The organism is Enterococcus pernyi (assembly GCF_045371165.1).
GTDB lineage: Bacteria > Bacillota > Bacilli > Lactobacillales > Enterococcaceae > Enterococcus_B > Enterococcus_B pernyi.
The window spans coordinates 1-57,671 of the sequence record NZ_JBIQDM010000012.1; the positions used below are offsets into that span (position 1 = coordinate 1).

General features: G+C 38.7%; 57 protein-coding genes (1 of these 57 running past the window's edge). 14 read left to right on the forward strand and 43 right to left on the reverse strand.

Features of this window, described 5'->3' with window-relative positions; translation table 11 throughout:
• On the forward strand, positions 1–180 hold a 180-nt coding region (locus tag ACH0AK_RS12370; RefSeq protein ID WP_499796942.1), incomplete at its 5' end, for an aggregation-promoting factor C-terminal-like domain-containing protein.
• Positions 181–265: 85 nt separating this feature from the next.
• Here ACH0AK_RS12370 and ACH0AK_RS12375 read toward each other — a convergent pair.
• Together ACH0AK_RS12375 and arsC are read right to left on the reverse strand one after the other, a co-directional pair.
• Entirely contained in the window at positions 266–796 is a 531-nt protein-coding gene (locus tag ACH0AK_RS12375; protein WP_023519553.1) for a ClbS/DfsB family four-helix bundle protein, read from the reverse strand.
• A 344-nt stretch (positions 797–1,140) separates the two neighbouring features.
• Positions 1,141–1,569 carry an arsenate reductase (thioredoxin) gene (arsC, locus tag ACH0AK_RS12380; RefSeq protein WP_499796943.1) on the reverse strand — a complete coding sequence of 143 codons (429 nt, stop codon included), beginning with the start codon at positions 1,567–1,569 and terminating at the stop codon, positions 1,141–1,143.
• Between the two features lie 266 nt (positions 1,570–1,835).
• On the opposite strand from arsC, the gene ACH0AK_RS12385 reads away from it, so the two are divergent.
• On the forward strand, positions 1,836–2,018 hold the full coding sequence (locus tag ACH0AK_RS12385) for a helix-turn-helix transcriptional regulator (RefSeq protein WP_010735618.1): 183 nt from the start codon (positions 1,836–1,838) through the stop codon (positions 2,016–2,018).
• Positions 2,019–2,039: 21 nt separating this feature from the next.
• Entirely contained in the window at positions 2,040–2,294 is a 255-nt protein-coding gene (locus ACH0AK_RS12390; protein ID WP_023519551.1) for a hypothetical protein, read from the forward strand.
• Positions 2,295–2,505: 211 nt separating this feature from the next.
• Here the strand turns inward: ACH0AK_RS12390 and ACH0AK_RS12395 are convergent, their stop codons facing one another.
• From ACH0AK_RS12395 to ACH0AK_RS12410, 4 genes are all read right to left on the reverse strand, one after another.
• Positions 2,506–2,952 (reverse strand): GNAT family N-acetyltransferase, encoded by a 447-nt coding sequence (locus tag ACH0AK_RS12395; protein ID WP_023519550.1) that lies wholly within the window; start codon positions 2,950–2,952, stop codon positions 2,506–2,508.
• 24 nt (positions 2,953–2,976) lie between these two features.
• Positions 2,977–3,168: a VOC family protein gene (locus tag ACH0AK_RS12400; RefSeq protein ID WP_023519549.1), complete on the reverse strand. Its 192-nt coding sequence runs from the start codon at positions 3,166–3,168 to the stop codon at positions 2,977–2,979.
• Between the two features lie 175 nt (positions 3,169–3,343).
• The gene (locus ACH0AK_RS12405) at positions 3,344–3,718 is read right to left on the reverse strand and encodes a GNAT family N-acetyltransferase (RefSeq protein WP_226076392.1); all 375 of its coding nucleotides are present in this window, start codon (positions 3,716–3,718) and stop codon (positions 3,344–3,346) included.
• A gap of 73 nt (positions 3,719–3,791) precedes the next feature.
• The gene (locus ACH0AK_RS12410) at positions 3,792–4,280 is read right to left on the reverse strand and encodes an ASCH domain-containing protein (RefSeq protein ID WP_010735623.1); all 489 of its coding nucleotides are present in this window, start codon (positions 4,278–4,280) and stop codon (positions 3,792–3,794) included.
• A 250-nt stretch (positions 4,281–4,530) separates the two neighbouring features.
• Here ACH0AK_RS12410 and ACH0AK_RS12415 point away from each other — a divergent pair, with 250 nt between their 5' ends.
• A complete protein-coding gene (locus ACH0AK_RS12415; RefSeq protein WP_023519548.1) occupies positions 4,531–5,034 on the forward strand; it encodes a hypothetical protein in 504 nt (167 codons plus the stop codon).
• 290 nt (positions 5,035–5,324) lie between these two features.
• Here ACH0AK_RS12415 and ACH0AK_RS12420 read toward each other — a convergent pair whose 3' ends face one another.
• Together ACH0AK_RS12420 and ACH0AK_RS12425 are read right to left on the reverse strand one after the other, a co-directional pair.
• Positions 5,325–5,663, reverse strand: a complete 339-nt coding sequence (locus tag ACH0AK_RS12420) for a metal-sulfur cluster assembly factor (protein ID WP_019723739.1) — start codon at positions 5,661–5,663, stop codon at positions 5,325–5,327.
• 248 nt (positions 5,664–5,911) lie between these two features.
• Positions 5,912–6,841, reverse strand: coding sequence for a YitT family protein (locus tag ACH0AK_RS12425; protein WP_034691361.1), 930 nt, complete (start codon positions 6,839–6,841; stop codon positions 5,912–5,914).
• A 174-nt stretch (positions 6,842–7,015) separates the two neighbouring features.
• On the opposite strand from ACH0AK_RS12425, the gene ACH0AK_RS12430 reads away from it, so the two are divergent.
• Positions 7,016–7,510, forward strand: coding sequence for a YajQ family cyclic di-GMP-binding protein (locus ACH0AK_RS12430; RefSeq protein WP_019723741.1), 495 nt, complete (start codon positions 7,016–7,018; stop codon positions 7,508–7,510).
• Positions 7,511–7,568: 58 nt separating this feature from the next.
• Here ACH0AK_RS12430 and ACH0AK_RS12435 read toward each other — a convergent pair whose 3' ends face one another.
• Positions 7,569–9,917, reverse strand: a complete 2,349-nt coding sequence (locus tag ACH0AK_RS12435; protein ID WP_010735632.1) for an ATP-dependent DNA helicase — start codon at positions 9,915–9,917, stop codon at positions 7,569–7,571.
• A 315-nt stretch (positions 9,918–10,232) separates the two neighbouring features.
• Here ACH0AK_RS12435 and ACH0AK_RS12440 point away from each other — a divergent pair, with 315 nt between their 5' ends.
• The 3 genes from ACH0AK_RS12440 to ACH0AK_RS12450 all read left to right on the forward strand — a co-directional run bounded on the left by ACH0AK_RS12440 (position 10,233) and on the right by ACH0AK_RS12450 (position 12,574).
• Positions 10,233–10,859 carry an MBL fold metallo-hydrolase gene (locus ACH0AK_RS12440; protein WP_010735633.1) on the forward strand — a complete coding sequence of 209 codons (627 nt, stop codon included), beginning with the start codon at positions 10,233–10,235 and terminating at the stop codon, positions 10,857–10,859.
• A gap of 23 nt (positions 10,860–10,882) precedes the next feature.
• A complete protein-coding gene (locus tag ACH0AK_RS12445) occupies positions 10,883–11,587 on the forward strand; it encodes a histidine phosphatase family protein (protein WP_010735634.1) in 705 nt (234 codons plus the stop codon).
• A 153-nt stretch (positions 11,588–11,740) separates the two neighbouring features.
• Entirely contained in the window at positions 11,741–12,574 is an 834-nt protein-coding gene (locus ACH0AK_RS12450; protein WP_010735635.1) for an undecaprenyl-diphosphate phosphatase, read from the forward strand.
• Positions 12,575–12,689: 115 nt separating this feature from the next.
• Here ACH0AK_RS12450 and abc-f read toward each other — a convergent pair whose 3' ends face one another.
• Positions 12,690–14,273, reverse strand: a complete 1,584-nt coding sequence (abc-f, locus tag ACH0AK_RS12455; RefSeq protein WP_023519546.1) for a ribosomal protection-like ABC-F family protein — start codon at positions 14,271–14,273, stop codon at positions 12,690–12,692.
• A gap of 507 nt (positions 14,274–14,780) precedes the next feature.
• Between abc-f and ACH0AK_RS12460 the strand changes: the two genes are divergently transcribed.
• Together ACH0AK_RS12460 and ACH0AK_RS12465 are read left to right on the forward strand one after the other, a co-directional pair.
• Positions 14,781–15,113, forward strand: coding sequence for a PadR family transcriptional regulator (locus ACH0AK_RS12460; protein ID WP_019723123.1), 333 nt, complete (start codon positions 14,781–14,783; stop codon positions 15,111–15,113).
• Positions 15,110–16,066 (forward strand): permease prefix domain 1-containing protein, encoded by a 957-nt coding sequence (locus tag ACH0AK_RS12465; RefSeq protein ID WP_137072341.1) that lies wholly within the window; start codon positions 15,110–15,112, stop codon positions 16,064–16,066. Before ACH0AK_RS12460 ends, ACH0AK_RS12465 begins: the two co-directional genes overlap by 4 nt.
• 181 nt (positions 16,067–16,247) lie before the next feature.
• Here ACH0AK_RS12465 and ACH0AK_RS12470 read toward each other — a convergent pair whose 3' ends face one another.
• The 6 genes from ACH0AK_RS12470 to ACH0AK_RS12495 are packed head-to-tail and all read right to left on the reverse strand — an operon-like array spanning position 16,248 to position 18,491.
• A complete protein-coding gene (locus tag ACH0AK_RS12470) occupies positions 16,248–16,487 on the reverse strand; it encodes a hypothetical protein (RefSeq protein WP_010735640.1) in 240 nt (79 codons plus the stop codon).
• Positions 16,488–16,509: 22 nt separating this feature from the next.
• Positions 16,510–16,836, reverse strand: a complete 327-nt coding sequence (locus tag ACH0AK_RS12475; protein ID WP_010735641.1) for a hypothetical protein — start codon at positions 16,834–16,836, stop codon at positions 16,510–16,512.
• Between the two features lie 2 nt (positions 16,837–16,838).
• Positions 16,839–17,048, reverse strand: coding sequence for a hypothetical protein (locus ACH0AK_RS12480; RefSeq protein ID WP_137072339.1), 210 nt, complete (start codon positions 17,046–17,048; stop codon positions 16,839–16,841).
• A complete protein-coding gene (locus tag ACH0AK_RS12485) occupies positions 17,049–17,177 on the reverse strand; it encodes a hypothetical protein (RefSeq protein ID WP_438846484.1) in 129 nt (42 codons plus the stop codon). It lies immediately after the preceding gene.
• Positions 17,174–18,076, reverse strand: a complete 903-nt coding sequence (locus ACH0AK_RS12490; RefSeq protein ID WP_499796944.1) for an alpha/beta hydrolase family protein — start codon at positions 18,074–18,076, stop codon at positions 17,174–17,176. Before ACH0AK_RS12490 ends, ACH0AK_RS12485 begins: the two co-directional genes overlap by 4 nt.
• On the reverse strand, positions 18,063–18,491 hold the full coding sequence (locus ACH0AK_RS12495) for a DUF1310 family protein (RefSeq protein WP_062805341.1): 429 nt from the start codon (positions 18,489–18,491) through the stop codon (positions 18,063–18,065). Before ACH0AK_RS12495 ends, ACH0AK_RS12490 begins: the two co-directional genes overlap by 14 nt.
• 434 nt (positions 18,492–18,925) lie before the next feature.
• On the opposite strand from ACH0AK_RS12495, the gene ACH0AK_RS12500 reads away from it, so the two are divergent.
• The 4 genes from ACH0AK_RS12500 to rpsT all read left to right on the forward strand — a co-directional run bounded on the left by ACH0AK_RS12500 (position 18,926) and on the right by rpsT (position 20,698).
• Entirely contained in the window at positions 18,926–19,381 is a 456-nt protein-coding gene (locus ACH0AK_RS12500) for a DUF441 domain-containing protein (protein ID WP_010735644.1), read from the forward strand.
• 70 nt (positions 19,382–19,451) lie between these two features.
• The gene (locus ACH0AK_RS12505) at positions 19,452–19,577 is read left to right on the forward strand and encodes a hypothetical protein (protein ID WP_010735645.1); all 126 of its coding nucleotides are present in this window, start codon (positions 19,452–19,454) and stop codon (positions 19,575–19,577) included.
• Positions 19,578–19,772: 195 nt separating this feature from the next.
• Positions 19,773–20,042, forward strand: a complete 270-nt coding sequence (locus ACH0AK_RS12510) for a hypothetical protein (protein WP_010735646.1) — start codon at positions 19,773–19,775, stop codon at positions 20,040–20,042.
• Positions 20,043–20,443: 401 nt separating this feature from the next.
• The gene (gene rpsT, locus ACH0AK_RS12515) at positions 20,444–20,698 is read left to right on the forward strand and encodes a 30S ribosomal protein S20 (protein ID WP_010735647.1); all 255 of its coding nucleotides are present in this window, start codon (positions 20,444–20,446) and stop codon (positions 20,696–20,698) included.
• Between the two features lie 114 nt (positions 20,699–20,812).
• Here rpsT and holA read toward each other — a convergent pair whose 3' ends face one another.
• From holA to ACH0AK_RS12650, 27 genes are all read right to left on the reverse strand, one after another.
• Positions 20,813–21,859, reverse strand: coding sequence for a DNA polymerase III subunit delta (gene holA, locus ACH0AK_RS12520; RefSeq protein ID WP_041684194.1), 1,047 nt, complete (start codon positions 21,857–21,859; stop codon positions 20,813–20,815).
• A gap of 36 nt (positions 21,860–21,895) precedes the next feature.
• The gene (locus tag ACH0AK_RS12525; protein ID WP_137072337.1) at positions 21,896–24,172 is read right to left on the reverse strand and encodes a DNA internalization-related competence protein ComEC/Rec2; all 2,277 of its coding nucleotides are present in this window, start codon (positions 24,170–24,172) and stop codon (positions 21,896–21,898) included.
• Complete coding sequence (locus ACH0AK_RS12530; protein WP_010735650.1) at positions 24,165–24,647, reverse strand: ComE operon protein 2; 483 nt, start codon at positions 24,645–24,647, stop codon at positions 24,165–24,167. Before ACH0AK_RS12530 ends, ACH0AK_RS12525 begins: the two co-directional genes overlap by 8 nt.
• Before the next feature lie 19 nt (positions 24,648–24,666).
• Positions 24,667–25,317, reverse strand: a complete 651-nt coding sequence (locus tag ACH0AK_RS12535) for a helix-hairpin-helix domain-containing protein (RefSeq protein ID WP_041684192.1) — start codon at positions 25,315–25,317, stop codon at positions 24,667–24,669.
• A gap of 122 nt (positions 25,318–25,439) precedes the next feature.
• Positions 25,440–26,582 (reverse strand): hypothetical protein, encoded by a 1,143-nt coding sequence (locus ACH0AK_RS12540; protein ID WP_499796945.1) that lies wholly within the window; start codon positions 26,580–26,582, stop codon positions 25,440–25,442.
• A 302-nt stretch (positions 26,583–26,884) separates the two neighbouring features.
• On the reverse strand, positions 26,885–27,928 hold the full coding sequence (locus tag ACH0AK_RS12545) for a SepM family pheromone-processing serine protease (RefSeq protein WP_137072335.1): 1,044 nt from the start codon (positions 27,926–27,928) through the stop codon (positions 26,885–26,887).
• On the reverse strand, positions 27,918–28,409 hold the full coding sequence (gene coaD, locus ACH0AK_RS12550) for a pantetheine-phosphate adenylyltransferase (protein ID WP_010735654.1): 492 nt from the start codon (positions 28,407–28,409) through the stop codon (positions 27,918–27,920). Before coaD ends, ACH0AK_RS12545 begins: the two co-directional genes overlap by 11 nt.
• Entirely contained in the window at positions 28,410–28,967 is a 558-nt protein-coding gene (rsmD, locus tag ACH0AK_RS12555; RefSeq protein WP_499796946.1) for a 16S rRNA (guanine(966)-N(2))-methyltransferase RsmD, read from the reverse strand.
• Between the two features lie 183 nt (positions 28,968–29,150).
• Positions 29,151–29,492, reverse strand: coding sequence for a YlbG family protein (locus ACH0AK_RS12560; protein ID WP_010735656.1), 342 nt, complete (start codon positions 29,490–29,492; stop codon positions 29,151–29,153).
• On the reverse strand, positions 29,476–29,907 hold the full coding sequence (locus ACH0AK_RS12565; protein ID WP_041684405.1) for a YlbF/YmcA family competence regulator: 432 nt from the start codon (positions 29,905–29,907) through the stop codon (positions 29,476–29,478). The genes ACH0AK_RS12560 and ACH0AK_RS12565 overlap by 17 nt, the downstream gene beginning before the upstream one ends.
• Complete coding sequence (locus ACH0AK_RS12570) at positions 29,894–31,024, reverse strand: CAP-associated domain-containing protein (RefSeq protein WP_178946761.1); 1,131 nt, start codon at positions 31,022–31,024, stop codon at positions 29,894–29,896. Before ACH0AK_RS12570 ends, ACH0AK_RS12565 begins: the two co-directional genes overlap by 14 nt.
• Before the next feature lie 17 nt (positions 31,025–31,041).
• Positions 31,042–34,470: a pyruvate carboxylase gene (locus tag ACH0AK_RS12575; RefSeq protein WP_023519529.1), complete on the reverse strand. Its 3,429-nt coding sequence runs from the start codon at positions 34,468–34,470 to the stop codon at positions 31,042–31,044.
• Positions 34,471–34,491: 21 nt separating this feature from the next.
• Positions 34,492–35,658, reverse strand: coding sequence for an FtsW/RodA/SpoVE family cell cycle protein (locus tag ACH0AK_RS12580; protein WP_010735660.1), 1,167 nt, complete (start codon positions 35,656–35,658; stop codon positions 34,492–34,494).
• 2 nt (positions 35,659–35,660) lie between these two features.
• Positions 35,661–35,963 (reverse strand): Fpa/YlaN family protein, encoded by a 303-nt coding sequence (locus tag ACH0AK_RS12585; RefSeq protein ID WP_010735661.1) that lies wholly within the window; start codon positions 35,961–35,963, stop codon positions 35,661–35,663.
• A gap of 97 nt (positions 35,964–36,060) precedes the next feature.
• Complete coding sequence (gene recQ / locus ACH0AK_RS12590; RefSeq protein ID WP_023519528.1) at positions 36,061–37,839, reverse strand: DNA helicase RecQ; 1,779 nt, start codon at positions 37,837–37,839, stop codon at positions 36,061–36,063.
• 434 nt (positions 37,840–38,273) lie between these two features.
• Positions 38,274–43,400 carry an LPXTG cell wall anchor domain-containing protein gene (locus ACH0AK_RS12595; protein ID WP_499796947.1) on the reverse strand — a complete coding sequence of 1,709 codons (5,127 nt, stop codon included), beginning with the start codon at positions 43,398–43,400 and terminating at the stop codon, positions 38,274–38,276.
• 504 nt (positions 43,401–43,904) lie between these two features.
• On the reverse strand, positions 43,905–45,734 hold the full coding sequence (gene typA, locus ACH0AK_RS12600; protein WP_010735665.1) for a translational GTPase TypA: 1,830 nt from the start codon (positions 45,732–45,734) through the stop codon (positions 43,905–43,907).
• 347 nt (positions 45,735–46,081) lie between these two features.
• Positions 46,082–46,849, reverse strand: coding sequence for an inositol monophosphatase family protein (locus ACH0AK_RS12605; protein WP_062806242.1), 768 nt, complete (start codon positions 46,847–46,849; stop codon positions 46,082–46,084).
• A gap of 4 nt (positions 46,850–46,853) precedes the next feature.
• Complete coding sequence (locus ACH0AK_RS12610) at positions 46,854–47,129, reverse strand: UPF0223 family protein (RefSeq protein WP_010735667.1); 276 nt, start codon at positions 47,127–47,129, stop codon at positions 46,854–46,856.
• 168 nt (positions 47,130–47,297) lie between these two features.
• Entirely contained in the window at positions 47,298–48,704 is a 1,407-nt protein-coding gene (gene lpdA / locus ACH0AK_RS12615; RefSeq protein WP_010735668.1) for a dihydrolipoyl dehydrogenase, read from the reverse strand.
• A gap of 7 nt (positions 48,705–48,711) precedes the next feature.
• On the reverse strand, positions 48,712–50,364 hold the full coding sequence (locus tag ACH0AK_RS12620) for a dihydrolipoyllysine-residue acetyltransferase (protein ID WP_023519524.1): 1,653 nt from the start codon (positions 50,362–50,364) through the stop codon (positions 48,712–48,714).
• 24 nt (positions 50,365–50,388) lie between these two features.
• On the reverse strand, positions 50,389–51,366 hold the full coding sequence (locus ACH0AK_RS12625; RefSeq protein WP_010735670.1) for an alpha-ketoacid dehydrogenase subunit beta: 978 nt from the start codon (positions 51,364–51,366) through the stop codon (positions 50,389–50,391).
• A 2-nt stretch (positions 51,367–51,368) separates the two neighbouring features.
• Entirely contained in the window at positions 51,369–52,478 is a 1,110-nt protein-coding gene (gene pdhA, locus ACH0AK_RS12630; protein WP_010735671.1) for a pyruvate dehydrogenase (acetyl-transferring) E1 component subunit alpha, read from the reverse strand.
• Between the two features lie 518 nt (positions 52,479–52,996).
• Positions 52,997–54,433, reverse strand: a complete 1,437-nt coding sequence (locus tag ACH0AK_RS12635) for an aminotransferase-like domain-containing protein (RefSeq protein ID WP_438846476.1) — start codon at positions 54,431–54,433, stop codon at positions 52,997–52,999.
• A gap of 242 nt (positions 54,434–54,675) precedes the next feature.
• A complete protein-coding gene (guaC, locus tag ACH0AK_RS12640) occupies positions 54,676–55,653 on the reverse strand; it encodes a GMP reductase (protein ID WP_137072322.1) in 978 nt (325 codons plus the stop codon).
• A 238-nt stretch (positions 55,654–55,891) separates the two neighbouring features.
• Positions 55,892–57,013: a hypothetical protein gene (locus tag ACH0AK_RS12645; protein WP_438846475.1), complete on the reverse strand. Its 1,122-nt coding sequence runs from the start codon at positions 57,011–57,013 to the stop codon at positions 55,892–55,894.
• 105 nt (positions 57,014–57,118) lie between these two features.
• Positions 57,119–57,671, reverse strand: partial view of an aldo/keto reductase gene (locus tag ACH0AK_RS12650; protein ID WP_023519521.1) — the 3' portion only. 362 nt of this gene lie beyond the right edge of the window; 553 of the gene's 915 nt are visible here — the last part of the coding sequence; its start codon lies beyond the right edge, outside the window; its stop codon occupies positions 57,119–57,121.

Consider the following 57,671-nt stretch of genomic DNA (forward strand, 5'->3'; position numbering starts at 1 on the left):
AGCGGTTCTTATACAGCAACAAACGGACGTTATATCGGCCGTTACCAATTAGACTCTTCTTACTTGAACGGTGACTACTCTGCTGCCAATCAAGAAAGAGTGGCAGAACAATATGTTGCTTCTCGTTATGGTTCTTGGGATGCAGCCAAAGCTTTCTGGTTAGCTAACGGTTGGTACTAAAAAGAACGATTTTGAAAAAATGGGAATCCTATTGATTCCTATTTTTTTGTTCTTGTTTCACTTAATTTCCCTTTTGTTTTTGCTTCTACTTTTGACTTTGTTTGATTTTTTTGATTGCCCAATCATAATGACTCGAAGTAGCAGAAACGAAATAGCTGCCAAGCGTTGTATTCCCCACCCAAGAATACTGGTTTTTTTGGAACAGTTGATCGTCATCGAAGGTTTTCGCCAGTAACATCACTTCTGCATGGCTTTCCTTCAACCAGTCAGACGCTTGACGTAACGTAGTAGACTGATGTTTTTTTGTAAAGCCACGATTCATCTCGGCTGTCGTTCGCCAATTATAGGGTTCCGGCAAAAAAGATACGCCTTCTCCCAATTGATTACTTTTTACCCATGTTAATAATAAAGAATGCCACTCGTACAAATGGATCAACACGTCTTTGATCGTTTGATCTCTTCGCCAATGTGCTTCTTTTCTTTTTTCAAGAAATACTTCCTCAAAATCAAATGTTGCTTCCCTTTGTTCCACAGGTATTGAATCGATCAACTGTTGCAATTTTTCGAAATTTTTAGTTGCAAGTATCAATAACTCCTCTTTTGACTTTGGTCTCATCTTCTTCTCCTTATTAAAAATACATTCGTTTTAAAACGTTTCCAATCCAACTATAATTCTAGTATGCCTGATTTTCAAAAAAAAGACGAGTAATATCCTAGAATGAATATACATTCTAGATCATTACTCGTCTTTATCCACTTGATTCAACGATTTTCATTCCATGTCTTGACTGAAAACCACATATCACTATACACTTTTTTGAGCAAGTCATTCATTTAGCGGTACTCACTTTGGTACGCTTACAATTGCAAAGGCATCTTTTTCTTCCATTCAATCATCCATTGAATTCTCGTTGCCAAAAAAATACTGCATATTCTTAATTATCGACAGGCGTTTTTTCCTTAGTTAGCCATATCCTTTATTTTTTTCTTGATGATTTCGCGGGTCTTTCTAAATTCAGCAAAAATCTCTTCTTCTGTACCAGTAGCTTTTGCCGGATCTTCTAGATCCCAATATTCATGACGGATATGAGCAGGAATCACTGGGCATTTATCTAACGCATCTCCGCAAAGCGTAATGATCAAGTCCGCATGGCTAAAATAATCTGGATCAATCAAGTCTGAAGTTTGACTCGTAATGTCGATGCCATCTTCTTCCATCACTTTTACTGTACGTGGATTTAATCCATGTGTCTCTACTCCCGCGCTACGAACTTCAAATTGATCTTCCAGATATTCGTGGCCATACCCTTCAGCGATCTGACTTCTGCAAGAATTTCCTGTACATAAAAAATAAACTTTCTTTTTTTCTACACTTGTTGACTTCTCCAAAACCATTCCTCCAATCCATTAATCCTTTGAGGATTAAGTGTATGATATCATAAATTCAAGGGATCGTTAGTTTATTCAAAAAAAACGTATGGTTTTTAATAAAGCAATGATCCGCCAGTTACATAACAAAAAACTAAGAATACAGACAAAACAGCATTTTAAAGCATGTCAAAGACTTTTTACATGCTAAATCTGGCAATGACAAAAACCTTTGATCGTCGATTTTGACCTCTTCGATCACACTGAGATAAGAAGGAGCGGATACTATGGACTTAAGTCATCAAATAAAAAAATATCGCAAACAACTAGCTTTCTCCCAAGAAGAATTAGCCGAAAAATTATATGTTTCAAGACAAACGATTTCAAACTGGGAGAATGAACGTAGCTATCCTGATATTCATAATTTATTATTGCTGAGTGTCCTATTTGACGTTTCTTTGGATGAATGAATCAAAGGAGATATAGAAAAGATGAAAGAAAATGTTACCCTTACTGAACTGAACAAATATACTAAGATCATGCTAGTTTTCATGCTTCTCACCTTGATTTCAGTAGGCCCATCCTTATTTTTACCCGGTAATTGGCGATTAGCCCTTCCCTTGATCTTTTGGATCGCCAGCATGTACGGCTCAATAAAAGTTGAGGGACTCAAAACAAGAGAATATCAAAACCTACAAAGAAATTGTCGCATTCATGGAAAACAAAGAAGTAGCACCTCTACGTAAACAAAGAAACAAGGTCAGAAATCGGATCGAAAAAAGTAGGCATCGTCATTTTGTTTGGACTCATTTGTGGAGTGATCGCTTTCCTCGCAAGTCTGCCGTTTATACTTCTTGATCGCTAGTAATCCCATAGAAAAAAACAAGATCCACCTTCAAAGATTGATCTTGTTTTTTTACACCTAGGCGTTAGTAGACTGCCCATGGTTTGTAGTCATTAAATCTGTCTATTTCTTTCCCACACCATGAGGTATTCTTTCTCACCCGTCGATTCATCCATTTGTTCATCCACTTTTCTAAAGTCATTTTTATAGTAGAAACGGATCGCTCGTTTATTCTTATGATAAACATGCAAGCTTATTCGTTCTTTTTCTTTTTTAGCAGCTTCAATCAATTTTTGTCCGATTTTTCTATTTTGATATGTTGACTCTACAATAATTCCAGCTAAATAAGATTCATCTACGATGCCCATAAAGCCAACAATCTGACTATTCATTTCACAATAATAAATTTCTGCTTTTGGCAATTCTTTTTTCAACAACGCTTTTTTCTCATACCAATATTTCTCATCAATAAAATCATGTGTACTGATATTGGTCGTTAACCAAATAGCTAGTAGTCGGTCCATTATCTCTTGGTCTAGTTTCTTCACTTTTTTAATCATCCCATTACTCCTGAAAGCTTATAGTTATTCTTCATACCTCTTCAAACGATCATTTAGATTGCCCGCATGGATGTTTACTGATACCCGCGAACGTCCTTCTTCAATTTTGAGGTCTAGAAGACGAAGTTGTTCTGTATAACAAAGAAGTTGTTCCGGAGTGATTTGAAAATCAATATGATTGTAGGTTTTGAGAAGCTTTGTCTGCTTATCTTCCATCAATGCCACCCACAGATCACCGATCAATAAGAATGTTTCTGGAATTAATGAGTATTGTTTTCCTTACTCGAATACACTTCTTTTGCATCAAAGATCTCCGTAAAGACTTCTGTCGAACATTTACGACCACGAACGACAACTGTCATGTGCGAGAGTTCCAACTTCGCTTTCTTTTTTAGTTAAGAATTTTTAGCATTACCAAACATGGATTCCATTCATCCCATAAGGTTGGGAACACTTCTAGCTCAACAAAACCCATCCTTCGATAGAATCCAATCGTCTGATCATAGATAGCGTAATGCCCTTCGGCGACCGTTTTCACTTGTAAAAATAGGTAATGTTCTCTTGCATAGGATTCTAGTTCATCTAGTAATCGCTTACCTAATCCTCGATGATGATAGGCTTTTTTTATCCCCATACAATAGATCTCACCGGTGGCTTTACTTGTTTCTTTTAAACTGATAAACCCTGTTGATTCATTTGTTTCTTGCAAGACCCACAACGGATATTTTTGGCAGTTCTCGATGTATTCTTGTGTCGAATCTGGCAAGCCAAATCATTCTGGCAAATCATTCAAGACTTCTTGGACGATTTTTTTCTTTTCTATTGCTTCTTCTACTAAATTAATACGCATTGGTTTCCTCTTTTTTCGGCAAATATCGATCAACAAGTTGGAATCGTTCAAAGACGATTTTTGTTTCTTCATTGAGCAATAGTCCATGTTCTTTATAGTAAGGTTTGAAATAATTGTAATGCCCCTTTTGCCAATACATAAGAGATAAGTCGCCTTCACCTTCTGTAGCTGCCAGTTCTTCGGTGATTTCTTTCCAAGGTAGGATCAACACTTCGACAATCTGGATAATGCCTATCGGTACTTTAGAGCTATTCACAACGACGGAGTAGTCACCAACTTTAGGTAATGGTTCGTTATCCATTTGGTAAAGCTCATACCCTGAGCTTGTCCCTGTTTTCTTCCCTTCCAATACCAGATCTGCTAATTCATCTGCGTGTTCTTTCGTATTTCCAAAAGCAAAAATTTCATATAATGACGCTTGTGACACACCATTTTTTAAGCAAAAGCTTTCCCAATATTTTTGTGCTTCTAGGTTCAATCTGTCACCAACTTTCTGATTGATAGTAAATCAAGTGTACCAAAAATTGGAAAACTAAGCCATTCACACTCAATTTTTTACAACTCCGATAGTCACATTTATAGTTACTCACCAACTTCACTTCTTAAATACAAGAAATAAAAAACTAGATTCACTTTTTGAGAGAATCTAGTTTTGTTTTCAGGATGAAATGGAAAATTAGACATCTACTTTGTTACAATAAATGCAACCAAAGAAAAGGAGAAAATCCATGGAACTTTATTTCAAAGAGTTTTTATTGATCACGCAAAAATTAAACAGGCAACAGATCACTCCGCTACTACTAGGTTCATTAGGCTTGTCTTACTTAACAGATATCGACTGGCAACCAAGAGACATTGACATCCATGTTCCTGGCGATCCACGGGGTTGGGAGGCACCCGACAAAGATCGCTTGCACAATTGGCAAAGCATCATGAAAATTATGGAAACGTTGAATTACCAACTAGTTGATTTACACGAACATGAATTTGCAAAAGATTCTTATAACATCCAGTTTGGCAGCGTGGACAGTCTTCTCGGCTTTGCAGGTATTCCACTTAATGAACTCTCTCTAATCAGAATCGATGACTGTTCCTTTTACTTACCTACAGCGGAACAATATTTGAAAGTATATCAACGTTCTGCTAAAGATAGTTACCGTGCAGAGAAAAATAATCATAAGGATCTAGCAAAGATCGAGTATTTGGAAAAGTACTTGAATAAGAATAAGTAATGAGAAATTCTGAAGCCTTCAACCAATTATCTTTTCAAAGATAATTGGTTATTTCATGTTTAAGTCTCTTTATTCACTGAGACCCTTCCATAGTAAATCCCCTACCAGACGTGCTAAATAGCAGTGGGATATCTTAAGTTGAAATAAGTGAAAGCTACTCTCTTTTTCACAAAACAACCTATCTTCTAGCCAATCATCGACATAAAATTTTGCATAATAAAAAACTCTCCTATCAACTTTTCCTAAAAGTTAATAAAAGAGTTCAGCGTTCATTTAATCATTAGTTATTTCTAACGAATACCAAGCGCAATTCGTGCATAACGACTCATTTTATCGGTTGTCCAAGCGGGATACCAGACTAATTTGACTTCTGCTTTCGACACTTCTGGCACTTCTTTTAGTGCATCATGGATCGATTCAGTCAAGATATCAGCTAACGGACAGCCCATCGTTGTCAAAGTCATTTTAACAACGGTATCTCCATTTTCAGGGTCAAATTCGATTTCATAGATCAAACCTAGGTTCACGATATCGATTCCTAGTTCTGGGTCAATCACCATTTCTAACGCGGTGAGAATTCGCTCTTTGATTTCATCTACTTCTTCAGCAGACCATTTTTGTTCACTCATTCTTCGGATTCTCCTTCTCACAATTTTTGTTTATCATACCTTTTTTTAAGAGGTTTGTAAATATTCATTTGGCTAGCAAGGTCTGGACAGAAGTCTTTCACCTCAAGAACTAAGGTGACAGCTACGCAAATTGTTTTTCAAATTTTTTTATAGATCCTCTTAGTTCCTAAGAACTTATTTCTTTTTCCACCAGTTATTCGGTTCAAAGGTGACAAACAAAGAGGTAGATTTGTTTGCCTATTACTTTTTTATTTGCTTTTTGCCTTTTTAGATGCATGTTTGATTTCAGGAAGAACCCCTGTTGAACGATACATTTTTTGTTCGTTCTCATTGGCAAAGCGACCAAAAACGGAATGCGTTGGTAAAATATTGATGAACGCATCTTCATCGATCTCATGGACGATTTGATCAAGATCATACATTTCGTAACGTGTGATGACCATCATGATCATTTTTCCTTCACGTTTTGAATATCCACCAACTGAAGGTAAGAGAGTCATCCCCCGAACCATGCGTTGCGCAATTTCAGCAGTCACTTCTTCTGGTTTCACAGTGACAATCATGGCGGTCACTTTTTGGTGACTCGTATGGATCGCATCGATGACTTGAGTCATTGCATAGATCGAGATGATTGTATACAAAGCACTTTCCCAATTAAAGAGGAAGCCAGCTGCTACGACGATAATGCCATTTAAAATCAGCATATAGTTTCCTACGGTTTTCCCTGTCGTTTGAGAAAGAACCAATGAAATGATGTCCATTCCACCAGTCGTAAAACCCATTTTTAGAGAAATACCGACACCGACGCCAAGTAAAACACCACCGACTAATGCATTCATCAGTATATTATCTGTTACCTGTCCTGTCGGTAAAACTGTCGTCATGACTGACACACAAACAACGTTGATGAAACTAAGTACAGTTGCACGTTTTCCGACTTTTAAAAAGCCTAGTATAAATACAGGAATATTCAATAGAAAAATAAACGTTCCAGTATCGACATCTATATGGACCCATTCAGATAATAGTGAAGCAATGATTTGGGCAATCCCGTTCATTCCTGCAGAAAAGACGTTGGCTGGAATCAAAAAATAATTCAATGCCACCGCTGCAGACAAACCGGTCATCAAGATAACCACTATTTTCTTAAGATTTTCGTTTCTTTGATAGACAGTCATGAATCTGCTCACAAGCACCTCTCCTTTTCAAGTTTATTCCAAATGTAAGAATAACAGTTTCTTCCAGAAAATAAAATAGCGACTACTTAAATGAGAAGAATTTTAGTAAAGATGTCACAAAAAAAATAAGCCTATGCTACAATAAAAGAAAACCGAATGAACGAGGAGGACATTATGGCAAAAGATGCAAGTTTTGATATCATTTCAGAAGTATCTGTTGAAGAAGTAAAAAATGCAATCCAACAAACCACGAAAGAATTAACTAACCGTTTCGATTTCAAGGATTCAACGGTTGAGATCAAGTTAGAGAATACAAATAAATTAGTTGTGCTAAGTGACGATGAATTTAAAATCGAACAAATCAAAGATGTTTTGTTTGGAAAATTGAATAAACGCAATGTGCCAATCAAAAATATCCACTTTTCTGAAACGGAACACGCTTTAGGTGGTAAAGCACGCCAATCTGCTGATCTAGTCAATGGGATCGACCGCGATAATGGCAAGAAGATCACGACCGCGATCAAAAATGAAAAACTAAAAGTGAAAACACAGATCCAAGAAGACCAGATCCGAGTAACTGGTAAAAATCGCGATGATCTACAAGCTGTGATCGCACTTTTAAGAAAACTAGACTTGCCGATCGAATTGCAATTTACAAACTACCGTTAGTTCATGGGTACTATTGAGATATCACTAAAAAAGGACAAGCATTTTGCTTTGTCCTTTTTTAGTGGTCTTGCCAAAACTGATGGATAGTTTGTGATAGTGCCTCAACTGTTCGAACTTCTTTTGCTTGGTGCCAATGTGGCGGGAAAAGTTTACGATAATTTGATGAGACAAAGCGTTGATCTGCTAAAAGCACAATGCCTTGATCTTCCATATCTCTGATTACTCGCCCAGCTGCTTGCAATACTTTATTCATTCCTGGTAACTGGTAAGCATAAGCAAAACCTAGTTGTTCTTTTTCATCATAGTAAGATTTGATCAACTCTTGCTCATGATTCATTTGTGGTAAGCCCACACCAACGATCATACTACCAATCAAGCGTGATCCGCGTAGATCGATTCCTTCTGAAAAAATGCCGCCAAGTACACAAAAGCCTACTAATGTTTCTTGCGGTTCGACTATAAATTCTGCTAAGAAATCTTCTCGTTCTTGTTCATTCAACTGGGTTCCTTGGATAAGTGTGCGAGTCGAAGGGTAAGTTTCTTTGAACACTTCGGCGACTTGGTCCAAATATTGATAGGAAGGAAAGAAAATCATATAATTGCCCTTCTTCCCTTGAATGAAACGTTGAATCGTTTCGACTAAACGTGGCATACTCTGCTCTCTTTTGCGATACGTCGTTTCAAGATAACTTGCTATAAGTACTTGTTGATTCTCAATTGGGAATGGACTAGGTAAGCGATACGCTAAACTCTCTTTGCCCCCTAATGTTTCTTGATAATAAGAAAGTGGTGAAAAACTCGCAGAAAACAAAAGACTACTCCGTCCTTTATTCAACGATTGTTCTAAAAATAAACTAGGATCGATGCAAAATTGCTTCACGATCAAATCATGGTAACTTTTCTCTACAGTTGTTTCATAGTGATCGTCATAGAATTCACTGATTTTTAAAAAATGATTCAAGTCAAAATAAAATCCTAAAATTTGCTCTTGCATCGGGTGTTCAGGATATTCAGCCAACCATTCTTGAATAAATTCACCGAGTTGAAACCCTGCGTTGATCAATGAATCTGCTGGGGCTTTTTGATGATGATAGTTCCATCCTTCTTCAAGAGCAATTTCTTGGATCTGATCAAAAGCTTTTAAAAGACGATTCCATCGACGACGTAGTTTTTTAAATTCCTTCGGGATCTCTCCATAGACTTTACGTGCTTTTCCATAAGATAATTCAGCAGAATACATTTCTCTTGAACGATTGACTAAATTGTGTGCTTCATCGATCAAGAAAAGATGATCTTCATTTTTCTCTTCATCAAAAAATCGTCTCAAGTAAACCGTTGGGTCGAACAGATAGTTGTAATCCCCGATGATCACGTCACACCATAAACTGACATCTAAAGAGAGTTCAAATGGGCATAAGGTATGTTTCTTCGCATATTTCTCAATTACCTCACGAGTAATCTGGTTTTCGTGGTTTAATAAATCCCATAACCCCTCGTTGATTCGATTATAATAGCCATTGGCATAAGGGCATTGGTCTGGATTACACGTGGTCTCATCTAAGAAGCAAATCTTATCTTTAGCTGTCAAGGTCACACTTTTTGTCTCAGCCCCAACATCTTTTAACGCTGCTAACGCATCTTCAGCCACATGTCTCGTAATGGTTTTCGCGGTTAAGTAAAAAATACGTTCTCCTTCATCTTCTCCGATCGCCTTTAAGGATGGAAATAATGTAGAGATCGTTTTTCCAGTACCAGTGGGAGCTTCCGCGAACAGTTTTTGTTTTGTCCGGATCGTTTTATAGGCAGCAACTGCCAGTTCCCTTTGTCCTTTACGATACTCTTCGTATGGAAACTTTAGTGCCATCAATGAGGCATTACGTACCGTACGCCAATTTTGCTGAAAAATCAGCCACTCTTGGTAATCCTCGGTCAGTTTTTTAAAAAACACTTCCAGTTGTTCTCTCGTCTGATGTTCCACTTTCCGTGTGATGACTTCTTCTGTGGTTTGATAATAGGTTAGCTGGAGGTTGATCTCCTCTAAGTTGTTTTCTTGACTATAAATATAGGCGTACACTCTTGCTTGATGAAAAAACAATTCGACTTGTTCGGGTTCTAAATCTTCAAAGCGTGGTTCCGACGTTTTAATTTCGTCGATGTGGTACACACCATCTTTTTTGAAGATACCATCTGCTCGTCCTTCAACGATCAGTTCATAAGGATCAAGCTGTACACTGGTTTGTAAGAACACTTCTTTTTGATACTCTTCGCCTGCTTCTTTTTGGAGCTTGCGGTGGATTTTTGCACCTTCCAAGGCGGTATGATTACTTTTCTTTCGATTATCGATACTTCCGCGACGCAAGATGAACTCGACTAAGTGACGGACGGATATTTTAGATTTTTTCACCATGGTCGCCTCCTTCTTGTATTAGAGTACCGCAAAATAGACCGTTTCGCAAAAAACAAAAACACCCTGCTCGGATAAGCAGGGATATAGGATATAGAATTTGGATTTTTGGATACACTCAATGTAACAAGAGTAAATGAAAAATCAATGAAAATTTTCTATTCTTCCGTTTAAAATTTTTAAACACTTTTCATATAATCTGACAATTCAGATAACTGATGTTATAAAAGTAGACACTTTTGTTTCTGATCCATATTTGCGTTATACTTATATCGAACGATAGAAGAAAGAATTTTTAAAAGTTGGAGGTTTCCTTTTATGCATGTTTTACAATTAAAAACTGGAACAATCGAGGAAAACTGTTACCTTGTCTACAACGACGAAGCGCTTCTGATCATTGATCCAGGAGCTGACGCTGAAATGATCCAAGAACAAATCAAGAAGACCCAGCAACAACCTGTCGCTATCTTATTGACTCATACGCATTACGACCACATTGGCGCTGTCGAAGCATTGAGAAATACCTATGACATCCCTGTCTATGTCAGTCCATTAGAACAAGAATGGCTTGGAGATCCCATCTTGAATCTCTCAGGACTTGGTCGCCATGATGATATGGATAATATCATTGTTTCTCCTGCGGAATATGAATTTGAAATGAAACAATACCGTCTTGGGAATATGTCATTTGAAGTCGTTCCAACACCTGGTCATTCAGCCGGTAGTGTTAGCTTTATTTTCGATGACTTCGTGATATCTGGAGACGCACTCTTTAAAGGGAGTATCGGTCGCACCGATCTCTACACCGGTAATTTAGAGCAGTTACTCTATAGCATCACGACACAGCTTTTTGTTCTACCAAATGAATTTGTGGTCTATCCTGGCCATGGAGAACCAACAACGATTGAACACGAGAAAAAAACAAACCCATTTTTTAACGCTTAATCAAACTTAGGAGGTCGTTCAACATGAGTGAAACAACCCTGTATATCGTCCGTCATGGTAAAACAATGTTCAATACGATTGAACGTGTGCAAGGCTGGTGTGACACACCATTGACGAAACAAGGACAAGAAGGTATCCATTTTTTAGGTAAAGGTCTAAAAGATATCGATTTTTCTTACGCCTATTCAAGCGACAGTGGCCGAGCAATCGAAACGGCACGGATCGTTTTAAGCGAACATACAAAAGGGAAAGAAATTCCTTACTTTATTGATAAACGGATTCGTGAATGGTGTTTTGGTTCGCTAGAAGGTGGCTACGATATGGAGATGTGGGGTGTCATTCCTCGTGTACTAAATTTTCAAACATACGATGAGATGTTCACCACAGATGTGACCTTTGAACAAATCGCTAATGCCATCTATGAGACGGATACTGCTGGCTGGGCGCAACCTTATGCCGAATTAAAAGAACGTGTCTGGTCAGGTTTTGAAGATATCGCCCATCAGTGTGAGAAGAACAATGGTGGCAATGTTTTAGTCGTCTCCCACGGCCTAACGATTGCTTTTCTTCTTAGCTTGATCGATCCTTCTCAACCAGTTCGTGCTGGATTGTTAAATGGTAGTGTCACAAAAGTAACCTATAAAAATGGTCGTTTTTCAATTGAAAGTGTCAACGATACCAGTTATATCGAACAAGGAAAACAACAGACAAGAGAATCATTTATGTGATGAGTCATTGAATAAGTACATTGAAGTCTTTTGATTTCAGTGTACTTTTTTTGAAGTCCTTTATTTTTGTATGAATCTCAAAGAAACAATTTGGCTTTGGAAACAAAGAACGGTATACTAAATGTTGTATTTTAATTGGGAAGGAAGGAATTTATGTTTTTTGCAAATATCATAAAAGCAGCGATTCTAGGAATCATTGAAGGAATCACAGAGTGGCTGCCAATCAGTAGTACAGGACATTTGATCTTAGCAGATGAATTCATCAAGCTTGATGCGAGTTCACAATTCATGTCGATGTTCAATGTCGTGATCCAATTAGGAGCGATCTTAGCCGTCGTTGTTTTGTATTTCCACAAGTTGAACCCTTTTGCTCCTAGCAAATCCTCGAACGAGAAAAAAGATACGTGGGTTTTATGGTCAAAAGTACTTGTTGCTTGTGTGCCAGCAGCTATTATTGGTTTATTATTGGACGATTGGTTAGATGCCCATTTTTATAAATTTTTACCAGTAGCGATCGCCTTGATCGTTTACGGTATCGGTTTCATCATTGTTGAAAAGCGAAACAAAAATAAAACACCTCGTTGGTCAAACCTGAATGATTTGACTTTCCAAGCAGCGATTCTGATTGGGGCTTTCCAAGTCTTGGCTTTGATACCAGGGACTTCACGCTCCGGCGCTACGATCCTTGGAGCAATCCTGATTGGTGCTTCCCGCTTCGTTGCCACTGAGTTCTCATTTTTCCTTGGCATTCCAGTGATGTTTGGTGCCAGTGGATTAAAGATCGTGAAATACCTTGCTGATGGCAACAGCTTCCAAATGGAAGAAACAGTTATTCTTTTAGTAGGTACTGTGGTTTCATTCATCGTTTCGATTTTTGCGATCAAGTTCTTGATCAACTACTTGAAACGTAATGACTTTACTGTTTTTGGCTGGTATCGTATCATTCTAGGGATCATCTTGATCGGTTACTGGTTCATCGCAATGTAATTTGATATGCTCATCGCAAACCAGCTTAATGATTGGTAAGCGCAACAACAAAACAAAATAGTAGTAAGCTCACGCATCGCTGAGCTTACTACTATTTTTTATATACTTTTTTGAGCTAAAATGAATGATCCTCATACAACAACTTTTCGATTTTTTTATCTTTCACTAATAAGATCTGATCGAAATTCTTTCGCAAGAAATAGCGATCATGAGTAACTGCTAAAATGGTACCGGTAAATGTAGACAATAATTCTTCGACTTCTTCTCTTACATAGATATCCAAGTGATTGGTTGGTTCATCTAGGATCAATACATTGATTTTCTTTTGGAACAGTTTCAAGAGGTACAGCCTTACTTGTTCTCCGCCAGAAAGATCTTTGATCCTTTTAGCAACATCCCCACTGAAGAATCCAAAATTCGCTAATACTTGTCGTGCTTTCTGTTCATCAAGTATCAGGTATTTAACATAATTCAATATCCGTTGTTCTGGTTGATCAAACGTTAAGTGTTGAGGTAAATAGCCAATTGACAAACTTGCGCCAGTTTTAATGGCCCCTTCATCTACTCCTATTTCCCCCATCACTACTTTTAATAGCGTTGATTTCCCAGAACCATTCTTACCTAATATGGCGATCCGCTCACCACGATAGACCTTAAACGAACTATCTGAAAACAAATATTTTTTACCTACTGTTTTCTTTATATTTTTGGCAACCCACACTTCTTTCCCCGACAGATCATCTTGACTGATTGTAGTTAGTTTTTTGCGGGGGACCTTAGGCGCATTTATCAGTATCATTTTTTCTAATCTACGCTCGATTTCTTTTGCTTTTTTAAAGAATGCTTCGTTGTCTCCTTCATTCCCCCATTGGCGATAGCGTCGTATCATTCCTTTCAATCGTTTGATTTCTTTTTGCTGAAGTTCATGATTTTTTTGAAGTTCCTGTATCCGTTGTTTTTTCAACGTCATGTAACGACTATAATTTCCCGAATATTCGATTATCTGACCGTCCTCGATCTCCATGATTTTTTTGACTACATTGTCAAGGAACGCACGATCATGGGAAATCACGAGGAACGCACAATTTGTCAATCTCAGATATTCTTCTAACCATTGTACGGAGTCGAGATCAAGATGATTGGTTGGCTCATCTAATAGAAGGACATCATTTTCTTGTAATAATACTTTGGCTAATTCTACTCGAATACGTTCGCCTCCGCTTAATTGACCGAGCGGTGTTTCAATTTGTTCTGCAAGGTCTAATCCTTTCAAAACACTCGTGATCCGATCTTCTAATCCATATCCGCCCATCGTCTCAAATCGTTGCTGCAAGTCGCCATATACTTTCATGATATGGTCCAGATCTTCCGTTGCGATACACATTTTTTCTTCATAGTAATTGAGTTGTGTTTGCAATTCTTGGATGTCTTTGAAGCTTTGATACACATAGTCAAAAGTAGCGATTGAGCCATTTTCAATTTTCTGTGGAATATAACCAATCGACAGCCCTTTTTTCCTACTAACTGTCCCTTCATCAACACCTTCAGATCCGATCAACATTTGAAGAAAAGTTGTTTTCCCAGTTCCATTTTGTCCGATCAATCCGATTTTGTCTTGCATATTGAGTGTGCAACTCAAATTTTCAAAAAGAGGTACACCACTATAATTTTTACTGATCTTATTCGCTTGAATATACAATTTCTCGCTCCTTAAGACCAATCAAAAAAGCCATGAAGAAATTCATGACCTGTTGTTATTTCATTTATCTGGTACTTAGCTAAAAATGGAATAAACATATTGAATGGTCATTTATTTTTGATTGGTTTTTCTATTTTTAAGCGCACTGATGCCTTGGATAGAAAATACAAAAATAATTGCATGACTAAAGCTAATATGATATCTAGAATAATTATCTGTTTCTGTTATTTTAGTCAAGCTGCCCATTAAATATGTCCCTCCTTTTCATTATATTTATATCAATTGTACCAAATCACTCATAAAAGCTCAAATGAGACTAAAAGAAATAAACATCTAGACTGAACATTGCTACATTTCTACATGTATTGTCTCTACTGATCGATTTCTACCAAAAAGACTCAGACCTAAGACTGAATTCTAAGTAATTCATTTTATTTACTTTACCTGTCGTAGTAATTGTTTTATAATTATTACGACAGATGTAGTAATTATAAAGGAGGCGATCGAGTGATATCAAGTGATGCAATTCGTGGGTATAATGATGCCATCATCTTATCGATTCTTTCCAAAGAAGATTCCTACGGGTACGAAATCTCTAAACAGATTCGCGAGGGAACTGATTCAATGTATATCATCAAGGAAACAACCTTATACTCCGCGTTTACACGCCTAGAAAAGCAAGGGCTGATCCTTTCTTATCCTGGCGAAGTCACCCATGGCAAGAAACGAACGTATTACCGAATCAGTAGTGCTGGGAAGAAATTATTAGAAGAAAAAAAAGACGAGTGGCAGCAAACAAAAATCGTTGTTGACCGTTTTCTACAAGGAGGAGAAACATGAAAACCATTAAGGATTATCTAGATAGTTTATTTTTAAATGTACCGAATACACCTGAAACAAAAAAAGCCAAAGAAGACCTATTGGCAATCATGGAAGATCAGTATCACGGATTATTAGAAGAAGGAAAATCAGAGCATGAAGCCATTGGTGCAGTCATCAGTGAATTTGGTTCTATTGATGAGATCCTCCAAGAATTGGAACTTTCTCGGTTCTCTTTTGACGAAGAAGTCTGGGAAAACGAGATTGAACTCGATGAAGTGATTTCATTTTGGAACCAAGTCCGTCGTTTCTCCCTTTTTCTTTCAACAGGAATTGCTAGTTGTATCTTAGCTGTAGGAATGCTCTTATTTTTTGCTAATGGTATTAGCGAGATCATCGGTTTTCTGGCAATGTTTCTTCTGGTCGCTTTAGGCGTTGGTTTGATTATTACTACAAGTTTGAGCTATTCAGCTAGTAAGAAGAAACTAAATGATCGACCCTATTCACAACAAGTAAAAATCGAAGCAAGACAACAAACAGAAGCCTATGCGAAAAGTTTTCGAGTAGGACTAGTTTTCGGTATCATTTTATGTATCCTTTCGGTCACACCTATCTTGACGAATAGAGCCTTTGGCTTACCGATTGGATTCGCTTTATTACTTTTCTTTGCTTCCGTGGCACTCGGCGTCTTCTTTATCGTCTACGTCAGCATCATCTACACTTGGTTTTCAAAAGTCGCTGAAGGCACGTTCTTTATCTCAGATGAAGATGAGCCAGGACCACGAGCATCTCAACACATGTACGGAGACTCAGCAAAAGCGATTCGTTTATTTGAACGTTTATACTGGCCGGGCATCTTCATCGTTTACATGGTTTGGTCCTTTATGACCCGAAGCTGGGCTTACTCTTGGCTCATCTTTGTACTAGGCGGTGTATTAGAAGACTATTTTCTTGAAAGATTGAAACGTAAATAACTTCTCAATCGCGGTCGGGGCAGAATTGTTTAGCCTCAAGAAATAAGGCGCAATCCACGAAAATTGTTTTTCAGATTTTTATGGATTGCGCCTTATTTTTCGAAGAGGTTACTTTTGTTCCCAGCGTTTACTCAGTTTAGGTAGTGCGAGAGGATGGATGTTCCAGAGATTTTTCTGTTTTCTAACTAAAAGCTTTTGTTATGTCTTTGACCACGTTCGTTGCCTTATCGACCCATTCTCCTTTTGCCGCATCAGTTAAGCGATCGGTATACTGTTTTATCCTATCTTTTAATTCTTGGTTTGTGAGTTCTCGCGTGACTTGGATCGTCTTCTTCTTTGTATCTGAACTGGCACGGCTATGACTAGCAATAAACCAAGAAATCAATGCTTTTTCTAGTCCCCTTATTTGCTCATCAAACATTGCTCTCTTTCCCTTCCATTGATTAATTTTTATGATTTAATTTAGCTGACTGATAGTTTTGCTGATTTTCTGCTAATTCGTCTTCAATCCTATGTAATGCTTTACGTACAAGATATTGCCCTTCTTCGCTTGCATCATTGATCAAGCGATACGCGATACGAGGATCGATAGTTCCTCCGTCTGAAAATATTCGTTGAGTCAGCGGGATTTTTTCTCCTAATTGATCTAAGTAGCGTGTAAATGAACGTTTTTCTGCTTCAAGATCCGCTATTTTATTCTCTAATTCATCTTTCTTGCGCCAATAATCTTCTTCGATTTTTTTCATTTCTTTCGACTCATTATTAGCCATCACTAAAATGTTCCTTTCTTGAATTGGCTCGCTAATTCACTATCCAATTGTATTTGCTGATCAATCGTCTGATTGATTGGGTAGATCAGATCTTCGTAACTTGATTTGATCGAGCGAAGTTGATTCAACGCCGCTTCATAGTCAGTGACTGGTTCGATTAGTACGTGTTGTCGAGTCACCCCTCCTCGCTCTAACGCTTCTATTTGTTCCATTTATGTAAGATTGCTTCCATATGAACGCGCATTAGCGATTGTATCTTGCCACAGTTGATTCGCCTGATCGATGCCTGTTTGATAGACCGTCATCAGTTCAGTGATTTTTTCATCAATCGCTGTCTTCATTCTGAAACAATGCTTTTCGCTTGAACTGCATCCAGGTAAACTTCTTTAGCTGCCGAAATTCCCCATGTTTGTCCGCTCCATTCACTTTTAATACTAGCAATTGATCTTTTTTTCAATCGTCTTTGATACTCAGCTAATACAGTGCCACTGCTATTCGTTGTTAATAAAGAACCATCTTCCTCAAATTGGTAACCTCCCCACATATGTTGATCGATCGTGCGCCTCAAGCCCAGCCGTTCAGATAGTGGATAAACGATCTGCCCAACTGCCTTTTTGCCTCCCCCATATCCAATCGCAACTAAGTCTTTTGAGTCAATGTAATTCAAAAGACGATACTCTGCGGTCAAATAATCCGCTTGCCGTTTTTGCTCAGGCGTTAATACCTCATAGATATTCGGTCCCTGATACACATAGCCATAAACACGATCCGCATCACTTGAAGAAATACTCGCTAACGCATATTGCGCATTCATTGATCCTAAAGAATGACCATATACATAAAATTCAGCATTTGGATAAGCTTCCAATGTTTGTTGTAGTGTTGTCACAGAAGATTGAAGCTGAGGCATCGCTGCTGCCCCACCACCATTGATCACCTGAAAAGCTGTAAAAATATTATTGTACTGCCAATCTAATTTGGTATCTAATGAAGAATCAAACGACGAACCACGATATAAAACCATGACTTCTTTTACGCTTTCCCTTTCGCTAAGAGATGCTGATAAGGGAACATATTTGTCGGTAATGATAAAGGATTGTTCGCCGGTGATTTTGCTGTTGATGTGGGAGACGTAACCGATGAACTCTTTATCCTCATTTTTAAAGAAAGGCTCTTTTAAGCGCAAAGTTTCATATTGTTGCTTGGCTATTCCAACCTTTTCTTTTTCAGTATTCTTCACTATCTTCCCCTCCTTCTTTTAGTAATTCATATAGGTCAGAAGTAGTACGCACAATATCATTTTTTAGCTTACTTAGCTCCCCGTTTATCTGATTTCGATCTAGTAGATTAAAAACAAGTAACTTATTATTATCATTTATAATTAGAGGTACACTAATCCCACCCATTGGATTTCTCTTGATATTTTTATAATCAATTTTATAGTTTTTTATCACTCCTTCAGATGTCAACGCCTTAGAGTCAAGATTTTTCAATGTTTTCTCCAAAACGATTTTTGCTTCTTCACTATTCACAACTCGAATCATTTCTTCTTCTAACTTCAAATGGTCCATATACATTGTTCCTCCAATCCATAATAGGCATATGCCAGTGATGATCAGTACGATTTGGCGCTTCTTGATCGGTTTTCGCTTCATAAATGACCTCCTTTTTTATTATGTCTATCATAATTTTGTTGTAAGCAGTACGTCACAGCTTTTATGTATGTTTAATTGATCAATCAGTGTATGGAATGACATGCCACATAATCTTCTTCTCTTTTTCCCATCTCCTCTTATTTAATTACGCCATTTCAACTGACTCTCACAAACATTCACCCTTTCTTTTTTATATATTTTTGATCTGTTACTTTTTCACATCAAGTATACATGATAAATCAGACACTCTATTCTTCACCTCATAAAAACATGTTTTGACATCATCAACGTAGGTATTTTTCTCATTTTGCCTTTTCGTCTAATTCTTCGTACCTTTTTGTTCCTTCTATGGTCGATCAAATATTTTGCTAATGACTCTTTTGCATCGTATTAAAAAAATGGTATGATGAATAATTAGAAAGTGAGGTTTTTTGATGGAAAGTTGGTTATTTCTTGGGTTGATCATGCTGGTAGCCGTCCTTGCTAAAAATCAAAGTCTGATGTTAGCGACTGGTTTTATTTTACTTGTTAAGTTTATTCCTGCATCAAAAGATTTTTTGACATGGCTCCAAGGGAAAGGAATCAATATTGGCGTGACGATCATTACTGCGGCGATTTTAGTGCCTATTGCTACAGGTGATATTGGTTTAAAAGATTTGCTTGATGCGTTCAAATCACCTATGGGTTGGGTAGCGATCTTCTGTGGTGGCTTAGTTGCTGTATTGTCGTCTAAAGGCGTTGGCTTGATTGCGACAGATCCACAAATCACTGTGGCTTTAGTTTTTGGAACGATCTTAGGCGTTGTGTTCTTAAAAGGAATCGCAGCGGGCCCTGTGATTGCTTCTGGAATCGCCTATTGCATTCTCCAATTGTTTTCTTTTAATAAATAATGATGCATCTAGTGGTTGAGAAAAGGATAATTTTTTTGTTCGTGGTATACTAGTTTTGAGGTGATCGCATATGCAAAAACTAAAATATTTCTTTGGGACTGTTGGATGGTTTTTATTGGCTGTTCTATTGATTATTGGATTGACCTACTTACTATTTCCTGATTTAATCCAAAACGTCTTTGATGCCAATTTTTAATATACGTAACTATTTTTTTAAATATCTATAAAAAAAGGCGAAAAACTTGAAAGATCTTGGGATTATTCAAGTTCTTTCGGCTTTTTTTTGGCTTGGTGCTTCTTTTTTGTTATACTAAGTGTAAGTGCACCTCTTTTATGCAGGAAATTTTAAAAAAAGTGCGAAATGTTTGATTTAGAAGAAAGGAAGACGCTCGTGGAAACTTTTGAAGGTCTTTTGATTGATACGTATGTTTTACAAGAACAACCAATGATGTTGACTGGTTTGAATCTCCAACTTGAAGATCGGGTAATCAATTGTCTAATTAAAGATCGCTACTTGGCAAAATATGTTTTACGTTTACCTTTAAACAAATATGTATTGGAAGTTAGCGGAAAATGGAATCGTCGAAATCAATTAGTCATCAAACGAATGATGATCAAAAACATCGATGAATACATCAAAATCATTGGAACACCCGAATAGCTCCTTTTCATGCATTCTAATTAGTTATAAAATAACTAAACTATGTTAACGTTATGATTCATTGATTTGAAGCAATCGTATCCCTTTTCAAAAAAAACTTTGCAAACGGTTGACTTTGTTATATACTATTTCAGTACCAAACATCCCATTCAATTATTTATTTACCAAGATAAATTAAACCACGTTTGGTTAAGCGCTCGTTGTCTCCCACAACAGCGCTTTTTCTTTTGTTTTTTTGTTTTTCTGCCACTCATAAATCCACGCTCTCTGATATTTATTACGTGTTAAGGAAAAAAACTTGTCATGTTGATATTGCAATGCGCGCTCGCATTAGGTATAATAATGAATGTTGAATTATGCGGTAACACGCGTAAGAACTTTACTTATCGGAGGTGAAACAAATGCCAAACATTGAATCTGCAATCAAACGTGTTCGCACAAGCGAAAACGCGAATGTAAAAAATTCATCTCAAACTAGTGCTATGCGTACTGCAATCAAAAAATTTGAGGATGCTGTAGCTTCAGGTGCTGACAACGTAGATGCGTTATATAAAGACGCTGTTAAAGCGATCGATATGGCTGAAACTAAAGGTCTTATCCACAAAAACAAAGCAAACCGCGACAAATCTCGTTTAAGCAAAAAAATCGCTAAATAAGGAAATCGGCCACGGCCGGTTTTTTTATTTCCTTTTTCTATACACAAATACACACAGTTTGGCTGATCCCTTTGATGATCAACCGAACTGTGTGTATTTGTGTTGCTATTGTTTTTATTTATTATTTAATCTTTCAGCTGCCTGAAACACAAATAATTGGAAACTCAATTTCTTTTCGATCTGTCCACTTTTTACTTGATAGTCCATCTCGACTAATTGGTCGAACAATTGGACTAATGTTCGTTCATCGAACTTCCTAACTTCTTGCATTGCCAATTTTACCCGATAGGGATGGATTTTCAAAGTTTCCGCAATGTTTGCTTGTTGGTACCCGATTTTGACTAAAAATTTCGTTTGGAGATACAATCGTAGTTGGGAGAGTAGGATCGCATTGATCTTGATGATCTCTTCCCCTTGTGTGACTAAATCTTCAAATAATCGCAGGGTATGTTCCGTATCTCCAGAAAGCATATATTGTGTCATGTCAAAGATATTATGTTCCAATGTCTTAGGCACTAATTGTTCGATTTCTTTCGCAGAGATTGCTGATTGATTCTGTCCATATAACATCAATTTATCTAATTCTGCCATCATTTTTGATAAGTCTAAATCAGTCAATCGTAAAAAAAGGTCAATTGCTTTACGATCTAGAGTAAGCGGTGTATTTTCTAATGTATTCAATAAATACTGTCGCACTTCTTTTTCATTCAATTGCTGAACATTGATCGATATCGCCGTTTTCTTCAATTGTTTCGTGACTTTTTTTCGTTCATCTAATTTTTCATAAGGCGCAAAAAAAACGAGTACGGTTGATTCAAGCGGTTCTTTTAAATAGTCTACTAAAAGATCTGTGTTTTGTTCGATACTGTTGCTGTTTTTTTCACCCGTCAAAAAATAAGGGTTTTCGACAAAAACCACCCGTTGATCACCGAAAAACGGTAAGGTTTCTGCTTCAGCGATTACGTCATCGATCGTTGCTTGAGTCATATCAAATCGCAGAAAATTAAGGTCATCTTCTCCTGATATTTGTATTTTCTTGAGGATTTCTGTACGCACTTGGTCTTGTAAAAACTTCTCAGTTCCTAAAACGAGATAACAAGGTGCGAGCTTTTCTTTACGAATTTTTTGTAGTTCAACTTGGATACTCACATCTCTCACCACTTTCCAATTTATCCTATCACGAGAAAACAAAAATTACTAGTCTATCATTTTATGAAGTCGGCCATTTTTTGTCCAAATAGGATGCCAATAAAAAGTGATCGCTCCATTTTTATCTGTTCGATAAACTGCACTCTCTAAGCTTTCTAACGTTTCAAGGACTTCAGGATGTGGATGGCCATAGCGATTGTCAAGCCCGTTAGATAAAATCCCCATCTTCGGTTGTAAAGCAGCCAAAAACATAGGATGACTCGAACTACGACTCCCATGATGTCCTAGTTTCACGACCTCCGCCCTTAATGTTGGGTAAGCATTCAACAGGTCGAGTTCCCCTTCTTGATCCAAATCCCCCAGTAATAAAAAGCGCTGCTTCTTATATGCGAACCAGAGAACCACTGAATCTTCATTTTTTCCTTGCCCTTCTTTACTTGGCATCAAAACGTACAAGTCAAAGCAAGCAGATATTCGATCTCCTTGCCTGACTTCTATGATCTTAGTTCCTAACTGACTAATTTTTATCAATCGTTCGCGAAACTTTGGCTCTTTGGCAGCGCCCCAACCAATATATATCTTTTCAATGGTGAAATGTGACGAGAGTGTCTCTAATTCTCCGATATGATCAGTGTCATTATGTGTGAGAAATAGTTTTGTGATCGTGGTGATCCCTTGTCCTTTTAAATACGGAACGATATTATTTTCTGCATAAGGACGAGTAATACGTTGCTGCCACGCTTCTGTTTCAACATTTAATCTGCCCCCAGTATCGATTAAAATCACTTCTTGTTTCATCGGACTTTTTAGTAGGATACTGTCGCCTTGTCCGACATCGATAAAGGTGATCGTAGTCGAGGCATCAAGTAATGGTATCAAGAAATAACTGAGGAGGAGTGATAATGAATAAATGATTTTTTTCCATGGCGGAATCGTTACGCTCTCAAACAAAAGTAAGAGGACGACAATACTCAATAAAACGAAATAAAAAGCGGGTTGCCCGATCGTCAGTGTGGAGAAATCAAAACAAGAGAGGAAGTCTTCAAAGAGAATCAAACACGATTCGAGGATTTCTAATAAGGACTGCGGAAGGATGTTGCCTGCTAAAAAGAGAATGATCACCCCTGGAAGAAGGACGTATTGGAATAATGGAATACCAAGTGTCGTGAATAGGCCACCTAAAAACGACCACTCATAGAAATACCAAGCACTTAAAGGTAATTGGATTGCACTTGTTTGGAATAAATAGAATAAACGATTGTTCCAACCTTTTGATGAGTGAGAAAATGTCAAAAACAATAAACTCATCCATATACTTAATTGCGCGCCCATTTGAAGCAGGATCAATGGATCGAACAATAAAAGCAACCATAGATTCAAAGAAAAGCAATCAAGCGTAGATAGTTTGATTGCTGCCAATTTAAGTATAAGCTTCAACATAAATAAGCTCCCTGCTCTAACCACAGAAAATGAGCCTCCAGCTAATAGGATATACCCCACTGTAAGCAATGTCAGTGGAAGAATCGTAATAGACAAAAGACAGCCACTTCGTCGAAAAAGATAATACAAAAATCCTAAATAATAGTGGACATGCATCCCAGAAACTGCGAATAGATGCAGTAACCCAGTGGCTTTAAAAATTGATTCGGATTCGCGAAAAGAAGCATCACGATAACCGTAAAGTAACGCGTTGATATACATCCCTATTTTTTCAGGATAGCGTTTTTTTACATAATTGATTGCTTTGCCACGGAGGTCACGAAATAGAGTCACCCCTCCCATTGTTGAAGGCAGGACTTGAAAATCAGTTCCATGAAACTGACCACTGGTTCGTGATCCCTTCAGATATTTGACCGCATCAAATGCATAACGATTACGCAGGGATTCAGGTTTCTGATAACTGCCAGTTACTCGAAGTTCAATCGGATAACCGCGAAAGTCTTCCCATTGTTGTGCTTCTGCTTTTGTTTTGGCTTGATAACTTAGCTGTACTTTTTGTTTCGTTGGGATTCTTCGCGCCTCTACAATCAACCAGTCGCCATTCCGTTGAATTGTATCGGTCATCAATAGAAACTCTTCAGTTGTTTTTGTGTGATCAATCGAGGGAACCTCTGAACGAAGACAAGCCAACCAGACTGTCAGACTGCAAAAACAACAAAGATAGATCACGGCTTGCTTGTGTTTGAATAGGACCAGAAGAAAAAGACCAGCAACGATCAAGCGAGAAAGATCATGCTCCTTATAGTAAACGAAACATAAAATGACCGAAGACATTGCTGGTAAAATCAAGTAATTACGAACTTGTTCGCCAAATTGTTTAATCAAGTTCTCCTGTTGACTCTTGTTGAAGTTTAGCAAAATATTTCATATCTAAATTGACTTGATGGACGGATGCACCTAATTGGGTAATCAATGACTGTGCATAAGGGTCATTGCGATAATCATGCAAGTAGTGGATTTTCCTGATTCCTGCTTGAAGCAATGCTTTTGTACATGCCAAACATGGAAAATGGGTGACATAGATCTCTGACCCTTCTGTAGGAACTCCAAGTTTTGCACATTGGAGTAACGCATTCATTTCTGCATGGATCGTTCGTAAACAGTGACCATTCACGACATAGCAACCTTCGTCGATACAATGAACATCCCCACTCACTGCGCCGTTATAACCACCCGCAATGATTCGTTTCTCTCTAACTAATGTGGCACCTACTTCTAATCGTGTACATGTACTTCTTAATGATAATAACACGGCTTGTGCCATAAAATACTGATCCCAAGGAATTCGTTCATTTCTCATAATTTGTCTCCTCATTGGTTTATTCTATAATTGTAACGAAGTTTTTCAGTTTTTCAACTGTCTTTTCGCCAAATCCCGATATTTCTTTCAAACTTTCAATTGTTTGGAAGGAACCGTTGGTTTCGCGATAATTGATGATCTCTTGTGCTTTCATTGCCCCGATTCCTGGAAGCTCCTGTAATTCAGCAAGGCTGGCAGTATTAAGATTGACTTTCTTTTCCTCTGGCTGTTCTTTTTCCTTTACTTCCTCAACTAACTGAGGCATCTCTTCGCCAACTTGGGGAATATATAGCACTTGTTGGTCCGAAACTTTTGCAGCAAAATTGATTTGTTTTTCATCAGCGTGTGCAGTCAATCCTCCTGCTTTTTCAATGATATCAAATACACGTTCCTCGTCGGTAAATGCGTATATTCCTGGCCGATGGACATTGCCTTTCACGTCTACATACATAATTGGGTCGTTTGTCGTTGTTCCGGTTGTCGCAGTCTTTTGGTAACTATCCGAGCTTGTAGCAGTTAGCAACGGTACGTTACTAGCTTCATTGATCTTAGTTGGACCGATCTGACGGTATAAGACCACTCCTACTATCATACTAACTGATACACTGCATATAAAAAATAGAATGAAACGTTTTGGCGAATCAAAGATTTCTTGAACTATTTTCTTCATTGGTATTCTTTGCTATTTCATTTTCCTTTCTAAAAAATAGTGAAAAAACATCTATACTTCGATGTTCCTTCACTATTAGATACGCCTCAAATGATGATTTCTTTTATTTTTATATCCACGGTTTATTTAGTTGGTTCTATCCTTGGTTTCGGCTTCAAACTTGGAGAAGGCGGAGCTGGTCGTCGATTTTCCCCTGACTTACTCATTGCTGCTTGTTTGGTCATGCCAAATGAACGTTTGCCTGAGTCATTATGACTATTAAAAACCATACGGTCGGACTTCCCAGATCTGTTCTCTATTTCCAAGATTCGTTGTTTCACCGATTGCACAGCACCTTCTACAGATAAGTTTTTTGACGAAATAAGTCCTTGATTGATCGCAGATTTTACTTCTCGAGGTTTCGAATCACGTCGTTCAACCTCATCTTTCAATGAATTTTTTCTTCCATTATTTTCTTGCAACTCTGAAATTGGTGATAACCGTCTTGGTTGTTTGCTTTGTTGCTCATGATGACCAGTAAATGCTCCCTCGCCATGAACAGAAGAATTTCTGTGGTGTCCAGTTATAGGTCGTTCGATTCGTTCCTCTTCATTATGGGAAACTTCTATATACGATGAAACTTTCTCCCCATTGTTCGCTCGTCGGATTACTGCGTAAATAACGGAGTCATCTTTTCCATGGATAATTATCTTGCGAGACTTCTCGCTTTCTCCACCTTCCTCTAGGAAAGAAAGGGTACTGTAGTGTAATTCATCTTCTGTTTCAGGTTGACGCCGTTTTTTTTGCTCCGAAGATTGTGCTCGAAACTGTTCCCTTAGTTCCAACCCGCGAGCCGTAGGGATAGATTTCGCTCTTGAAGCTAAGCGCTCGATTTCACCAACGATTTCTTTTGAATCAATCCATACATCTTTAGCAACAATCGATTGAATATATTCTGATTTAAAATATTTACTATTCAAATCCTTTAGTGTATTCTCATATTTTTTAGGCTCTTTATTCTTACGCCTAAGAATAAAATTGAAAACTCTATCCGTTTTACTCAACTTCTTCTGTCGAAAATCTGCAAGTAAGCGCCTGGTCCACAACACACCGTTTCGATGTTTTGACAGTTGGTCTTTCGTTTCTTCCAATTGTTTGTCAAAATCAATCAATACACGTTTAAAGTCTGCTGTTTTCCGCAAATGCCCAAAATTTTTTTTATACTTTTTTTCGGAGTAATATTCTCCGATATCGAATGATGATTCTCGATTGCTTGGTTGTTCCATATTTATCTTGCCCCTTTCTAACTCTTTTTTATATAGTAGCAAACTTACTTAAAATTACCTACAAAATAACAAAACGTTTTTTTGTAATTATTGAAAAAAAAGAAAAAGAGGGGACATGAGCCCTTTCGTACCACCTAAACCGAATAAACGGCGGGAACAGATAGAAACTCTTCGAAAAATAATGCGCCACTCACAAAAATTTAAAAAACAATTTTCGTGGATGGCGCATTATTAGTTGATGCTAAACATGTCTAGACCTCGCTTTAAAATATGAGTACAAAACATACAAGTCGATAAACCGTTTATTTCATGTTCTCAAGATACTCTAAGGCATCTTGCACTGTTTTGACCGGAACGATCTTCATCGATGTATTGAGTTTTTTAGCCGCAGCTTTGGCTTCTTCATAGTTCGTTTTGATATCTGGATTTTCTTTTTTCACTTCCTCAGAAATCGTATCATCTGGCGCAAAAAAGATATTCATTCCTGCTTCGTCTGCACTTGCCACTTTTTTATCGATTCCACCGATTCGTCCCACTTCACCTGCACTATTGATTGTCCCTGTACCGGCTATTTTTTTCCCTTTACGGATGTTTTTATGGGTCAACTGTTCATAGATCTCCAAAGTAAACATCAAGCCTGCTGAAGGGCCACCGATTGAACCAGAATTGATTGCCACTTCTGTGTCTGTGGCGATTTCTGTATGGTCGGTCAACGTGATCCCGATTCCTGGTTTTTTATCTGTCGATAACTCGATCAGTTTACCTGAAGCTTCTTCTTCTTTGCCATTGTGGATGAAGGTGATTGTGACAACCTGTCCTACTTCCTGTCCTTTCACGTACTTCATAAATTCTTCCGCACTCTTGAAACTCATCCCATCTACTTTCGTGACTGTATCGCCAACAGATAGTTTCTTGTAAAAACTCGAATTTTTTTCGACGCCCATGACATAGACACCTTTGAATTCCATCGTATACGGAATATTCGCTAGTTTCAAGGCTTGCTCGATGGCGGCATTTTGTGAGGATTCCATATAATATTTTTGCATCTGATTATATTCTTCATTTGTCGCTCCACCAGTCAACTCTTCTTCACTGATAACATCTTTGAAATCTGACAGCAGTGCGGAGACGACACCAAATCCTGTTGCTCTTCTGATTCCTACAGAAGTGAGAGAGAAAGAGCCTGATTCTTTATCTTCTTGATCATTGACTGTGATCATATCTTTAAGATCAATTGTGGCACCTGGAGCCTCCACATAATAGGGTAAAGGAACAATGACAAAGCCTGCTAATAACGTACCTAAAAGGATTACGGATAATGTTTTCCACCATTTCTTATTCTGCATCACTTTCACGCTTTCTAGCTAATGCTTCGTTGATCACAGTAGGTAAATAGGTGCTCACGTCCCCACCAAAATAAAGAACCTCTTTAAGCATACTTGAGCTGATATGGCTATACTCTGGTTTTGCCATAAAAAGCACCGTCTCCAATTCAGGACTCAAATGATGATTCATTTGCGCAATGTCACGTTCATATTCAAAATCTTTGAAGCTGCGAACACCTCGAACCAGCGCTTGAATACCTAGTTCTTTTGCCGTCGTCACTGTCAACTGTGTCTCTTGGTGGATCACTCGGACATTTTCTAAGTGTGCGACTGCTTGTGTGATCAATTCCAAGCGTTCCTCAGCCGTGAACAATGTTTTTTTTGATGTATTGATAAAGATACCGATGATCACTTCATCAAACAACTTCGCAGCTCGTTCGATCGTGTCTAAATGTCCCATAGTCAATGGGTCGAAACTCCCTGGAAATAAAGCTCTTCTCATTTATATTTCCTCTTTTCTATAAATGGTCACCGCAGAGATGCCATAGGTCTGCTGTTTGATTTGTTGAAAATTTCCTATTGTCTCAGGAAGCTCCACTGACTTATCTGTTTCGCATACGATCAAGGCAGCATCCTGAAAAAGAGCCAATTCTTGCATACGTTTAATTTGATCGACGATTTTTTGTTTAGCATAAGGTGGATCTAAAAATAGAATATCAATCTTTTGATCTTCTTTCGCCAGTGACTCAATCGCTTTATCAGCATCTAATTTCATTGTATTGAATTTGTTCGGTTCTTTAGTGATTTCAATATTTTCTTTGATTATTTTTAGTGCTTGATAGTTTTTCTCCACGCAGATTGCGTAGCTACAGCCTCTGGAAACTGCTTCGATCGCTAGACCCCCGCTTCCTGAGTAAAGATCCAAAACGACCTCTCCATTAAAATAAGGACCGATCATGTTGAATATCGACTCTTTGACTTTATCAGACGTCGGTCGAGTATTTGGCCCTGCTAAACTTTTTAAACGGCGACCGCCGTAATCTCCTGAAATTACTCGCATCTACTCACTCCTTGAAACATACTGTTATTAGTATACCAAAAAAATAGACTTGATTCCGACTAAAATCGTCAATTCTCAAGTCTATTTTTTCTTAATTTAACTTTTTATAACTATTCAAAATCTTTTTATCACATTTTCTTCATTTTCGTCGATTTTATTAACTATAACGCTAGACTCTCTTTACTAGAAAACGTGATCAGCTAAGCGGATCTTGGTGTTTAATTCTTCGATCTCGAAGCCTTCTTCTTTTGTGTCCGCCTTTTTGCCGATTTTTTCAGCAAAATTCATTTCGATATCTGGTCGATAAGAACGTTCGACATTTCGTACGAAATGTAATTTCTTGATCCTTTCTTCCGTTTGTTCATAGTTGTCTTCATTTAAATACATGATCACATACTTCATTTTACGAGAGACATAATGCACTAATCCAAATTTGCGAAGATTTTTCAATTGTTTTAAACTATATACCCACACGACTAACCCTCGCCGATGTGTTTGTTCAAATTTTTTATTTTCTATGTCCATGGCAGTTTCCTCCGCACCCTTCACTTTTTTCAAAAAATGGACTACCTGCACTGATTTTGATCTCCGTCGAAATCGTATGTGCAAGTTGTTTTCCAATGGAATCTAGTATCTTTTGTAATTCTGTTTCACTTATTCGAAAAGCTGCTACTTCCTCATTTAGATCCAACTGCCTTTTGGCTTGGCGTACAGTTCGTTGTTTTTCACGAAACTCTGGAATGTACTTTCCATAAGGTGAAATTTCTTCAAATGCTTGTCTGCTTACAATAAAATCATTTTTTAACTGGTTGACGTTGATAGAAGTTTCCATCTCTTTTTTAGTTTTGAGATATTGTTCCATCATTTTACTTGTTACAATCGTTTGAACAAGCTGATGACACTGGTCCTCCAGTTCAAACAACTCCTCATTGATTATCACTGCTTTCACTAGTCTCCTCTTTTTCCTTCATTAAGACTAACATGTTTTCTTTCGAAAACGCAACGCCTAACTGTGTTGGTTCTTTTTCCAAGAATCGATCATGATAATAAGGATCAGTATATAACAATAACACTGAAAAAGTCGGATCAATGATTGGATGCATGAAAATCCCAGTTGTTTGATCTAATTGTCGTTTTTCCACTAAGCGATTGATTTCATCATTTGACAACGTAAATTTAACTGTAGTTTGCGAAGTCTGTGTTGCCATTTGCCACTCTGCCAAACGATTTTCTGCCAACCATTCTTCTGGTTTTTCGATAAAGTCTGTTAACAGTACATTCGTTTGGATCATAAAATCTGGAGAGTAATGATAATCAGGCAGTTCAGCTTCTTGGCGTAATCTCGTCAATACTCGAGTGATGACACGCTCTCTTGATTGATTGATACTTTCCCAGTCTGCTGAACTATCCATTTCGTAGTGGGGCAATCCCTCTCCAAAGACCTGGTAAGGCATTAATTTCAACAAGCTTTTCTTATTTAAATAAACTGTTGAAAATAATCCACCTGTGTCTTGATCAAAGAAAAGCATCGCAAATGTACCGTTATCAAAAGCAATCAAGGGACGATAATTCATGTCTTCTTCAGTTAACTCGATTCCGACTTCTGTCTCTTCATACTCAAATGTGAAGTTCGGAAAAATCGTTGTAATCTCTGTCAGATCCTGCATAGTCATGCCAACGGCAAATGGTGTCAAACTAGTTGCGTTCGCATTTAAAACTTTGATAGCCTCTACTCGGTCATTTTGTATATTTGCTTCAAGTACGATTTGTTGAATTGGATCTTGATAATATCTGATCTCAAAGCCGAATCCGCTCGTCAAACGATCTTTAGGTGAACCAATCTCTGCTTCTAATTCGGTGACTGATCGACCAATATATGTAGAAAAGCCAGTCGCATTTAGCTCCTGGTATTTCCAAGACGTTACCTGATTTTGATTTCCTATCAGTTGTTGGTCTTGCGTGGATGTTTCAAGTTTGGGAGGGAACACTACTGGCTCCAAATATAAAGCCGACGTGACGAATAGTAGTGTTGCTATAAATAGACCTAGTCGTTTCAAATGTTCCCTCTCCTTTCTTATTTTTCTGTAACTTCGATCAATAGATCTCCTGAGGCAATGGGATCGCCAGCAACAACATAGAGATGTGCGATTTCTCCATCAAATGGTGCTTCAATGGCCGTTTCCATCTTCATTGCTTCAGTAACCATCAATGTATCGCCTCTTTTGACCGTATCGCCTTTTTTCACCAAGACGTCTAAAACTGAACCGGACATCGTCGCACCGATTTGTTCGCGATTGGTTGGTTCTGCTTTTCGTCTAGTTTTTACCGCACTGACGATCGACGTATCTTTGACGGTGATTTCTCTTCGTTGACCGTTCAAATTAAAGAATAACACACGATTTCCTTCAATATCAGGTTCACCGATCTCGTCTAAACGAATGATCAGGATCTTGCCTTTTTCGATTTGAACGTTGACCGTTTCCCCTAAACGAATCCCTTGGAAGAAAGTCGGTGTATCCAGTAATGTGACATCGCCAAATTGATTATAAGCGGTCTGATAATCCAAGAAGACTTGTGGATACATCAAGTAACTCAAGACTTCTTCTTGTTTTGGTTCATAGCCGATCTTTTTAGCTAATTCTGCTTTGACTTTTTCGAAGTCTACTGTTTCAGCGAACAATCCTGGACGTTCGGTGATGGCTGGACGACCTTTCAAAATGATCTTTTGGAGTTTTTCTGGGAACCCGCCTACTGGCTGGCCTAATTCACCTTGGAAGAAGGTAACGACTGATTCAGGGAAACTCAATGTCTCGCCTTTTTCGTAAATGTCTTCTTCGCTCAACTCATTTTGGACCATGAACAAGGCCATATCGCCTACAACTTTAGAAGAAGGCGTGACTTTGACGATATCACCAAACATCAAGTTTACTGTGTGGTACATTTTTTTGATATCATCCCAACGATGACCTAAGCCAACTGCTTTGGCTTGTTGTTGTAAGTTCGAGTATTGTCCACCTGGCATTTCGTGCATATAAACTTCAGTTTCAGGTGCATTCAAGCCATTCTCAAATGGTTTGTAATACATGCGAACATCTTCCCAATAGTGATTCAACTGTTGCGCATTTTCAATATTGATTTCTGGTACACGTGGACCATTGACCAAAGCGTAATACAAACTGCTCATACTTGGTTGGCTAGTATTTCCACTCATCGCACTCATCGCTACATCGACGATATCGACACCCGCTTTAGTTGCTGCTGAGTAAGTGATGATGCCATTGCCACTCGTATCATGTGTGTGTAAATGGATTGGTAGATCCGTTGTCGCCTTCAGTTCACTGATCAAGCGATAAGCAGCTTGCGGTTTCAACAGTCCTGCCATATCTTTGATTGCGATCAGATGAGCGCCTAACTGTTCCAGCTCTTTTGCCATGTCCTTATAATATTGCACATTGTATTTCGCACGACTTGGATCATTGATATCACCTGTGTAGCAAATCGTCGCTTCTGCAATTTTCCCTGTATCACGAACGGCTTGGATACTCTTTTCCATTTGCGGTACCCAGTTCAGACTGTCAAAGATCCGGAAGACATCGATGCCTTGTGTCGCTGCTTCTTTGATAAATTCAGCGATCACGTTGTCTGGGTAGTTGGAGTAGCCGACAGCATTCGATCCTCTAAAGAGCATTTGCAATAAAGTATTTGGCATCAAGGAGCGAATCTTTCTCAGGCGTTTCCATGGATCCTCATTCAAGAAACGATAGGCGACGTCAAATGTTGCACCGCCCCACATTTCGCTTGAAAACAGCTCAGGAAGCCCTTCACCAGTCAATCGCGCGATTTCTTTGAAATCTTTTGTGCGCACACGAGTAGCCAATAAGCTTTGATGGGCATCTCTAAACGTGGTATCTGTCAATAACACATTTTCTTGTTGTTTGACCCAATCCACTAATGCAGAAGCGCCGTCTTTGTCTAAGACATTTTTTGCTGTGATGTAATCCGGACGAGTGATCAGCTCTTTTGGCATACGTGGTGCATCGTAATATGGTTTTTCACCACGTTCAATGCCAGGGAAACCATTTACTGTGATTTCTCCGATGTATTTCATCGTTTTATTTCCACGGTCACGTAAGCGTGGGAAGTCAAATAATTCATTGGTACTATCGATGAACGTCGTTTTAGCTTGTCCTGATTGAAATTCTGGGTGCAAGATGACATTCAACATAAATGGAATATTTGTTTTCACTCCACGGATACGGAATTCTCTCAAGCAACGTTCCATTTTTTGGATCGCTGTTGCAAAATCAGCCGCATGGGTACAAACTTTTACTAGAAGCGAATCAAAATATGGGGTAACGATGTAACCTGCATAGGCATTCCCTACATCTAAGCGGACGCCCATCCCACCTGGTGAGCGATACGTATCGATCTTACCAGTATCTGGTAGAAAGTTACTCAATGGGTCTTCCGTTGTGATCCGACATTGGATGGCTGAACCTTTGATTTTTATTTCACTTTGCTGTGGCAATCCGATTTCTTTATGCAGATCTTTTCCTTGTGCAATCAATAATTGCGTCGTCACGATATCGACATCCGTAATCATCTCAGTGATCGTATGCTCCACTTGGACACGTGGATTGACTTCAATAAAATAAAATTCGTCATTTTCCACTAAAAATTCGACTGTCCCTGCATTGACATACCCCACATGCTTCATCAACTGGACAGCAGCCTGACAAATACGTTGACGCTGTTGCTCATTCATCGAAACGCAAGGAGCGACTTCTACGACTTTTTGATGACGCCGCTGGACTGAACAATCCCGTTCAAATAGATGGATGATGTTTCCATGGGTATCCCCTAAGATCTGGACCTCGATGTGTTTCGGATCAGCGATATACTTTTCAACATAGACTTCATCACTACCAAAAGCAGCTTTCGCTTCACTTTTTGCACGTTCATATCCTTCACGAGCGCCTTTTTCGTCATATGCTACACGCATCCCACGACCGCCACCGCCTAATGCTGCTTTGATCATCACTGGATAGCCATGACGTTCAGCAAATGATAAAACTTCTTCAATTGACTCTACTGGACCATCTGTCCCAGGGATCGATGCGATACCAGCTTCGATTGCTGCTGTTTTCGCTTTGATCTTATCGCCAAAAATATCAAGATGATGAAGTTCTGGCCCAACAAAAGTGATGCCTTCTTCTTTGCACCGTGTGGCAAAGTGTAAGTTTTCAGATAATAATCCATAACCGGGATGGATCGCGTCCGCTCCACTAGCCTTAGCAATCTCAAGAATCCCTTCAATATCAAGATACGCATCTATCGGTCTTTTTCCTTTACCAACTAGATATGCCTCATCCGCTTTAAAGCGATGCACGGAATATTCATCTTCTTCTGCATAGACACCTACAGTTTGGATCCCTAATTCTGTACAGGCACGAAATACCCGTACAGCAATTTCTCCTCTGTTAGCTACCAAAACTTTTCTCATCGAATCACTCCTACGTCAATTTTAGTAAATACCTAAACTCTTCCGTTTCTCATCTGCGCTGATATTCAGGACGAAACCTACGCAGATCGAAAGCATCAGCAAACTCGAACCACCTTGACTCAAGAATGGGAATGTGATCCCTGTCAATGGGATGATCCCAGTGATCCCGCCAAGGTTGACAAATACTTGGATCAGAAACATCGAACCGATTCCGATACATAGCAAAGAATTAAATGGATCTTTTGAGCGGATACCCACTAAGATGATACGCGCAATCATGAACATCAATAAAGCTAAGATCAAAATACCCATGATCACTCCTAATTCTTCTACTACGATGGCATAGATAAAGTCGGTTTGCGCTTCTTGTAGAAATCCTTTTTTCTGGATACTATTCCCTAATCCGCGACCGAATAGACCACCGTTGAACATCGCATAATAACCATTCACCATTTGGTGTCCGTTATTCAATTCATCAGTAAAAGGGTTTTGAAAAATCTCAAAACGATGATAAATATATTGTAGGCGACCAGGGAAAAGTTTCCCTTGGGTCACGTTGATCAACCAAATTGTTACTACACTAAAAATGATTCCTCCGACACCGACGATCAAGGTGTAAAAATAATTGACGCCGCTAGCTAATAGTAACACGATGATGATCAAAAAAATAACCGTTGCATTCCCAAAATCGGGTAGACTTGCCACTAACACTGTCAAGGCAAGTACTAACAATAAAGGTCGTTTGACAGTTGCAATGAAGTTTTTTTGCACACTCATTTGTCTCTGTGACAAAGTAAAGGAAAGATACCAGATGGCAATGATCTTTAGGTATTCGGCGGGCTGGATAGAAAATCCGGCAATTTCAAGCCAACCTTTTGCACCATTACGTTCTTCCCCAAAAAATAAGACGATCAATAATAAAATCGTCAAGACTGCGATAGCCGCCATGATCAATCGCTGATTTTTCAATACACCGATTTTCATTTTGTATAGGAGTGCAATAACGATCAAGCTAAGCACCCAAAAAATACTTTGATTGATGACTGATGACGCTGGATTGCTCCCATTTGCTAATAGCAAGTAGGAGGTGGAGCTATAAACCATGATCAACCCGATGATACATAAAATCAAATATGGAATCAAAATACTGTAATCCAACAGATGCCTTTTTTTCACTTTATTCGGCAAGCTTATTCCCCCTTGCCACTTTCTTTTTTATCATAATTTTCTCGGTAAACTTCATTGTATAAGTGATTCAATTGACGTTCTAACTCACTGAGCATCAGTTGCCCTTCTTTTTTTTCAATGATCCCTACACGTATCGCAAAACTCACTTGTTGAGAAAATCCATACATTTGTGTATCGACTACCTCTTCAAAGGCTTTGCACTGCGAGATACAAAGACTGTTTGTTTGATTTTGGATCAAACGCTTGATGCGATCTGCCTCATCAATCAACACATTGAGTGCCGTCTCTTTTGAAAGAGAATCCATTTGCCTTTCCCTCCATTTCTAAGTTCATTCATTATAGCATATTTTATGCGATAACTGAGCAAGAACCTAGATTTATCTAGGCTTTTTTTTAGGTTTTTTAACTGTCACTTGGCGTAGCGCTTTCTTGGAAATTTTTGATTACCTGCAAGAACATTTCACCGTACTTATCAAGCTTGCTTTGCCCTACCCCTTTGATTTGGAGAAGTGCCAATCGGTCATTTGGTCGATGCTGACTCATTTCTTTGAGTGTCGCATCTGAAAAAACAACATACGGCGGAACACCTGCATCAACAGCTAAATCAGTCCGTAACTGGCGTAATACTTCAAATAGACCATCCGTTTCGTCATGCGACAATTGTTGCACTTTTTTGGGTTCCTTTTTGTGGACAGTTACTTTTCCCATAAGCACTTGCACCCCAAGATCGCTGACTTTCAAAACAGGGTATTCACCACTAGCCGCAAGTAAGTAGCCACTTGAAATCAGATAGTCGATCAACTGTAATATATTTTTTTGTGACAGATTCCTTAGTAGACCATAAGTAGACAATCGATCAAACTGAAACTGTTTGATTTTCTGATCTTTTGATCCGGCAAGGACTTTCATTAGTAATTGTTTTCCGTAGTTCTCACCCATTCGTTTCAAACAAGACAAAACCATTTGCGTTTCTGTGGTCACATCGACAAGTTCACGATCATCAAGACAGTTGCCACAACGCTGACAAGGCTCGCTTGCTTCTCCAAAGTAAGAAAGAATATATTGTTGCAGACAGGATTCGATATGGACGTATTCAGTCATTGCTCGGATCTTGTCGTATTCCTTATGTTTTTGTGCTTCCTCACGTTGCGATTGTTGAACAAAAAACTTTTGGACTTGCACATCTTGTGGCGCAAATAGCAAAATGGCTTCACTAGGTAAGCCATCTCTTCCGGCACGACCAGCTTCCTGATAATATGCTTCTAATGAACCTGGTATTTGGTAGTGAATGACAAAACGAATATTACTTTTATTGATCCCCATTCCAAAAGCGTTCGTTGCTACTAATAGCTGAATACGATCATAGAGGAAAGCTTCTTGCATTTCCGTCCGTTCCCTTTCTGAAATACCGCCGTGGTATCTGCCAACGGAAAAACCAAATTTCGCCAACAACTGATATAGTCGATCCACTTCTTTTCTAGTCGCGGCATAAATGATGCCGGATTGATTTTGATTCACTTTTAAATACTCGACCAAATATTGTTCTTTTTTTTGATCTTTGATAACCTGCAACCTCAGATTTTCTCGTGCAAATCCAGTTTGAATATGGTTCTGTTCAGGGATTTTTAAAAGTCTTTTGATATCTGTCGCTACAGGGACAGTAGCAGTTGCTGTCAAGGCCACGATGGGCGGACGCTGAGGAATACCTTCTAAAATATTCGCCATCTGTAAATAACTGGGTCTGAAATCATGCCCCCATTGCGAGATACAGTGGGCTTCATCAATGGCAATCAAGCGAACGGACCAACGATTCATCGCTTGGATAAAATCAGGCATGATAAAACGTTCTGGTGCAACATATAACAATTGATACTTTTCTTCATCTAATGAACGAAAACGTTGTGCCACTTCATATCCTTCTAATGAACTATTAATAAACGTAGCAGCGATCCCCAGTTGATTCGCAGCATCCACTTGATCTTTCATCAAAGAGATCAAGGGAGAAACGACGATTGTCACCCCTTCCAAGGCTAGCGCAGGTAGCTGATAACATATTGATTTTCCGCTTCCAGTCGGCATGATACCCAAGACATCTTCTTGAGCCATGATTTTTTCAATGATTTCTTTTTGGCCTGGGCGGAAAAGCTCATATCCAAAATATTTTTTTAATAACTGCTCCACATGCGGCCTCCTCGATTTCTGTTTGTTTTTACACTTTCAAGTTTTACTTCTTTCATCTAACTATTAATTACGCATTTTCTCAAATGATTCATCAGACATGTACTATCTATTCTACTTCTGTCTGCTCATAAGAGCAAGCCTAACTCCGTGAAACAAAACACCATTTGTGAAACCAAAAACAGAGTGCTTTGAGTTTTTTAAAAGTTCTTTAAAAAATTCATCTTGCCGTTCTTGCTTTCATTTTTTGTTTCTTTAAGTTCTCCACAGCTAATGATTGACTTCCTATTACGAGAATTTTGATTTTTGCTCATAGGATTTATTTTTATATTTCTTGTCCGTGACTCCTTTAGTGATCATAAAAAAACAGTTGAAAGAATGCCAAAGTAATTATCACTTCGCTCTTTCAACTGCTTCGTTGTCATTTTAACTATCCGTTACTGTTTATCAAACGATTTCTTAGACATTTTTCGTTTCCAAAAAACAAATCCTACTATTAGTAAGAAACATGCACCAATATATGGCAGTACTCGATTGATGGTTTGATTGGTTTGTGGCAATTTACTCTCATCACCTTCAGCTGCGGAACCCTCACCTAATCCAGTCTCTGCTGAAATTCCATCTACATCTGGATCGTTGGATGTACCAGTACCATCTTCTGCACTAGCGTCCTCTTCTCCTGGCGCTGTTTCTTGTCCAGGTTCAACGATTTCATATGAAGATTCTGTACGAGTAGATAAACTCCCATAACTCCGATCCACTTTGACATCGAGAGAAACAAAACGACTGCCCATAGTTTCTGTATCGATTTCAGATGTTCCATCTAAAGAAACAGTATAGACGTTTTTAGGTATTACACGCCCATTGACTTTCACTTCTTTTACTAACGATTTCAGGTCAACTCTTTCAGTGCCTTGTGCAAAAGAAGGCTGAGCAGGTTCAACTGTTAACTCACCTGTAGGCTCAAAACCATAATCTGTTACCTTATAATACGCGTAATTACTGCCATAGGTGTAGTTTCGTTCGTTCTCTTCTGCCATCAATAAATTGTTACTAGTATCTACGTGATAAACCTTCACGATATCACCTGGGGTCACCGCCAGTGATTTACCAGTATTAAAACGTGAAATGGCTTGCTCGATCGTTTGTGTGCCACGAACCTCGTATTGATATTTGCTTTGCTTACGTTCGTTGAGAATTTCGATTCCATAATATACTTCGGTGTCATCGTATTCATTCACTCGATTCTTCAATACTGTTTGATCGGTTCCTTGGACAGATTGGATTTCAATTTGTTTGCTGTTTTTAAGTAAACCAAACGATCCAACCGTTTCACCTTTACGATTTTTCAAATGGATCGTGCTACCCCATTTCACTTCATAAGGCACTTCGATGTCAGTCGAAGAAACACCATCTGCTGTCGATACTTTTACCGTTACTGTTTTTTCTCCTGTCGTATGGGTATCAAACGCTCCCATTTGTTCTACTTTATAAAGCTCTGTGTTCAAACTCTGTCCGTTGAATGCAACATTCTCAATCAACGTTGTCACGTCTACCTCACTGGTATCCTCACCTAAGACGAGTTCCTGACTAGCAACATCTGCGTAAATCATCGTAATCGGCTCAAACTCGCCATTCTTGACTTCATAATAAGCGTAATTCAACCCAGCTGTATAGTTTTTGACGATATCATCCCACATCAGTAAGTTCTGGTTATCTGTTTCTGCATGGTAGACACGGAAAATGTCTCCTTCTTCCACAGTTAATGATTGGCCATTATTGAACCCTTCGATTGCTTGACGAACCGTTTGATTACCTGCCACTTCATAAGTATATTTGATGTTATCGGGAAATAAACTATTTGCTTTATTTTTAGGATCTGCTAGGATGTCGATTCGATAATAGGCATTCCGACCATAGGCAGGATTGACTGGCGCATTAAGTTCTGTTTCATCTTCGCCTTTCGTGGCATAGATAGCCAACTCATCATTTTGATCAAGCAGGCTAAAAGAACCGACGATGCCTCTTTTCCCTTCTTTCTCTTCGCCTTTCAGAACAAATGTACTTCCCCATTTGACTTGATAAGGCAGTTCAAGTTGCACACTAGATAAACCATCGTTCATTTTCACACGCATAGAGACGTTTTTATTTCCTATCGTTGTCGTATCGATTTCTGAACGTCTTTCGATCGTGTATTCCTCTGGATCGACTGTTTTGCCGTTGATCGTCACACGATCAATTAATTCAGCATCAGCTGCAGTAGTCACATCTTGCGCGAGATAAAAGGCTTTATTAGCTGTATGGACTTCCATGACTGGCATTGCTTCAAAACCATAAGTCGTTACTTTGTAATACGCATAATCTGAACCATAAGTAAAGTCCTCTTCTAGTTCATCGACCATCAGTACCGAGCTACCAGGAGATTTTTGCGGGTGATAAATTTTGATCACATCATCTAACTGGACAGTGACAGCTTGAGTACCATTAGTTCCAAAGCTGTTGATGACGTCTTGTAACGTGACACGACCTGGGACTTCTTGACTATAATGGACTCTTTCGCCCCGTAGGACTTCAATTGAATAATAGAGGTCTTGATCGTTTCCTAAGCGCTCGTCTAACGGCGAGTCAAACCCATGATGGATTTTCAATTGTCTTGTCGTATTAGTAGTTTGCAGTGAGAAAACACCTGCTGAACCACCGGTGCTAGATTTCATCACGATCGTTCTGCCCCATTTCACTTCATAAGGCACTGTGATGACTTTTGATACTACCCCATCTTTTGTGTCAAATTGGATAGCAAGTTCTTTTTGACCAACTGTGGTTGTATCGAAGTTTCCTAATTGCTTCACTGTATATAAATCCGGTGTTAACTCGGTACCGTTGATCGTCACATAATTAATCAGTTGGGTTCCATCAATCTCTGTGGCATCATCACCTAGACTAAATTCTTGTGGTTTAGTATCCGTAGAAATCGCGAGGATCGGTTCTAGCCCATGCTCTGTGACTTCGTAATAGGCATCATTTGAGCCCATTGTAAAGTCTTTGGCTATTTCATCTTGCATCAATAGACTATTACCTGTTGGTTCTGCATGATACACTTTGATGACGTCACCTTGTTTGACGGTTAATGGTTTTCCTTGATTGAACCCTTCGATCCCATCTCTAATCGATTGATTTCCTAGCACGTTATATTGGTATTTGGTAGTAATATTTTCGATCACTTCAATACCATAGTAGATGTCTCGGCCAAAATGATTATTGACCGGTTGACTCAAGTCTGTCCCATTTACTCCTTGACTAGCATGCAATGCCCATTGATCGTTTTCTTTTAGCAGACTAAATGCGCCAACCGTCTCATCCCCCAAGCCTTTTAGCACAAATGTGCTGCCCCATTTGACTTGGTAATCGACTTCGAATTCCTCTGCTGAAAGTCCATCATTCATCGTGACTTTCAATTTCATTTTTCTTGTTCCAATACTACTTGTATCAAAATCGATCAATGATTCCACTTCGTATAAACTACTATCAACTACTCGACCATTGATCGTTACATTCTTTATTAATGAAGCTGGATCAATTGTCTTAGTGTTCTCGCCTAAAACAAAACTCTTTTGTGAAGCTTCTGCTTCTAGCAAGGGGAATGGATCAAATCCATAAGGAGTAATCTTGTAGTAGGCGTACGCCGTATCATATGTATAATCCTGTTCCTGTTCGTCAATCATCAAGACTGAACTATTCGGCGTTCGTTCTGGATGATATATCTTAATGACATCACCATAACGGACATCGATCGTTCCAGTAGAATCTCCAAATTTATCCATGATTTGCTGCCAAGTTGCGCGATTTGTCACTTCTTGGCTATAAACGACTGTTTCGCCTCGTAAAACTTCAAACGAATAATATAGCGAAAATGGGGAACTCTGCGGACCAACTGCCGTATTTATTGAGGTTGGTATCCCCATCCCAAATACAACTTTTGCCGTCTCATTTCCTGAATTATCTGTTCTTAAAGTAAATGATCCAGCTGATTCACCATTGATTGATTTCATCAAAATCGAGTGGTCCCAAAGAACATTGCGTGTTACCTCACCAGTTCCCTTAATCATCACACCGCTATTTGGGTGCTTGGTTTGAACTGTCAATTTGAGCGTTTGAAGACCACCTATCCGATAATCTGCCTCCACACTTTCTTGTGGAATAAATTCAAGATCTCTTAATTCGACTGGTTCACCATGCATAGTGACCGAATCAATATAATCTCTAAAGTTTGTTGCAAATGTTGGATAATTATAACCGAGTTTTCGATCTTCAATTGATTTGAGGTTAACCTTTAAGCCCTCATGTGGCGTCACATCCATCTGAATCGAAGCAGTTGCTTCACGTCCATCAGAAGTTGTTACTTTTGCTCGCCATGTTTGTTCGCCTGGCGAATCAGTATTCACATCATCAAACCATTTTAGCGTATAGGTACCATAAAGATTTGTTACTTCAAAGTATTCAGTCACATCTGGCAATTTATCATATTGATAAATGTCAAATGGTCCTGGTTTTCCCTCGATTTCTACAGCTAGAGGTTCTACAGTGATTGGAACTACTGCTTCTATTTCTCTACCCGACTCGTCTTTTACTAAAATCTTCGTATCTTGCTTTCCTACTTTCGTTGTATCAGGGGCTATTTTCCAACTATATTCAACTTTTCCACGTGTATTTTTTACATCTAGATAAGTTTCTGGATTAGGGATCGGTTGAGTATTTTGCATGAGTTTATGTGTACCTTCTTTGGCAGTTGCTACAATTTTACCGATTTCCTCTTCAGCAGTCGGTAACCGTACTTCAAATGTAGCTTTCGTGAGAAATGGTTTCATATCGTTAATATTACCTGTAGGATTCGATAAATAAGCCACTCTTGGAAAGGCGAATACTTCATTCCCACTGACAGAACCGTATTTTAGTCGAGTAAATCTTGCATTTAAATAAGGCTCGCTTGTTGAAGCCATTGAAGCGTATAGGCGCATCCGCCAAATTCCACTGTTAGAATCTACTTGCGTCCAATAGACATCATTACGCCCTCCACCTAATGGCCACATAACCAATCCTTTATCATTCGGAAAAGTACTCTTAGAAAAATTTAAAACTTCAAAGCTGTCGTCTTTCTCGTGTTGCAAGTCAGAAATATTAAAAGTTGTTTTTGACAAATCTGATTGCACTCGAGCTGCCTGCTCTTCACCAATTTTCAGTAAAGTTGCATCAGTAGTCGGTTTAAAGTAATTACCGTTGTTTCCTTGAACACTATCAAAATTATCGCTCGGATTATTATTCCTAGCACTAGTCCTTTTATTTTTCTCAATTGGTTTTTCATTACTTTCATCTTTGATAGCTATTTTTTTGTTGTTTATTTTGTCTTCTTCTTTGTTTGGTTCTATTGAAAATTGTTTTTTTTCAACCAATGATGTCTTCTCAGTCTTTGACTCTATGCTCGAAATTGCTTGTACAACAGCATCATTCATACTTCCTAACACCAAGCCGATAATCATCAGGCTATTCAGAATTTTTGTCTTTTTCATTTTTCTAAGATTTACCTCCATTTATTCTACAAGTATATTCGGAGAAGTCTTAGAAAATCTTCAATTGAGTAAGCAATCATTCTCATCTTGAGTCTTCTATACTCCTCCTTTTTTCTAATGATCATTCAAAAGCAAAGCTTCATTTTATTATAACGTCATTTATTTTTTCTTTTTTACATTTTATTCATCCTCCATCATTAGTATTATTCTATTAGAACTTTCCCACTTTAACTCTAAACCTAAATACACTTTTTGATAACGCCATTTTTTCCATGTTAATTGGCACAAATTGAAAGAATAGTGTTATTTAATCTTATCCATCAAGAAATCGTATAATTTTATGATTTATTTTTACTATACTAAAAAAACATCGGATAGAGAAAAGCGGTTCACCAACAGCTTTTAGCTAGTATTTAATTGAATAACTATGTTTGATTTGATGATCGATCCTATATAACAAAAAAACCGAATCCCAGAGCTTTCTCTAGGATTCGGTCAAAATTATTATTTTTTCTTTTTAGATGCTTTTTCACGCGCATTTTTTTCTAAGATTTGTTTTCTTAGACGGATGTTTTCTGGTGTTACTTCACAGTATTCATCGTCGTTCAAGAATTCTAATGATTCTTCAAGTGTTAATTGTTTTGGTTTTTTGATGACTGATGTTTGGTCTTTGTTAGCTGAACGAACGTTAGTCATTTGTTTTGCTTTTGTGATATTGACTGTCAAGTCATTCTCACGGCTGTTTTCACCGATGATCATACCTTCGTAGACTTCTGTACCTGGTTCAACAAATACAGTACCACGTTCTTCGATACTCATGATTGAATACGTTGTTGCTTTACCTGTATCGATGGATACTAACGCACCTTGGTGACGTCCGCCGATTTGGCCAGGAAGCATTGGCAAGTATTGATCAAATGTATGGTTCATGATTCCGTAACCACGAGTCATTGACAAGAATTCTGTTGAGTAACCGATCAATCCACGAGCAGGTGTCAAGAATGTCAAACGAATTTGACCATTTCCTGTATGAACCATATCTTGCATTTCACCTTTACGTTGGCTCAATGATTCGATGACACTACCCATGTATTCTTCTGGTGTGTCGATTTGAACACGTTCAAATGGTTCACATTTTACGCCATCGATCTCTCTTTCGATAACTTCTGGACGTGATACTTGTAACTCATAACCTTCACGACGCATGTTCTCGATCAAGATCGATAAGTGAAGTTCACCACGACCTGAAACTGTCCAAGCATCTGGTGAATTCGTTGGTTCAACACGAAGTGAAACGTCTGTTTGTAATTCTGCCATCAAACGTTCTTCGATTTTACGTGATGTCACGTATTTTCCTTCGCGTCCAGCAAATGGAGAGTTATTGACTAAGAAAGTCATTTGTAATGTTGGTTCATCGATATGCAAAATCGGTAATGCTTCTTGATGATCGACTGGTGTAACTGTTTCCCCAACGAAGATATCTTCCATTCCTGAGACAGCGATCAAGTCACCAGCTTTAGCTTCTTGGATCTCTAAACGTTGTAAGCCAAAGAAACCAAATAATTTTGTCACACGGAATTTCTTCACTGTGCCATCAAGTTTGATCAGTGATACTTGGTCACCAACTTTGATTTTCCCTCTGAAGACACGGCCGATACCGATACGTCCAACATAATCATTGTAATCAAGTAATGATACTTGGAACTGTAAAGGTTCATCGCTATTGTCAACTGGTGCAGGAATAGCTTCGACAATTGTATCAAAGATCGGTGCCATTGTTGGTTCTTGGTCCGCTGGATCATCGGATAAGCTAGATGTTCCGTTCAAAGCAGATGCGTAGATCACTGGGAAATCCAATTGATCATCGTCTGCGCCTAATTCGATAAATAATTCTAAGACTTCATCTACCACATACTCAGGACGAGCGGATGGTTTGTCGATCTTGTTTACAACAACGATCGGTGTGATATGTTGTTCTAAAGCCTTTTTCAATACGAAACGTGTTTGAGGCATGGTGCCTTCATAGGCATCTACAACTAAGACAACGCCGTCTACCATTTTCATGATACGTTCTACTTCACCACCGAAGTCCGCGTGTCCAGGTGTATCCATGATATTGACGCGAATCCCTTTATAATCAACAGCTGTATTTTTCGCTAAGATTGTGATTCCACGTTCTTGTTCAAGTGCGTTTGAGTCCATCGCACGTTCTTGTAATTGAGTGTGGGCGTCTAATGTGTCAGATTGTTTTAATAGTTCATCAACTAATGTTGTTTTTCCGTGGTCGACGTGGGCGATGATCGCTACGTTACGGATGTCATTTCTTTTATTCAATTTAAGTAACTCCTTTTTTATCGATTCTTTATCACAGGGCAATTTTACTCGACTGTTTATTATACCAAACTTTTTTCATGAAATATAGTGAAATGTTTTCATTTTTTCGAGAAAATTAATAATTCGCCCTTTTTCTAATCAAAACAGCACGAAAAATCCGAATTTATGTAAAAAAAAGTCATTACAAAAACTTTTCCAATAGCATCTTCTATAAATGAATGTTCCGATACTATCATCGATCAAAAAAATAAGCGAAGGATTACATTGCTCAAAAAAGCAATTTTATCGTCCCCCACTTATTTTATAAGAACTTTTTTGATGGATGTATCTCAAAGCTAGAAAAATAATCAATCCAATTGAAGCATGTCAAGTATGGTCGCATAGGCGGTTGGAGTTGCGGCTAAATAATATTCTCTGCCACTGAAACTCAATGGTGCACCGGAAAACCCACTATATCGCATACCGAACTCTTTCAACAAGACATTGCCAGCCGCGTAATCCCAGGGACTTAGATTAGAGATATAGCCGATGTGGTTGCCTTTTAACATCGCAATCAATTCTAAGCCTGCACAGCCACACATCCGAACGCCGATACTTTGTTCACCAATCGCATGGATGTTGAATCGATCATGACCGAAGAGATAGCTATTGATTGCTACTAATCCTTTGTCTAATGGAAGGTCTTGCGGTTGGGGTAATTTCACATCATTTTTGTAAACACCGATCGTTTTACCGCCCCAGTATAATTCATCTCGCATGACATCATAGATGAATCCTAGCTGTCCCACTCCATCTTCGTAATAAGCAAGCATGATACAAAAATTTTCTCCTTGTACCACGAAGTTCAACGTACCATCAATGGGGTCAATGATAAAGACTTGACCACTCAAATCAGATAAGTTGTTGTATCCTTCTTCTTCTGCCAAAATTTTTGCTTGAGGATAGGCAGAATGGATTTTATTGATCAGAAATGCTTGGATTTCTCGATCCATGTTTGTCACTAGATCTTTACGATTCGTTTTTTCTGCAACTGTTAGTTGCTCATTTTGTGCATGGAGGATCTTTTCTTTTGCTGCTGCCAACCAGGCAATTATTTCCTCAATCATTTTCTCCATCGTCTCACCCATTCATTTTTAGCATTTTGTTGGTGTTCTTCTTTGCCTCTTGAATAGTACGGTATAGCGAATAGCCAGAAGCTTTTTCAAACTCGCGTCCTAACCGTTTTTCTTCTCCGATCGATTTGATCACTGTTTTGAATTGTTGATAGGTTGATAGAAATTCCTGATTATTGATTCCTTGTTCATTCGCTTTTTCGAGGGCTTCCCACATGTTCATCACGATGACCATTTCTTCAGTGGTCCAGTCCAAGTCTAATGGATATTGATACTCATTCATAGATATTATCTCCTATTCTATTCATCCCTTTCAGTTTATCATAGAAAGAAGACTTCTTCCAAGTGGTTTTGCTCTATTTTAGTTTACATAATAATTTTATAGTCGCTATTTAGAGTATAAAAAAACACAACTCTCTCTTCTCAGAGAAAGTTGCATTTAGTTGAATGATTAAATATGGATCGGTAAGCCTAAAGCTAATTCAGCTGCGTCCATTGTGATCTCACCTAAAGATGGATGTGGATGGATCGTCAACGCGATATCTTCAGCGTTCATACCTGATTCGATTGCCAAAGCAAGTTCAGAAACCATATCACTTGCTCCAACTCCACCGATTTGCGCACCGATGATGACATTGTCTTCATTCGTTGTCACTAAGCGGATAAAGCCTTCTGTTTTACCTAATGATAAAGCACGACCGTTCCCTGAGAATGGGAATTTGTAAGCTGTTGCTTCTAGTCCGGCTTCTTTTGCTTCTTTGATCGTCATCCCTACTGATGCTAATTCAGGATCAGTAAAGGCAACAGCTGGCATTGCTTTGTAGTCAACTGCTACTTTTTTGCCAGAGATTGCTTCTGCGGCGATTTTTGCTTCATAACTTGCTTTATGTGCTAAAGCAGCGCCTGGAACGATGTCGCCGATTGCAAAGATGTTAGGTACATTTGTACGTCCTTGATTATCAACTGGAATCAAGCCACGTTCACCGATTTCAACACCAGCTTGTTCTAAGCCCATGTCTTCAGTATTCGGACGACGTCCAACAGTGACCATCACGTAGTCAGCTGTTACTGATTCTTCTTTTCCGTCTACTGCATATTTTACAGTTACGCTATCACCATTGTCGATTGATTCTTTAGCCATTGCATTTGTAATGACTGTTACGCCTTTTTTCTTGAAGTCATCTTCCACTAATTTCACCAAGTCTTTTTCATACGTAGGTAAAATTTGTGGTGAACCTTCAAGGATCGTTACTTCAGAACCTAAGTTTGCGTAAGCCGCACCAAGTTCAGCACCGATTACCCCGCCGCCGATGATGACGAATTTCTTAGGAACTTCTGTTAGGCTTAATCCACCTGTAGAATCTAAGACACGACCACCAAATTTGAATCCAGGGATTTCGATTGGACGAGAACCTGTCGCAACGATAGCATGGTTGAATGAATAAGTTTGAGCAGAATCCGGATGGATCACACGTAATGTATGATCATCTACGAAGAATGCTTCGCCCTCGATCGTTTCAACTTTGTGTTTTTTCAACAAGTAGCCGACACCTGAAGTCAATGTTTTCACTACTTTGTTGTCTTTCCACTCTTGTGTTTTTGTAAAATCTAGTGAGACATTCTCACTTGTTACACCGAACATCGATGAATCAAGTGATTCTTGATAATGATGACCTGCTGCGATCAACGCTTTAGAAGGAATACAACCAACGTTCAAACAAACGCCGCCGATATATTCTCTTTCAATGATCGCTACTTTTTGGCCCATTTCAGCAGCGCGGATGGCAGCGACATAGCCGCCAGGTCCCGCACCGATTACAACTGTGTCTAATTCAACAGCAAAATCTCCAACTACCATTTGTTTCTCATCCTTCCATCATTAATAGCTCTGGATCAGCTAATAAACGTTTGATGTTATTCATTGCTTGTTGTGCTGTCGCACCATCGACGATTCGGTGATCGAAACTCAATGATAATTTCATCACTCGGCCAACAACGATTTCACCTTCAGCATTGACGATTGGTTGTTGTGCAATTGTTCCTACACCTAAGATTGCTACTTCAGGGTAGTTGATTACTGGTGTGAACCAGCCGCCACCAACTGAACCAATGTTACTGATCGTGATCGTTCCGTTACGCATATCGTCTGCCGCTAGTTTGCCATCATGAGCAAGTTTTGCTTTCTCGTTGATTTCGTCTGCGATCGCAAACATTCCTTTACGGTCAGCATCTTTCACGTTTGGCACATACAAACCATGGTCTGTATCTGTTGCGATACCGATATTGTAATAGTTTTTATAAACGATTTCTTGTTTTGCATCATCGATTGACGCATTCAAGATTGGGAATTTTTTGACTGTTGCAGTCAACGCTTTGACAACGTAAGGCAAGAACGTTAATTTCGTGCCGTTAGCAGCTGCCACTTCTTTGAATTTCTTACGGTTATCCCAAAGATTTGTTACTTCAACTTCATCATGTAAAGTGACATGAGGTGCTGTTTGTTTGCTGTTGACCATTGCTTTGGCAATTGCTTTACGTGTTGGTGTCAATGCCACACGTTCTTCTAGATCGCCTAAGTTTGATTTGAATGCTTTTGCTGGAGCAGCTTTTGTTTCAGCTGGTTTTTCAGCAGATGCTTCTGTTGGTGCAGCTGATTCAGCAGGTTTGCTTGCAGCTGCTGGAGCGCCTCCGCCAGATAAGAAGTTTTCGATATCTTCTTTTGTCACACGTCCGCCTTTTCCAGTTGCAGAAACTTGACTGATATCCACGTCTTTTTCGCGAGCGAATTGACGAACAGATGGCATTGCTAATACGCGTTTATCTGGGTTTGCCGCTTCAGGGATACTTGAAGAACCTGAAGTTTCCACTTTTGCATCAGAAGTTGCTGCCGCTGGTTTGCTTGCAGGTGCACTATTGTGTCCTGGCGCGTCGATCTCAACCAATACGTCACCAACATTTGCAACTGTACCTTCAGAAACAACGATTGTTTTCACAGTCCCTGTTACTGGAGATGGAATTTCTTCCACTGATTTGTCATTTTGCACTTCTAATAATGTATCGTCTTCATTGATCGTGTCACCGGCTTTAACAAACCATTTAACAATTTCACCTTCTGCGATACCTTCACCGATATCAGGTAATTTGAATTGGAATACGCCACCGTCAGAAGCTTCTGCTGATGCAGATGAACTTTCTGTTGTTGGTTCAGCAGCAGGTGCTTCAGGTGTTTGCTCAGTAGCTGCCACGCCTTCGCTTCCGCTTTCTTCGTTTCCTTCATGTCCTGGTGCATCGATCTCAACTAATACGTCACCAACATTTGCAACTGTACCTTCTGGAACAACGATGCTTTTCACTGTTCCTGTTACTGGAGATGGAATTTCTTCCACTGATTTGTCATTTTGTACTTCTAATAATGTATCGTCTTCATTGATCGTATCGCCTGGTTGAACGAACCATTTAACGATTTCACCTTCTGCGATACCTTCACCGATATCAGGTAATTTAAATTGGTAAGCCATGGGTTTTTAACGTCCTTTCTTTCCTTAAAATTCTGCGATTTCTTTTACTTTTGCTTCGATGTCAGAAGCATTTGGCAACCAGATGTTTTCTGCTTGACCGAATGGGAAAACAGTATCTGGTGCAGAAACGCGTCCGATTGGTGCTTCTAATGAAAGAATTGCACGTTCAGAGATTTCAGAGATTACTTGAGTGCTTACGCCTGCTTGACGTTGTGCTTCTTGAACAACAACGACACGTCCTGTTTTTTCAACAGATTTGATGATTGTTTCAACATCTAATGGAGCAACTGTTCGTAGGTCAACGATCTCAACAGAGATACCTTCTTTTTCAAGATTATCTGCTGCCTTGATGGCTTCACGTACCATTGCACCGTAAGTGATGATTGATACATCTGTTCCTTCACGAGTCACTGCGGCTTTATCTAAAGGCACTTCGTACGCTTCATCTGGCACTTCCTCACGGAATGAACGATAAAGTTTCATATGCTCCAAGAAAACAACAGGGTCATTACTTCTAATAGAAGCAATCAATAATCCTTTTGCATCATATGGGTTTGACGGAATCACTACACGGATACCAGGAGATTGAGCAATCAATCCTTCTAAGTTATCTGAGTGTAATTCAGGTGTATGAACACCACCACCAAATGGTGAACGGATCGTTACTGGAATATTTCTTGTTCCACCCATACGGTATCTCGTACGAGCCATTTGTGCTACAACTTCATCCATTGCTTCAAAAATAAAGCCAAAGAATTGGATTTCAGGGACAGGACGGAATCCTTCAAGTGCTAAACCGAAACCTAATCCGGCAATACCTGATTCTGCTAAAGGAGTGTCAAATACGCGGTCTTCACCGAACTTTTCTTGCAATCCTTCAGTTGCACGGAATACGCCTCCGTTTTTGCCGACATCTTCACCAAAAACGAGTACGTTTTCGTCGTTTTCAAGTTCAAGTGCTAAGGCATCTGTGATTGCTTGAATCATTGTTTTTTGTGCCATGGTTATTTCGACTCCTTCGCTTCATAGATTGCAATTTGTTCTTTGATTGTTTGTGGTGTTTCTTCAAACATATTTTTCAAGAAATCTGAAACTTTTTGTTTTGGAACTTTATCTGCTTCAGCAATTGCTGCTTTGATTTCTTCTTTTGTTTGTTCGATGACTGCTTCTTCTTTTTCTTCGCTCCATAAACCTTTTTCAGTTAGGTATTTACGGAAACGGATCAATGGATCTTTTAATTGCCATTCATCGTCAACATCTTTTTCACGGTAACGTGTTGGGTCATCACCAGATAATGTATGTGGACCGTAACGGTAAGTCAATGTTTCGATCAATACAGGTCCGTTACCAGAGACTGCCCAGTCACGTGCCATTTTTGAAACAGTATAAACGGCTAATGGGTCCATACCATCTACTTGGATACCAGGGATACCAGCTGCTACTGCTTTTTGCGCTAATGTTTTTGCTGCTGTTTGTTTTTCACGAGGTGTTGAAATCGCAAATCCATTGTTTTGGATGTAGAATACAGCATTCGCATGGTAAGCTCCAGCAAAGTTGATTGCTTCATAGAAGTCACCTTGAGAAGAACCGCCATCACCTGTATAAGTGAAAACAACATTTTTCTTGTTACGTTTTTTAAGTCCTAATGCAACACCTGCTGCTTGGACGTATTGTGCACCAATAATGATTTGTGGTGGTAGAGCTTTCAATTCTTCTGGGTAGAAGTTTCCAGCTGCATGCCCACGAGACCATAGAAATGCTTGAGATAAAGGTAAGCCGTGTTTGATCAATTGTGGAACATCACGGTAACCTGGTAATAGTACATCTTCTTTGTCAAAAGCGAATGCACTAGCTAATTGACTTGCTTCTTGTCCAGCAGTAGGAGCAAAAAATCCTAAACGTCCTTGACGGTTCAATGCTGTTGAGCGTTGATCCAATACACGAGACCAAACCATGCTAGTCATCAATTCTACTAACTCTTCATCTGTCAAATCTGGAACAAGATCAGGGTTTACTACTTTCCCATCTTGATCAAGTGCTTGGTATACCGGAAAATCTGAATTGACTTCTTCAAGCAACGCTTGGAAGTCGATAGGTGTTTTCTTGTTTGCCATTTATCACACATTCCTCTCTCATCTATAAGAAACTCTCTTCATTCCGCGGTTGAAACAGCGACGATATCTGTATCACTATTTCTCCGGCTTCACTAATAAATTATCACGTATTCCTCCGAAATACAAGCTTTAAGCACAAATTTTCACCATTTAAAAAAATTATAACAATCCCTATCTCTGTTAAAATAGTGAAGGTAATCACAAGGTAGTAAGCGGTTTACATTTTTTCTAAAAAAACATAGAGATGTTTCTCCCCTTTTATAACAATCGTTTCTTTTCTGTATTCAAGTTGTTACAACCTTTTACCAATCACTGTATTAATTTTTTTCTCGATAGTGAGTGATTACACAAACCACTTACTTTAATTTTATCCTTAACATAGGCTTTTTTACAAACAATAAGCCTGTCCAACTACATATTTCTTTTAATTAACAGGCAATACGCCAACTTTTCCAGAAATTTCTTCACAAAATAAAAAAGAAAAGAAAAAATAACAAAAGTTACTCTTTCTTTTCTTACTATTGCTTCTCTTTCGCTTCCAACCATGTACGTAGTTTGTCCATTCGTGAAACGAACAATGGTAGGACATCAGGACTCATACGGCTATAGTTGATTCTTAAACCAATGTCTTCGCCAAAAAGATAACCTGGAGCCACACCTAACCCCTCACGTAATAATCTTTCTGCTAATACTTTCGTGAACTTTTCACCCTCCCAAGTCAACCAGCCATAATATCCGCCTGCAAGAGGGGCTAAATGAAAGAAGTCTTGCGAATCGACCCAACTACGTAAAAGCTGACTGTTCTTTTCTAGTCGTTGACACAGACTTGCCATGTTTTGGTCAAAAGAAGAATCAAAAACAGCAGTTGCGGCCATTTGTGTAAAGATACTCAAAGAGACATCCATCATTTTTTGTGCCTCAGACAATCGTTGGATCAGAATAGTTGGGCCCACGATCCAACCAATTTTAGTCGTTTCCCCCAACAAACGCGATAACGAGCCGACATACAAGACATTTTCCGGATCAATCGCATGGATCGGAGCGATCGAAGCTTGTTTCTCCGGAGAAAAGGCTAAATCTGCAAATACATCGTCTTCTATGATCGGCAATTGGTATTTGCGGCACAGCGCGACTAAACGTTGGCGACGTTCAGCAGCCATCACTGTACCTGTCGGATTTTGAAAATTTGGATTGACTAAGACCGCTTTGATCTTATGCTTATGAATAGCTTCTTCCAATTTTTCTAGATCAATCCCTTGATCATCCATCGGAATACCGAACAAGCGGGTACCAAGTGCTTTAAACAATGGCAAGCGGTAGAAAAAAGTGGGGGATTCCACCGCGATGGCATCTCCTACCGACAAAATGGTTTGTAAAATCAGAAAGATCGCTTGTTGTCCCCCACCAGTGATTAGCAATTGACTTTTTTTAAACGAAAATCCGTTATTTCTGATCAAGTGTTCTCTGATCTGCGCCATCAGCGGTTGATACCCAAACACGGAAACGGCTTGTTCTTCTTTTAAAATACCTTCTAATGTATAATTGGGCATCTTCATATTAGGTAATACATCAAGCGGCATTTCACTTGAATATAAATCTAAAAAATCGGATTTCCGACTTGCTTCTTTGACTTTTTCTCCGTAACTATCAACGATTTTATCGTATCTTGCAGAGATCAATTGACGCCAATCGATCCGCGGCTCTGAAAAATCACCCCAAGTCACCGAAGAAATAAACCGACCACTCCCTTGACGACTTTCCAATATCCCTAGCCCACGCAATTCATCTAACGCATGAACAACAGTCGTGCGATTCACACCAAAAAAATCAGCAAACATTCTTTCAGAAGGTAATTTATCTCCTGGTTGCAATTGCCCATTTTCGATTTTCTTCAAAATTTGATCCATGATCTGTTGGTAAGCAGAACCTTTATGTTTAGTTATTCTCGTCCACATGTGCATTCTCCAAATATTTACTTTCTACTATTGTAGCTTAGTTTCAAAAAGAAAGAAAATGTAAAAAAAGGGAGTGGGACATTCGTTCACCTGACCCACCTATAACCGAATAAACGGTGGGAACAAAAGTAACCTCTTCGAAAAATAAGGCGCCATCCACAAAAATTTAAAAAACAATTTTCGTGGATGGCGCCTTATTTCTCGAGGCTGAACACTTCCGTCCCGACCTCTCTTACTTCGAATTAAATCGTATCCCCATTGAAAATCGAGTTTTTAACGATGACATAATCGACTTTACGAATCGATTCTAAATCACGACCACCGGCATAAGAAATCGAAGATTGTAAATCTTGTTGCATTTCAACTAACGTATCTTTTAAAGATCCTTTGTGTTGAATCCAAATTTTCTTACCTTCAACATTTTTCTTTTCGCCTTTTTGGAATTCAGAAGCTGATCCAAAATATTCTTTGTAAACGACACCGTTCTCAACTTTTGTTTCTCCTGGTGATTCTTCGTGTCCTGCAAACAATGAACCGATCATCACCATCGTCGCACCAAAACGTACTGATTTCGCGACATCTCCAGGTGTACGGATGCCACCGTCAGCAATGATAGGTTTGCGGGCAGCTTTCGCGCACCATCTTAGTGCCGCTAATTGCCAACCACCAGTACCAAAACCAGTTTTGATTTTTGTGATACATACTTTTCCTGGGCCAATGCCGACTTTCGTTGCATCTGCTCCAGCGTTTTCTAATTCTCGAACGGCTTCTGGCGTGCCGACGTTCCCTGCAATGACAAACGTATCTGGTAAATGCTTTTTGATATGCTGGATCATCGCGATCACAGCATTTGAATGTCCATGGGCAATATCAATTGTAATATAATCTGGTACAAGCGATTTTTCTGCTAATTCTTCTACAAAAGCATACTCGTCTTTTTTCACTCCTACACTAATAGAAGAAATTAAATTTCTTGCTTTCATTTTTTCGATAAATGGGATTCGTGCTTCTTCGTCAAAACGATGCATGATATAGAAATAACCATTTTCAGCTAAAAATTCCGCAATCGTTTCATCAATGATCGTTTGCATATTTGCTGGTACAACCGGCATTTTAAATGTATGTGAACCTAAAGTCACAGTTGTATCACATTCTGAACGGCTGTTTACGATACATTTATTAGGAATCAGTTGAATATCTTCGTAATCAAATACTTTCATCATATCGTCCTCTCGATTTCATATTCGCAAAAAACACGAACATTATCCACTTTTTACGTGCTCATTTTTAGCACCTCAAGTAATTTAACGTAATTTCATAAAAAAATCAAGCTTTTTATTATAAAAAAGTTGTATTTTACCTTTAATTAAGTTTTCGTGTAAAAAAAAGCGAACATTTTTAAACGTTCGCTTTTTTTGATGCTACCTTATTTTTTTGTTTGTAAAATCACAATGATTCTTAACGACTTTTTTCATGGTTACTTGTTGTTGGGCGATTTTGTTGGAAATCTCCCGCCATTTTTTTCGCACGATTCGTCCGGTCAGCGAAAGAGCCTTGCGCTCTCAACTGAGCTACTTGTTGGAGTTTTCTGTCCGTCTGTACATGCTTATCTACATCAACTGTTCTCAGTACTCCCGCACCTAAACTACGTACATAATCGATCACTGACAGCAGTTTAGGAGTATAGTGTGATTTGCTTATTGCTTTTAGATCAGTTAATGCCTGACCACGCTGATAATTCAAACTTTTCAGCGTATGGCTCCCATTAACATACTGCTCTTTCCCGTTGATTTGCGCTCTGGTTTCAAAAAGTTCTCCCTCTTTTTTATTTAAATGGATCAAACTTTCTGCGTAATTCAACATACTTGAATGGAGTGATTCGATCGAATTGATGACGGGGGCTGCAATATGTTCAATAGAATGATGCGACTCCAAACCTCTTTTGAAATCCATGCGAAAATCAGGATTTTCTAAATCTTCACGATGCTGTAGTACTTGTTTCGTTAAGGTTTTTAAATCATTTTTCCATTCATTTGATTCTTTATGTAGTACTTTAAACTCAGCTGACAAACGATCTTTACGTGTTTGTAGCGTTTTTTTACTTAGGTTTAGATCAACCGATTGTGGAATTTTTACTTCACCACGGGCGAAAGTTACATTCTGACCAAGTAAGGAAGTGATATTTGAAATCAATTGTTGAAACACCTTGGGATAAAACTGTTCACTACGTTTTTCAAGCATGACTCTAGCCGAATTTTCCTGATAACCCATTCTTTCGAAAGCCTTGCTTGGTTGATGAAAACCCGCATGTAATTTTAATCGGATAGATTGGATATGTTTCTCCATTTTTTCCATCCGCATGGCGTTGGCTACCCACATTTCGATTTTATTTTCATAAGAATTGATTGGGTTGATGAGTTTTTTTGCTTGTCTTTCATTTTCAGGAAATTTATTCAGTAAGTTATTTTGTTCTTTGATGATCTCATTATATAGTTTTTGTTGTGTTTTATGTAATGTACTAAAATCGGCGTATAAGTATTTTCTCTCATCTTGTAATAGTTTCCTTAACTGTTTATCCATTGATTCTCCTCTTTTCTTCGATACTGTTCATCGTTTTTCTATTTTTATAAAAACCGACTCTCTTTCTCATAAAAAACAGAGAGTCGGCTAACGATATCTTTTATTTTATGGCAAAATATTGCCAGCAGCACGATACAATTCATACCAATCTTCTCGAGTCATATCGATCATCGATGCTTTCGCGATTTCTTCAATCCTTGTCAGATTCATCGTTCCAGCGATCACCTGCATATTTGCAGGATGACGTAAGATCCACGCCGACGCTAACCCTGTTGGTGTCGTATGATATTTTTCTGCCAGTTCGTTTAACGACTGATTCAATTCTGGGAATTTTTCATTTCCAATGAATACACCTTCAAAGAAGCCATATTGATAAGGCGACCACGCTTGGATCGTCATCTCATGTAAACGAGAATAATCTAGGATACTGCCATCATGGTCAATACTTGCTTGATCCGTCATGTTCACATGGATTCCCTGATCGATCATTTCGGAATGTTTAAGACCAAATTGTAATTGGTTCGCCAGTAATGGCTGGTTCACATATTTTTTCAATAACTCGATCTGCATTGGTTTTTGATTGCTCACACCAAAGAAACGAACCTTGCCAGATCGCTCCAACTCATCAAACGCTTCCGCCACTTCTTCGGGTTCAACG

Excerpts from the sequence above, each read along its gene's own strand:
- ACH0AK_RS12375 (WP_023519553.1), bottom strand. The coding sequence starts at position 796 with ATGAGACCAAAGTCAAAAGAGGAGTTATTGATACTTGCAACTAAAAAT.
- ACH0AK_RS12385 (WP_010735618.1), top strand. The coding sequence starts at position 1,836 with ATGGACTTAAGTCATCAAATAAAAAAATATCGCAAACAACTAGCTTTC.
- ACH0AK_RS12390 (WP_023519551.1), top strand. The coding sequence starts at position 2,040 with ATGAAAGAAAATGTTACCCTTACTGAACTGAACAAATATACTAAGATC.
- ACH0AK_RS12395 (WP_023519550.1), bottom strand. The coding sequence starts at position 2,952 with ATGATTAAAAAAGTGAAGAAACTAGACCAAGAGATAATGGACCGACTA.
- ACH0AK_RS12400 (WP_023519549.1), bottom strand. The coding sequence starts at position 3,168 with ATGGAAGATAAGCAGACAAAGCTTCTCAAAACCTACAATCATATTGAT.
- ACH0AK_RS12415 (WP_023519548.1), top strand. The coding sequence starts at position 4,531 with ATGGAACTTTATTTCAAAGAGTTTTTATTGATCACGCAAAAATTAAAC.
- ACH0AK_RS12420 (WP_019723739.1), bottom strand. The coding sequence starts at position 5,663 with ATGAGTGAACAAAAATGGTCTGCTGAAGAAGTAGATGAAATCAAAGAG.
- ACH0AK_RS12425 (WP_034691361.1), bottom strand. The coding sequence starts at position 6,841 with ATGACTGTCTATCAAAGAAACGAAAATCTTAAGAAAATAGTGGTTATC.
- ACH0AK_RS12430 (WP_019723741.1), top strand. The coding sequence starts at position 7,016 with ATGGCAAAAGATGCAAGTTTTGATATCATTTCAGAAGTATCTGTTGAA.
- ACH0AK_RS12435 (WP_010735632.1), bottom strand. The coding sequence starts at position 9,917 with ATGGTGAAAAAATCTAAAATATCCGTCCGTCACTTAGTCGAGTTCATC.
- ACH0AK_RS12440 (WP_010735633.1), top strand. The coding sequence starts at position 10,233 with ATGCATGTTTTACAATTAAAAACTGGAACAATCGAGGAAAACTGTTAC.
- ACH0AK_RS12445 (WP_010735634.1), top strand. The coding sequence starts at position 10,883 with ATGAGTGAAACAACCCTGTATATCGTCCGTCATGGTAAAACAATGTTC.
- ACH0AK_RS12450 (WP_010735635.1), top strand. The coding sequence starts at position 11,741 with ATGTTTTTTGCAAATATCATAAAAGCAGCGATTCTAGGAATCATTGAA.
- ACH0AK_RS12465 (WP_137072341.1), top strand. The coding sequence starts at position 15,110 with ATGAAAACCATTAAGGATTATCTAGATAGTTTATTTTTAAATGTACCG.
- ACH0AK_RS12470 (WP_010735640.1), bottom strand. The coding sequence starts at position 16,487 with ATGTTTGATGAGCAAATAAGGGGACTAGAAAAAGCATTGATTTCTTGG.
- ACH0AK_RS12475 (WP_010735641.1), bottom strand. The coding sequence starts at position 16,836 with ATGGCTAATAATGAGTCGAAAGAAATGAAAAAAATCGAAGAAGATTAT.
- ACH0AK_RS12480 (WP_137072339.1), bottom strand. The coding sequence starts at position 17,048 with ATGGAACAAATAGAAGCGTTAGAGCGAGGAGGGGTGACTCGACAACAC.
- ACH0AK_RS12485 (WP_438846484.1), bottom strand. The coding sequence starts at position 17,177 with ATGAAGACAGCGATTGATGAAAAAATCACTGAACTGATGACGGTCTAT.
- ACH0AK_RS12495 (WP_062805341.1), bottom strand. The coding sequence starts at position 18,491 with ATGAAGCGAAAACCGATCAAGAAGCGCCAAATCGTACTGATCATCACT.
- ACH0AK_RS12500 (WP_010735644.1), top strand. The coding sequence starts at position 18,926 with ATGGAAAGTTGGTTATTTCTTGGGTTGATCATGCTGGTAGCCGTCCTT.
- ACH0AK_RS12505 (WP_010735645.1), top strand. The coding sequence starts at position 19,452 with ATGCAAAAACTAAAATATTTCTTTGGGACTGTTGGATGGTTTTTATTG.
- rpsT (WP_010735647.1), top strand. The coding sequence starts at position 20,444 with ATGCCAAACATTGAATCTGCAATCAAACGTGTTCGCACAAGCGAAAAC.
- ACH0AK_RS12530 (WP_010735650.1), bottom strand. The coding sequence starts at position 24,647 with ATGAGAAATGAACGAATTCCTTGGGATCAGTATTTTATGGCACAAGCC.
- ACH0AK_RS12535 (WP_041684192.1), bottom strand. The coding sequence starts at position 25,317 with ATGAAGAAAATAGTTCAAGAAATCTTTGATTCGCCAAAACGTTTCATT.
- ACH0AK_RS12540 (WP_499796945.1), bottom strand. The coding sequence starts at position 26,582 with ATGGAACAACCAAGCAATCGAGAATCATCATTCGATATCGGAGAATAT.
- ACH0AK_RS12545 (WP_137072335.1), bottom strand. The coding sequence starts at position 27,928 with ATGCAGAATAAGAAATGGTGGAAAACATTATCCGTAATCCTTTTAGGT.
- coaD (WP_010735654.1), bottom strand. The coding sequence starts at position 28,409 with ATGAGAAGAGCTTTATTTCCAGGGAGTTTCGACCCATTGACTATGGGA.
- rsmD (WP_499796946.1), bottom strand. The coding sequence starts at position 28,967 with ATGCGAGTAATTTCAGGAGATTACGGCGGTCGCCGTTTAAAAAGTTTA.
- ACH0AK_RS12560 (WP_010735656.1), bottom strand. The coding sequence starts at position 29,492 with ATGGACATAGAAAATAAAAAATTTGAACAAACACATCGGCGAGGGTTA.
- ACH0AK_RS12575 (WP_023519529.1), bottom strand. The coding sequence starts at position 34,470 with ATGAGAAAAGTTTTGGTAGCTAACAGAGGAGAAATTGCTGTACGGGTA.
- ACH0AK_RS12585 (WP_010735661.1), bottom strand. The coding sequence starts at position 35,963 with ATGGATTCTCTTTCAAAAGAGACGGCACTCAATGTGTTGATTGATGAG.
- ACH0AK_RS12595 (WP_499796947.1), bottom strand. The coding sequence starts at position 43,400 with ATGAAAAAGACAAAAATTCTGAATAGCCTGATGATTATCGGCTTGGTG.
- ACH0AK_RS12605 (WP_062806242.1), bottom strand. The coding sequence starts at position 46,849 with ATGGAGAAAATGATTGAGGAAATAATTGCCTGGTTGGCAGCAGCAAAA.
- ACH0AK_RS12610 (WP_010735667.1), bottom strand. The coding sequence starts at position 47,129 with ATGAATGAGTATCAATATCCATTAGACTTGGACTGGACCACTGAAGAA.
- lpdA (WP_010735668.1), bottom strand. The coding sequence starts at position 48,704 with ATGGTAGTTGGAGATTTTGCTGTTGAATTAGACACAGTTGTAATCGGT.
- ACH0AK_RS12620 (WP_023519524.1), bottom strand. The coding sequence starts at position 50,364 with ATGGCTTACCAATTTAAATTACCTGATATCGGTGAAGGTATCGCAGAA.
- ACH0AK_RS12625 (WP_010735670.1), bottom strand. The coding sequence starts at position 51,366 with ATGGCACAAAAAACAATGATTCAAGCAATCACAGATGCCTTAGCACTT.
- pdhA (WP_010735671.1), bottom strand. The coding sequence starts at position 52,478 with ATGGCAAACAAGAAAACACCTATCGACTTCCAAGCGTTGCTTGAAGAA.
- ACH0AK_RS12635 (WP_438846476.1), bottom strand. The coding sequence starts at position 54,433 with ATGTGGACGAGAATAACTAAACATAAAGGTTCTGCTTACCAACAGATC.
- guaC (WP_137072322.1), bottom strand. The coding sequence starts at position 55,653 with ATGAAAGTATTTGATTACGAAGATATTCAACTGATTCCTAATAAATGT.
- ACH0AK_RS12645 (WP_438846475.1), bottom strand. The coding sequence starts at position 57,013 with ATGGATAAACAGTTAAGGAAACTATTACAAGATGAGAGAAAATACTTA.